The sequence below is a fragment of the Hyphomicrobium sp. 99 genome, assembly GCF_000384335.2.
Lineage (GTDB): Bacteria > Pseudomonadota > Alphaproteobacteria > Rhizobiales > Hyphomicrobiaceae > Hyphomicrobium_B.
On the sequence record NZ_KQ031382.1, the window covers coordinates 2,295,307 to 2,352,152 of the forward strand.

59 protein-coding genes (2 of these 59 only partly in view) are annotated in these 56,846 nt (G+C 60.4%); 37 read left to right on the forward strand and 22 right to left on the reverse strand.

What is annotated here, in order from left to right; genetic code table 11:
• On the forward strand, positions 1-487 hold the 3' portion of the coding sequence (locus G359_RS11030) for a rhomboid family intramembrane serine protease (protein WP_045837903.1). 239 nt of this gene lie to the left of the window's left edge; 487 of the gene's 726 nt are visible here — the last part of the coding sequence; the start codon falls outside the window, past its left edge; the stop codon is at positions 485-487.
• Between the two features lie 166 nt (positions 488-653).
• A complete protein-coding gene (locus tag G359_RS11035) occupies positions 654-1,085 on the forward strand; it encodes a CBS domain-containing protein (protein WP_045836174.1) in 432 nt (143 codons plus the stop codon).
• Here the strand turns inward: G359_RS11035 and rssA are convergent.
• Positions 1,067-2,077, reverse strand: coding sequence for a patatin-like phospholipase RssA (gene rssA / locus G359_RS11040; protein ID WP_045836175.1), 1,011 nt, complete (start codon positions 2,075-2,077; stop codon positions 1,067-1,069). The two genes, G359_RS11035 and rssA, sit on opposite strands and share 19 nt — an antisense overlap.
• A 156-nt stretch (positions 2,078-2,233) precedes the next feature.
• Positions 2,234-2,680 (reverse strand): phosphoribosyl-AMP cyclohydrolase, encoded by a 447-nt coding sequence (gene hisI / locus G359_RS11045; RefSeq protein ID WP_045837904.1) that lies wholly within the window; start codon positions 2,678-2,680, stop codon positions 2,234-2,236.
• A gap of 201 nt (positions 2,681-2,881) precedes the next feature.
• On the opposite strand from hisI, the gene G359_RS11050 reads away from it, so the two are divergent.
• From G359_RS11050 to G359_RS11070, 5 genes are all read left to right on the forward strand, one after another.
• On the forward strand, positions 2,882-3,343 hold the full coding sequence (locus G359_RS11050; protein ID WP_045836176.1) for an iron-sulfur cluster assembly scaffold protein: 462 nt from the start codon (positions 2,882-2,884) through the stop codon (positions 3,341-3,343).
• 287 nt (positions 3,344-3,630) lie between these two features.
• Complete coding sequence (locus G359_RS11055; protein WP_045836177.1) at positions 3,631-4,266, forward strand: hypothetical protein; 636 nt, start codon at positions 3,631-3,633, stop codon at positions 4,264-4,266.
• A gap of 58 nt (positions 4,267-4,324) precedes the next feature.
• On the forward strand, positions 4,325-4,603 hold the full coding sequence (gene yidD / locus G359_RS11060) for a membrane protein insertion efficiency factor YidD (RefSeq protein WP_045836178.1): 279 nt from the start codon (positions 4,325-4,327) through the stop codon (positions 4,601-4,603).
• Positions 4,604-4,725: 122 nt separating this feature from the next.
• A complete protein-coding gene (gene thrS / locus G359_RS11065; protein WP_045836179.1) occupies positions 4,726-6,669 on the forward strand; it encodes a threonine--tRNA ligase in 1,944 nt (647 codons plus the stop codon).
• 132 nt (positions 6,670-6,801) lie between these two features.
• A complete protein-coding gene (locus G359_RS11070; protein WP_045836180.1) occupies positions 6,802-7,053 on the forward strand; it encodes a DUF883 family protein in 252 nt (83 codons plus the stop codon).
• A gap of 166 nt (positions 7,054-7,219) precedes the next feature.
• Here the strand turns inward: G359_RS11070 and G359_RS11075 are convergent, their stop codons facing one another.
• From G359_RS11075 to G359_RS11085, 3 genes are all read right to left on the reverse strand, one after another.
• On the reverse strand, positions 7,220-8,044 hold the full coding sequence (locus G359_RS11075; RefSeq protein WP_045836181.1) for a hypothetical protein: 825 nt from the start codon (positions 8,042-8,044) through the stop codon (positions 7,220-7,222).
• An 86-nt stretch (positions 8,045-8,130) separates the two neighbouring features.
• Positions 8,131-9,009: a lysophospholipid acyltransferase family protein gene (locus G359_RS11080; RefSeq protein WP_045836182.1), complete on the reverse strand. Its 879-nt coding sequence runs from the start codon at positions 9,007-9,009 to the stop codon at positions 8,131-8,133.
• A 67-nt stretch (positions 9,010-9,076) separates the two neighbouring features.
• Positions 9,077-10,342, reverse strand: coding sequence for an FAD-dependent monooxygenase (locus G359_RS11085; RefSeq protein ID WP_045836183.1), 1,266 nt, complete (start codon positions 10,340-10,342; stop codon positions 9,077-9,079).
• Positions 10,343-10,577: 235 nt separating this feature from the next.
• Between G359_RS11085 and G359_RS11090 the strand changes: the two genes are divergently transcribed.
• The 7 genes from G359_RS11090 to G359_RS11125 all read left to right on the forward strand — a co-directional run bounded on the left by G359_RS11090 (position 10,578) and on the right by G359_RS11125 (position 15,515).
• Positions 10,578-11,930 carry a porin gene (locus G359_RS11090; RefSeq protein ID WP_045836184.1) on the forward strand — a complete coding sequence of 451 codons (1,353 nt, stop codon included), beginning with the start codon at positions 10,578-10,580 and terminating at the stop codon, positions 11,928-11,930.
• A gap of 267 nt (positions 11,931-12,197) precedes the next feature.
• Positions 12,198-12,545 carry a hypothetical protein gene (locus tag G359_RS11095; protein ID WP_245279990.1) on the forward strand — a complete coding sequence of 116 codons (348 nt, stop codon included), beginning with the start codon at positions 12,198-12,200 and terminating at the stop codon, positions 12,543-12,545.
• A 176-nt stretch (positions 12,546-12,721) separates the two neighbouring features.
• On the forward strand, positions 12,722-13,045 hold the full coding sequence (locus tag G359_RS11100; protein WP_045836186.1) for an FtsB family cell division protein: 324 nt from the start codon (positions 12,722-12,724) through the stop codon (positions 13,043-13,045).
• A gap of 139 nt (positions 13,046-13,184) precedes the next feature.
• Entirely contained in the window at positions 13,185-13,514 is a 330-nt protein-coding gene (locus G359_RS11105) for a DUF5076 domain-containing protein (RefSeq protein WP_045836187.1), read from the forward strand.
• A gap of 231 nt (positions 13,515-13,745) precedes the next feature.
• Positions 13,746-14,129, forward strand: a complete 384-nt coding sequence (locus tag G359_RS11110; RefSeq protein ID WP_045836188.1) for a hypothetical protein — start codon at positions 13,746-13,748, stop codon at positions 14,127-14,129.
• 566 nt (positions 14,130-14,695) lie between these two features.
• Positions 14,696-14,950 (forward strand): GlsB/YeaQ/YmgE family stress response membrane protein, encoded by a 255-nt coding sequence (locus tag G359_RS11120; protein WP_045836190.1) that lies wholly within the window; start codon positions 14,696-14,698, stop codon positions 14,948-14,950.
• Positions 14,951-15,044: 94 nt separating this feature from the next.
• Positions 15,045-15,515, forward strand: a complete 471-nt coding sequence (locus G359_RS11125; protein WP_045836191.1) for a type II toxin-antitoxin system RatA family toxin — start codon at positions 15,045-15,047, stop codon at positions 15,513-15,515.
• On the opposite strand, the gene G359_RS11130 is transcribed toward G359_RS11125, so the two are convergent.
• The 5 genes from G359_RS11130 to G359_RS11150 form a co-directional block, all read right to left on the reverse strand.
• The gene (locus G359_RS11130) at positions 15,512-16,303 is read right to left on the reverse strand and encodes a pentapeptide repeat-containing protein (protein WP_245279991.1); all 792 of its coding nucleotides are present in this window, start codon (positions 16,301-16,303) and stop codon (positions 15,512-15,514) included. The two genes, G359_RS11125 and G359_RS11130, sit on opposite strands and share 4 nt — an antisense overlap.
• Before the next feature lie 56 nt (positions 16,304-16,359).
• Positions 16,360-16,851: a CinA family protein gene (locus tag G359_RS11135; RefSeq protein ID WP_045836193.1), complete on the reverse strand. Its 492-nt coding sequence runs from the start codon at positions 16,849-16,851 to the stop codon at positions 16,360-16,362.
• Positions 16,852-16,952: 101 nt separating this feature from the next.
• Complete coding sequence (locus G359_RS11140) at positions 16,953-17,342, reverse strand: MarR family winged helix-turn-helix transcriptional regulator (RefSeq protein ID WP_245279992.1); 390 nt, start codon at positions 17,340-17,342, stop codon at positions 16,953-16,955.
• Between the two features lie 252 nt (positions 17,343-17,594).
• Positions 17,595-18,215, reverse strand: coding sequence for a cation efflux transmembrane domain-containing protein (locus G359_RS11145; RefSeq protein WP_045836195.1), 621 nt, complete (start codon positions 18,213-18,215; stop codon positions 17,595-17,597).
• The gene (locus G359_RS11150) at positions 18,212-19,399 is read right to left on the reverse strand and encodes a bifunctional 2-C-methyl-D-erythritol 4-phosphate cytidylyltransferase/2-C-methyl-D-erythritol 2,4-cyclodiphosphate synthase (RefSeq protein ID WP_045837905.1); all 1,188 of its coding nucleotides are present in this window, start codon (positions 19,397-19,399) and stop codon (positions 18,212-18,214) included. The genes G359_RS11145 and G359_RS11150 overlap by 4 nt, the downstream gene beginning before the upstream one ends.
• Positions 19,400-19,677: 278 nt before the next feature.
• Between G359_RS11150 and dusB the strand changes: the two genes are divergently transcribed.
• The 9 genes from dusB to G359_RS11195 all read left to right on the forward strand — a co-directional run bounded on the left by dusB (position 19,678) and on the right by G359_RS11195 (position 31,252).
• Entirely contained in the window at positions 19,678-20,664 is a 987-nt protein-coding gene (gene dusB, locus G359_RS11155; protein WP_045836196.1) for a tRNA dihydrouridine synthase DusB, read from the forward strand.
• A complete protein-coding gene (locus tag G359_RS11160) occupies positions 20,661-21,830 on the forward strand; it encodes a two-component system sensor histidine kinase NtrB (RefSeq protein WP_045836197.1) in 1,170 nt (389 codons plus the stop codon). Before dusB ends, G359_RS11160 begins: the two co-directional genes overlap by 4 nt.
• A complete protein-coding gene (gene ntrC / locus G359_RS11165) occupies positions 21,830-23,275 on the forward strand; it encodes a nitrogen regulation protein NR(I) (RefSeq protein WP_045836198.1) in 1,446 nt (481 codons plus the stop codon). Before G359_RS11160 ends, ntrC begins: the two co-directional genes overlap by 1 nt.
• A gap of 260 nt (positions 23,276-23,535) precedes the next feature.
• Positions 23,536-25,860: a sensor histidine kinase NtrY-like gene (locus G359_RS11170; RefSeq protein ID WP_082072898.1), complete on the forward strand. Its 2,325-nt coding sequence runs from the start codon at positions 23,536-23,538 to the stop codon at positions 25,858-25,860.
• 32 nt (positions 25,861-25,892) lie between these two features.
• Positions 25,893-27,293 (forward strand): nitrogen assimilation response regulator NtrX, encoded by a 1,401-nt coding sequence (locus G359_RS11175; RefSeq protein WP_045836199.1) that lies wholly within the window; start codon positions 25,893-25,895, stop codon positions 27,291-27,293.
• 12 nt (positions 27,294-27,305) lie between these two features.
• Complete coding sequence (locus tag G359_RS11180; RefSeq protein WP_045836200.1) at positions 27,306-28,166, forward strand: D-amino-acid transaminase; 861 nt, start codon at positions 27,306-27,308, stop codon at positions 28,164-28,166.
• Positions 28,167-28,351: 185 nt separating this feature from the next.
• The gene (hfq, locus tag G359_RS11185) at positions 28,352-28,600 is read left to right on the forward strand and encodes an RNA chaperone Hfq (RefSeq protein WP_045836201.1); all 249 of its coding nucleotides are present in this window, start codon (positions 28,352-28,354) and stop codon (positions 28,598-28,600) included.
• Positions 28,601-28,665: 65 nt separating this feature from the next.
• On the forward strand, positions 28,666-30,015 hold the full coding sequence (gene hflX, locus G359_RS11190; RefSeq protein ID WP_045837907.1) for a GTPase HflX: 1,350 nt from the start codon (positions 28,666-28,668) through the stop codon (positions 30,013-30,015).
• Between the two features lie 10 nt (positions 30,016-30,025).
• Positions 30,026-31,252, forward strand: coding sequence for an FAD-dependent oxidoreductase (locus G359_RS11195; RefSeq protein ID WP_045836202.1), 1,227 nt, complete (start codon positions 30,026-30,028; stop codon positions 31,250-31,252).
• Here G359_RS11195 and mazG read toward each other — a convergent pair.
• Entirely contained in the window at positions 31,249-32,133 is an 885-nt protein-coding gene (gene mazG / locus G359_RS11200) for a nucleoside triphosphate pyrophosphohydrolase (protein ID WP_045836203.1), read from the reverse strand. The genes G359_RS11195 and mazG overlap by 4 nt on opposite strands.
• 67 nt (positions 32,134-32,200) lie before the next feature.
• Positions 32,201-32,905, reverse strand: a complete 705-nt coding sequence (locus G359_RS11205; RefSeq protein WP_245279993.1) for a DUF2306 domain-containing protein — start codon at positions 32,903-32,905, stop codon at positions 32,201-32,203.
• On the opposite strand from G359_RS11205, the gene G359_RS11210 reads away from it, so the two are divergent.
• The 3 genes from G359_RS11210 to G359_RS11220 all read left to right on the forward strand — a co-directional run bounded on the left by G359_RS11210 (position 32,904) and on the right by G359_RS11220 (position 35,272).
• The gene (locus G359_RS11210; RefSeq protein ID WP_245279994.1) at positions 32,904-33,392 is read left to right on the forward strand and encodes a hypothetical protein; all 489 of its coding nucleotides are present in this window, start codon (positions 32,904-32,906) and stop codon (positions 33,390-33,392) included. The two genes, G359_RS11205 and G359_RS11210, sit on opposite strands and share 2 nt — an antisense overlap.
• A gap of 79 nt (positions 33,393-33,471) precedes the next feature.
• Positions 33,472-34,200, forward strand: a complete 729-nt coding sequence (locus G359_RS11215; RefSeq protein WP_045836205.1) for a hypothetical protein — start codon at positions 33,472-33,474, stop codon at positions 34,198-34,200.
• A gap of 223 nt (positions 34,201-34,423) precedes the next feature.
• On the forward strand, positions 34,424-35,272 hold the full coding sequence (locus tag G359_RS11220) for a glycosyltransferase family 17 protein (protein ID WP_052699322.1): 849 nt from the start codon (positions 34,424-34,426) through the stop codon (positions 35,270-35,272).
• Positions 35,273-35,392: 120 nt separating this feature from the next.
• Here G359_RS11220 and G359_RS11225 read toward each other — a convergent pair whose 3' ends face one another.
• A complete protein-coding gene (locus G359_RS11225; RefSeq protein WP_045836206.1) occupies positions 35,393-36,919 on the reverse strand; it encodes a leucyl aminopeptidase in 1,527 nt (508 codons plus the stop codon).
• 393 nt (positions 36,920-37,312) lie between these two features.
• Between G359_RS11225 and lptF the strand changes: the two genes are divergently transcribed.
• The 6 genes from lptF (at position 37,313) to rsmA (ending at position 45,503) form a co-directional block, all read left to right on the forward strand.
• A complete protein-coding gene (lptF, locus tag G359_RS11230; protein WP_045836207.1) occupies positions 37,313-38,503 on the forward strand; it encodes an LPS export ABC transporter permease LptF in 1,191 nt (396 codons plus the stop codon).
• The gene (gene lptG / locus G359_RS11235) at positions 38,500-39,594 is read left to right on the forward strand and encodes an LPS export ABC transporter permease LptG (RefSeq protein ID WP_045836208.1); all 1,095 of its coding nucleotides are present in this window, start codon (positions 38,500-38,502) and stop codon (positions 39,592-39,594) included. The genes lptF and lptG overlap by 4 nt, the downstream gene beginning before the upstream one ends.
• Positions 39,595-39,597: 3 nt before the next feature.
• A complete protein-coding gene (locus tag G359_RS11240; RefSeq protein WP_045837910.1) occupies positions 39,598-42,126 on the forward strand; it encodes an LPS-assembly protein LptD in 2,529 nt (842 codons plus the stop codon).
• 221 nt (positions 42,127-42,347) lie between these two features.
• Positions 42,348-43,595, forward strand: coding sequence for a peptidylprolyl isomerase family protein (locus G359_RS11245; protein ID WP_245279995.1), 1,248 nt, complete (start codon positions 42,348-42,350; stop codon positions 43,593-43,595).
• Positions 43,579-44,628, forward strand: a complete 1,050-nt coding sequence (pdxA, locus tag G359_RS11250; protein ID WP_045836210.1) for a 4-hydroxythreonine-4-phosphate dehydrogenase PdxA — start codon at positions 43,579-43,581, stop codon at positions 44,626-44,628. The genes G359_RS11245 and pdxA overlap by 17 nt, the downstream gene beginning before the upstream one ends.
• Positions 44,625-45,503, forward strand: coding sequence for a 16S rRNA (adenine(1518)-N(6)/adenine(1519)-N(6))-dimethyltransferase RsmA (rsmA, locus tag G359_RS11255; protein WP_045836211.1), 879 nt, complete (start codon positions 44,625-44,627; stop codon positions 45,501-45,503). Before pdxA ends, rsmA begins: the two co-directional genes overlap by 4 nt.
• Here the strand turns inward: rsmA and gmk are convergent.
• The 9 genes from gmk to G359_RS11300 all read right to left on the reverse strand — a co-directional run bounded on the left by gmk (position 45,500) and on the right by G359_RS11300 (position 53,546).
• Positions 45,500-46,201, reverse strand: a complete 702-nt coding sequence (gene gmk / locus G359_RS11260; RefSeq protein ID WP_371199050.1) for a guanylate kinase — start codon at positions 46,199-46,201, stop codon at positions 45,500-45,502. The two genes, rsmA and gmk, sit on opposite strands and share 4 nt — an antisense overlap.
• Positions 46,191-47,081, reverse strand: a complete 891-nt coding sequence (locus G359_RS11265; RefSeq protein WP_045837912.1) for a YicC/YloC family endoribonuclease — start codon at positions 47,079-47,081, stop codon at positions 46,191-46,193. The genes gmk and G359_RS11265 overlap by 11 nt, the downstream gene beginning before the upstream one ends.
• A gap of 91 nt (positions 47,082-47,172) precedes the next feature.
• Entirely contained in the window at positions 47,173-48,402 is a 1,230-nt protein-coding gene (gene mltG, locus G359_RS11270; RefSeq protein WP_245279996.1) for an endolytic transglycosylase MltG, read from the reverse strand.
• 270 nt (positions 48,403-48,672) lie between these two features.
• Entirely contained in the window at positions 48,673-49,935 is a 1,263-nt protein-coding gene (gene fabF / locus G359_RS11275) for a beta-ketoacyl-ACP synthase II (protein ID WP_045836212.1), read from the reverse strand.
• Between the two features lie 134 nt (positions 49,936-50,069).
• Positions 50,070-50,312: an acyl carrier protein gene (locus tag G359_RS11280; RefSeq protein ID WP_013215676.1), complete on the reverse strand. Its 243-nt coding sequence runs from the start codon at positions 50,310-50,312 to the stop codon at positions 50,070-50,072.
• 395 nt (positions 50,313-50,707) lie between these two features.
• Positions 50,708-51,454, reverse strand: coding sequence for a 3-oxoacyl-[acyl-carrier-protein] reductase (fabG, locus tag G359_RS11285; protein WP_045836213.1), 747 nt, complete (start codon positions 51,452-51,454; stop codon positions 50,708-50,710).
• A 10-nt stretch (positions 51,455-51,464) separates the two neighbouring features.
• Positions 51,465-52,412 carry an ACP S-malonyltransferase gene (fabD, locus tag G359_RS11290; protein ID WP_045836214.1) on the reverse strand — a complete coding sequence of 316 codons (948 nt, stop codon included), beginning with the start codon at positions 52,410-52,412 and terminating at the stop codon, positions 51,465-51,467.
• 237 nt (positions 52,413-52,649) lie between these two features.
• Positions 52,650-53,165, reverse strand: a complete 516-nt coding sequence (locus tag G359_RS11295; protein WP_245279997.1) for a VOC family protein — start codon at positions 53,163-53,165, stop codon at positions 52,650-52,652.
• Positions 53,166-53,303: 138 nt separating this feature from the next.
• Entirely contained in the window at positions 53,304-53,546 is a 243-nt protein-coding gene (locus tag G359_RS11300; RefSeq protein ID WP_045836215.1) for a hypothetical protein, read from the reverse strand.
• A 371-nt stretch (positions 53,547-53,917) separates the two neighbouring features.
• On the opposite strand from G359_RS11300, the gene rpsF reads away from it, so the two are divergent.
• The 5 genes from rpsF to G359_RS11325 all read left to right on the forward strand — a co-directional run.
• Positions 53,918-54,475: a 30S ribosomal protein S6 gene (gene rpsF, locus G359_RS11305; RefSeq protein WP_045836216.1), complete on the forward strand. Its 558-nt coding sequence runs from the start codon at positions 53,918-53,920 to the stop codon at positions 54,473-54,475.
• A 3-nt stretch (positions 54,476-54,478) separates the two neighbouring features.
• Positions 54,479-54,733 (forward strand): 30S ribosomal protein S18, encoded by a 255-nt coding sequence (rpsR, locus tag G359_RS11310; protein ID WP_045836217.1) that lies wholly within the window; start codon positions 54,479-54,481, stop codon positions 54,731-54,733.
• Positions 54,734-54,842: 109 nt separating this feature from the next.
• Positions 54,843-55,796 (forward strand): DUF2232 domain-containing protein, encoded by a 954-nt coding sequence (locus G359_RS11315; protein ID WP_045836218.1) that lies wholly within the window; start codon positions 54,843-54,845, stop codon positions 55,794-55,796.
• A 36-nt stretch (positions 55,797-55,832) separates the two neighbouring features.
• On the forward strand, positions 55,833-56,408 hold the full coding sequence (gene rplI / locus G359_RS11320; protein WP_045836219.1) for a 50S ribosomal protein L9: 576 nt from the start codon (positions 55,833-55,835) through the stop codon (positions 56,406-56,408).
• 149 nt (positions 56,409-56,557) lie between these two features.
• A protein-coding gene (locus G359_RS11325; RefSeq protein WP_045836220.1) for a replicative DNA helicase crosses the window boundary here: on the forward strand, positions 56,558-56,846 show its 5' portion. The gene runs 1,223 nt beyond the window's last position; only the first 289 of its 1,512 coding nucleotides appear in the window; it begins with the start codon at positions 56,558-56,560; its stop codon lies beyond the right edge, outside the window.

Here is a 56,846-nt window from a genome sequence, read left to right on the forward strand (position 1 = left end):
CATTTTCAACTCCGCATGGTTGCTGGCGTTCGGAACTGTCCTGTGCGCGCGCATCGGTGGCGTTCGCTTTTTGGCATTTTCGATGGCCGGCGGAATAAGCGGTGCACTGCTGTTTCTCGTCTTCAATCCCGGACTTCTCGCGCCGGTCATCGGCGCTTCCGGCGCCATCTCCGCGATGATGGGCGGCGTTATGCGATTTCTGTTTGCTGCGCTCGATAGAGGCGAAGGCTATTTGCTTCGGGAGCGCCCCTCTGCAATTCCGATGATGACGTTGAAAGAGACCCTGCAGGACAGGCGAATAGTGCTCGCGTCAGCGGCGTTTCTCGCGATCAATTTGTTGGCGCTCATCGGGTTCGGTAAATTCGGCGAAGCAGGTGATATCGCCTGGGAAGCGCACGTCGGCGGATACCTTTTTGGTTTATTCGCACTCGGCGCATTTGAGCGTGCACCGCAAAATGAACCGCCGTCGCCAACTGAATTGGATTGAAGTCTTGCATTCCCCTTGAAATTGCCTCAGCCTTTCGACAGCTCGCCGTTAGAGTGGGCATATTTGGGTGAGAAACGCAGCGTAATGCCGGCAGAAGACCAGGCAAGCTTGCGACGCCTGCAGGTCTTCAGTTCGGCACCACGTTCCCGGAACGGAGGCTGAACCAGTGATCATTGGACAAATACTGAAGTCGAAAGGCCGTGGTGTCATGACCGCGCGTCCCGAAGACACAATTCAGGAAATTGCATTGCGGCTCTCAAGCCGCAAGATCGGCGCCATCCTCATTCTCGGCGACAGCGAAAACGTTGTCGGCATCATTTCGGAGCGCGATATTATTCGATTGATCGCAGAGCATGGCGCGGCTGCGCTCACCATGCTCGCGCGAGATGGAATGACCCGCGACGTCGTCTCTTGCACGCGCGAGCACACGCTCGACGAGATCATGGAGACGATGACGAAGGGACGCTTCCGGCATATTCCCGTTGTCGAGAACGGCACGCTTATCGGCATCATCTCGATTGGAGACGTCGTCAAGCATCACACCGCCGAGGTGGAACTCGAAGTGAGTGCGATGCGAGGCTACTTGGCGACGGGCTGATCGGCGTCCACCGGAGGAGCTGCTCGAAGGCGCGCGCGATCGATCTGATTTGATGCGCGCCTCGGATCGCAAATTTCAATCTCCCGAACCATATCGTCGAGCTGACGCTCGACGGCTTGGCTTCCACGCTCGATGGCTTCTTCCGCACGATGGAAGTCGAAGAGGCCGACATCCTGAAGGCGTGGCGAGATCATCGCATCCGGCGGATCACCGGCAAGGCGCGAACGTGCGATGCGATCCTGCACGATGTTGAGTGCGTCGACCATCACCGTTGAGATTCCCGGAGCGCCGTCGCCTTTCCCCAGGATCTGACGTTGCAGGAGTGCGCGTACGCCGCGCTTGCCCTGAGGCTCTTCTTCCTGCGTGTGCAAAGCCTCTTCACCCTCCGCGAACAGCGCTTCCGGTGTCGAGATGACGCTTCCTCGCCCAAGGATATCGAAATTCAAATTGACCGCGATGACATATCGGGCCCCGAGAGCGCGGCAAACGGAGACGGGAATGGGGTTGACGAGCGCGCCGTCGAAGAGCCAACGGCCATGCACTTTCACGGGTTTGAAAACGCCCGGCAGCGCATAGGACGCGCGGACCGCATCGACCAATCGGCCGCGCGAGAGCCAATGCTCATGACCGGTGCCGATTTCCGTCGCGACGGCGGTGAAACGTGTTCCGAGGTCTTCGATGTTGCGATCACCCAGATGCTGCTCGAGCCGCTCGCAGAGGCGTTGGCCGCTGATCAGGCCCGTTCCGGCAAAGTTCAGATCGAGATAGCCGAAGATCCGTTTTGGTGTGAGTTCGCGCGCCCAGCGCTCGAGGTTGTCGAGATGGTCGGCGGCATAGCAACCTCCGACGACGGCCCCGATCGAAGTTCCGGCGATAATGTCGGGTTTGATCCCGGCGCGTTCCAAAGCTCTGAGGACGCCGATGTGCGCCCATCCGCGGGCGGCTCCGCCGCCCAGCGCCAATCCAATCCTCACGCCCGCCCGACCATTCATGATGGCACTCCTAGCCAGCGGAGCGCGGCTATCAGCCGAGCGGCGCCCGCACCCTTATGCTAGCACTGCGACATTAAGGTCGCGCTACCAATAGGTAATCAAGGTGTGAAGGAAGGCGAGAACAACTGGCGGAAGCGCCGGGAGGCCGGGCGGAGTTCAGACGGACCCATTAGCCTCGGGCAGCGAAGCAAACTCGAGAACGGGAGCGCCGCCATCGGTAGGCTGCACAACCCGGCGATAAAAACAGGACCGGGCGCCGGTGTGGCAGGCGACGCCGTCACCCTGCACCTCGGCAGTCACCCAAATGACGTCCTGGTCGCAGTCGGTGCGCAGTTCGATGACCTTGAGCAGGTTGCCGCTCTCGTCGCCCTTTTTCCAAAGCTTGGCTCGTGACCGGCTCCAGAAATGCGCTAGCCCGCTGGCGATCGTCTGACTCAGGGCCTCCTCGTTCATGTAGGCGAACATGAGCACATCGCCCGTGCCCCGATCGGTGACAATAGCGGGAATGAGGCCGTCGGGACCAAATACGGGCCGGAAGGAGCGCGTTGTTTCTTCGGTCTCGCCCTCGGCCAGCGGCGATGTCGTCTGGCTTGTGCTCGTCATGATGAAGCTCTGGCCCTGGAGGGCGAATTGCGGCGTTTGCAAAGTGTCATTCGAGGGCTATCGCTCCGGGTATGGAACACCGGCTGATCTCGCATTCGGTGCATGCCGGCCCTATATATGGTGGCTGATATATTTCGACGAGAGGCCAAATTCTAACGGGCCCCTCGTGGCGCAAAATGACGGTAAGACGCAAAGAGAGCTATGGCCAATCTCGATGAGATCTACAACACGCGCATTCTTGAACTCGCGGGAGCGATCTCCCGGACAGATAGATTGGCCAATCCTGACGGCACGGCGACTGGCCATTCGAAACTTTGCGGATCGACCATAACGGTCGATCTTAAACTTCAGGATGGCCGGGTCAGCGATTTCGGGCAGTCGGTCAAGGCCTGCCTTCTGGGTCAGGCCGCGGCATCAGTCATGGCGCGGGAAATTGTCGGCTCGACGCCCGACGAGTTGCGAAGTGTCGGCCGCACGATGCGCGCCATGCTGAAGGAAGAAGGAGCCGCCCCCACCGGGCGCTGGGCTGATCTCGCCGTCCTTGAGCCGGTCCGAAATTACAAAGCGCGTCAGGCGTCGACGCTTCTCGTCTTCGACGCGGTTGAGAAGGCGCTTGAAGATGCCGCTGTGCGGGCCGCCTCCGATCTGCAAGCCGTGCGATAACCTTGATCGCATTATTTTGCGGCTAAGTCTGTCGCCGATGCGTCCAGCCAATCGACGTGTACCGGGCTGACGTGCTGTATGTCCGAAGCTTAACCGAAAGGACGCGCCAACAAGCATCAGCCTCACGCTTGCCTTTTTTTCCCGACCGTTTTGTCCGGCAAACTTGAGAGTGGAAGTCGGTTCGTCTGCCGGATATGTCAGTCACGAGTCATAGAAAAATTTAGGTTCGGCAAGCGGCGTCGAGTGCACCCGCAAAACCGCGCCCTTGAGCAAAACGGAGTTTTCAAATGTCAGCGCAGGACAACGAGAGCGGCGCACGCGCGGATAGTGCGACCTCATCGACCAGCGCACTCAAATGGGCGGCGATCGGGATCCTGGCTTTACTCGCCATCTATGGCTGGCACGGCAAGACGTCCGCCGAGGGCGAACTCTCAGCCTTGCAGGGTGAAGTCGCATCCCTTCGCAAGGCCGTTGACGATGCCGCCCAGGTGAGGAAGTCCTCGCAGGATGAGATTGATCGGCTGAAGGCTGCAGAAACGGACGCCTTGCGGCAGGTCGAAGAAGGCAAGGCCGACGTTTCGACGGCAATGTCCAAAGTGTCTGAACTCGACAACAAGGCGAATGCCTTGGCCAAGGAAAACACCGATCTGAAGGCCCAGCTCGCCAGCGCAGCCGAAGAGGCCAAGGCCAAGTTGTCGGCTGCCAGCGAAGAGACGAGCAAGGTCAATGCTCTGCTTGAAACGGCCAACAAGGCCCGGGCGGATGCCGAAGCCGCCGCTGCGACGCTGCGTGGCGAAGCCGATGGTCTGAAGGCTCAATTGAGCGCGCTGCAGAAGGACCTGGACGCGGCGAAAGCGAGCGCGGCAAATGCTCCGGTGACGCCCCCAGCGCCCCCAGCCGCTCCAGCAAGCCCGGCGCCGTAATCGGAGACACCGCCTTCAGCTCTTGCGCGACGGGAACACCTGGGCTTCTGTGGGCCCTATGACTTCCGTGCTCGCCAAAAGGCTGCTGAAGGCGCCCGTCTACGTCTACCGCTACACCTTCAAAGGCATGGCCGGTGGGCAATGCCGGCATTGGCCCACGTGCTCTGAATATTCCCTCCAGGCGATCGAGCTGAACGGCGCGTGGAAAGGCTTCTGGCTGACCTTGTCCCGCTTCGTCCGCTGCGGTCCGGGGGGCACGCATGGCGTCGATCCGGTGCCGGATATCCGCGCCGTTAAGCACACCTTTCAGCCGTGGCGCTACGGCCGCTGGCGGTAAGCCGGTGCTTCGATTGCCCAGAATTGTCGAGACTTGACTTAGCGACCGGCACATCCCATTAGCGCTTTTCGAAATCGTCTTACGCCGCGTTCGTGTGCGGCGAGTGAGCAAAGGAGGCCGCGATGAGTGAAGTCACGATTACGTTCCCCGATGGCAAACAGCGCCAGGTCGCTTCGGGAACCACCGGCCTCGAAATCGCAAAGTCGATCTCGCCGTCCCTCGCCAAGCGCACCGTCGCCATGCAGCTCGACGGCGCTTTGGCCGATATCGCCGACCCCATCACCAGCGATGCCTCGATTAATTTCGTATCGCGGACCGACCCGGCAGCTCTCGAGCTGATCCGACACGATGCCGCGCACGTGCTTGCGGAAGCCGTGCAATCGCTTTGGCCGGGCACCCAGGTGACGATCGGCCCGGTGATCGACAACGGCTTCTACTACGACTTTGCCAAGCAGCAGCCGTTCGAGCCTGAAGACATCCCCAAAATCGAAAAGAGGATGGGCGAGATCATCGCCAAGAACGCGCCTTTCACGAAGGAAGTGTGGTCGCGCGACAAGGCGAAGAAATTCTTCAAGGACAAGGGCGAGTACTTCAAGGTCGAACTCGTCGACGCCATCCCCGAAGGTCAGGACCTGAAGATCTACAAGCAGGGCGATTGGCTCGATCTCTGCCGCGGTCCGCACATGACCTCGACCGGGCAGGTCGGCAAAGCTTTCAAGCTGATGAAGTTTGCGGGCGCCTATTGGCGCGGCGATTCAACGAAGCCGCAGCTTCAGCGCATCTACGGTACCGCATTCGCGACCGAAGACGAGCTCAAGGCCTATCTGCACCAGCTGGAAGAAGCAGAGAAGCGCGACCATCGAAAGCTCGGCCGCGAGATGGATCTTTTCCATTTCCAGGAAGAGGCGCCAGGCTCGGTCTTCTGGCACGCCAAGGGTTGGACCCTGTTCCAGACGCTGATCGCCTTCATGCGCCGTCAGCAGCTCCGCGCGGGCTATCAGGAAGTCAACTCTCCCGACATGATGGAGAAGCATTTCTGGGAGCTCTCCGGTCACTGGGAAAACTACGGTGAGAACATGTTCACGACCGTCCTTCCGGACGAGCGCGTGTTCTGCTGCAAACCGATGAACTGCCCGGGCCACGTGCAGATCTACAAGCACGGTCTGAAAAGCTATCGCGATTTGCCGTATCGCATCGCCGAGTTCGGCAAGGTGCATCGCTACGAGCCGTCGGGCGCATTGCACGGCATGCTCCGTGTGCGTCATTTCACGCAGGACGACGCGCACATTTTCGTCACCGAAAACCAGATCATGGAGGAATGCCTCAAGATCAATGATCTGCTGCTCGGCATCTACAAGGACTTCGGCTTCGACGACATCGTCATCAAGCTGTCGCTACGCCCTGAGAAGCGCGTCGGCTCGGACGAGCTATGGGACAAGGCCGAAAAGGCTCTGTCGGACGTGCTCGACGAGGTGAAGCGGCGCTCGAATGGACGGATCAAGACCGAGATCCAGCCGGGCGAGGGCGCGTTCTACGGACCCAAGCTCGAATACGTTCTGCGCGATGCTATCGGCCGCGATTGGCAGTGCGGCACGACGCAGGTCGACTTCAACCTCGCGGGCCGCCTAGGCGCGTTCTATATCGATGATCATTCCGAGAAGAAGACGCCGGTGATGATCCACCGCGCCATCTTCGGCTCGCTCGAACGCTTCACCGGAATTCTGATCGAGAACTTCGCCGGTCACTTCCCGCTGTGGCTCGCGCCGCTGCAGGTCGTCGTTGCGCCCATCGTGTCGGACGCGAACGATTACGCAGCGGAGGTTGCCGAAAAGGCCAAGGCGCTGGGTCTGCGGGTCGAGACCGATCTCCGCAACGAGAAGATCAATCTCAAGGTACGCGAACACTCGCTCGCGAAGGTGCCGGTCATCCTCGTCGTCGGAAAGCGCGAAGCCGAGGAGAAGAAAGTCTCGATGCGCCGCTTGGGTTCGCAGGACCAAACCGTGCTCGGCCTCGACGAGGCGTTAACCGCGCTTGCCGCCGAAGCCGTCCCGCCGGATCTGCGATGAGCCGCTAAAATCTAAGCTGAATATCGGCGGCGCGCGCGCTCCGCCGATATTTTCTTTACCTGAAAGGGCGTGCAACCAACGCCTGACGCTCCGCGTTTGCACCATGAACTTGCAACGAACGGAGTTTTGACAATGGCTTCATCAACTGCTTCCCAGTATGGGACATCGACTTCAGTCGACGACATTAAAGGCAAAGCCAAACAGACGTTTGACGAGGCTTCCGACCGCGCACAGGAGATCGCCGGTCAGGCCCGGCAGCAGGTCGGTGAAGTCGCGGGCAACGTAAAGAGCGCGATCGATAGATCGGTAAAAGATCAGCCGATCGCAACGTTGGCTATGGCTGCAGCTGTCGGCTTCGTCATCGGCGCTCTTTGGAAGTCGTAATCACTCGCCTGCGACGAACGCACGATCAGTCAACGTTCCGCTCGTGAGAACACATTGAGGCCGCCGAAGGCTCGCATGGGAGACATCCGCGTTTCCCATGCGAGCCGACGGCGGCCCCACTTGTTCTGAGGCGCCGGGCTATCCGTGGGCGCGCAGCCCAAAAGGTTCAAGATTTAGTGATCGTCGCCTGCGGGGTGGCGGATTTCTTTTCCTTCTTGTCGGACGCCGCCTTGCGAAGCTCCCCGCTATAGAGATCGATCGCGGCGGCCCCGACTTCACGAATGAAGGCGCGAACCAGCCGCCCGGAGATCGTGCCCTTGACCCATTGGATGAGCGAGTTCGACAACTTTTCGCGCAACTCGTATGTGGCCGCCGTGGCCGGGTTGAACATTCGCGCGACGCGCCACACCGACCAGGCCCGTCCCGCCACATCGTAGATGCCACGCCATCTGTAGATCTGGGCGAACTGCGCGACCGTCAGACGGTTGCCGAGCGGAATTGTGCCTTCGAATACCGGCCGAAGCCTGCCGCTGACCTGCTCGACCAGCGTCAATGCCTCCGGAACCGTAAAGCGTAGCATCGGGTCCTTGCGATCCGGGTGGTAGATTTTGGCGACCAACTCGACCGTCTCGAGCCCCGTATTCATCAAATCATTCCACGTCGAGATCGTTCGCGCGTTGGCAGCGTCGGCGAAAGTATCGACGGCCTTTTTGGAGTCGCTGCGCAAACGATCGCCGTCTGAGGCGTCGCGCAAAACGGTCGTCTCCGCCGGTGTCTCGTCTTTGCTTTCTGGCTTTTTGGGCAGCGGCCCGAGCGTGCGCCGCTCGAAAAGATAAGCAAAGAGGGTGCAGGCCAACGTGGCCAAAGCCCAGTAGACCAAATACCCATGCTGCCAAAGCCAGAGGCTTCCCAATGGAATGAGAGCCAATGTGGGCAGCAGGAGCCCGAGGAAAACGATAAACAATCGTAGTGGTGATAGGGCGTCGCTCATCCGGCGCTCCGTAGCGGTTCAACCCTATGAAACGCCACGCATTCGCCCGCGGTTCCGATTGAGACCCGCAACCAGGGACTTCGGCCTCAACTCCAGCGACGGTTCGACCACATCCATTGTTCTGGGTATTCTCTCACCCAGGCTTCGAATTGACGGGTCATCTCAGCCGTCGCCCATTTGACGTCTTCGCCCTGGTTGGCAGTGCGCGGTACACGAAGTTCTTTCAATTCGATCTCGAAGCGGCTGTCCCGGCCTATTCGGCGGCAACGCGCCATCCAAATCCGCGCCCCGACGCGGCGCGCAATCATCGCCGGAATGCTGACCGTCCGGGCGTCTTTGCCGAAAAACGGGACGGGGAGGCCGGTCTTGTCGAAGAGATCGCAGACGACGCCAAGACGGCCTCCGTTGCGAACATAATCCATAATGACCCGCGCCGTCTTCTGGCTCTCGCCATGATCGCCTTCGACTCTTCCGCGGCCGAAAAGGCCGCCGGGATAGAGGTCGCGCCGCTGATGGCGAATGTACTTGTCGATGTAGGGGTTGTTGACCGACCGGTAGACGCAGGCGGGATTGGCCCCTGCTATCGTGAGCGGCCAGATGGCCAGCTCCCAGTTCCCCATGTGCAGCGAAGCGCCGACAATCGGACCGAGCTTGCTGGCATAGCGATTGAAGACTTCAGGGTTCTTTATGGTGAGACGCGACGGCTCGGCGATGATCTGGTCGATGCGCATCGTCTCGGCCATGACGCGTCCGAGATTCTCCCAATGTTCGAGCGCAATCGCTTCGCGTTCCTTGTCGGATTTCTCCGGGAAAGCGATCTTCAGGTTATCGAGCGCTCGATTATGGCGTTTCGGATTGATCTTGGGCGCCAATCGTCGCCAGCACCAGGCCGAGAAATGCGTCGCAGCATCGAGTGGTACCGAGCGCACAACCCCGGCAATGCCGCGGAGGAGCCAATATTCCATCCTGAACTGCAAATCGCGCAGTCGTGAAATCTCTGCGGTGGACAGTGCCCGACCCTCATTTTGGCGATTAATTCCCGAGGTCATGCCCCTCGGATGAGGCCCCCGTCAAGCTGCGACCAACCGTTTCCCCCGTTCGGCTCGGAGCCATCATTTTGGGCGTGGAGGCCGATGGCATGAAGCCCTCGCGCATGATCTGAACTCTGAGGGCAGGGCTGGTTGCCAGCGCAAATAGGCCAAGCCCGCGCACAAGCCCGATGCCCGGCAGATTGGTGAAAAGGGATCGGTTCAACAGATCGACCGCAAAAACGCGCGTCGAAATGTCTGTTCGCCTCGCATTTTCATAACGGGCGAGCGTAGCGTCGCCGCCAATATCGGAGCCATCGTGTTTCGCGCCAGCTGCAACTTCGGCCACGGTCGCAGCATCACGGAAGCTGAGATTAAGGCCCTGCGCGCCGATCGGCGGAATGACGTGGGCGGCCTCGCCGACGAGCACAACCCTGTTCTTCCCAAGCGTGCGCGCCGTTTGCCCCGAAAGCCGGAAAGACTGCCGCGGCGAGAAGCCCGAAAGCGTTCCCAAATGCCCCTTCAATTCGGAGTTCAGCGCTTGGCCGAAAGCCTTATCGTCCAGCGCGAGCAATCTCGCCGCTTCGTCTGGAGTATCAACCCAGACAAGATGCGAAACGCCGTCCTTTCCGGGAACGACCGTCAACGGCCCAGCGCGCCGATGCAACTCAGTCGAAATCCCACGATGCGGGCGCTGGTGCTCAAAGGTCGTCACGATCGCAGACTGCGGATACGACCACGTTGAAACATCGATGCCGGCGAACTGCCGCGCCGAAGAATTGCGCCCGTCCGCGGCCACGACGAGCCGCGCCCGGATTTCGTGGCCAGCCCCGTCCGACAGCGCGATATGATCACCTCGCGGCTCGAACCGCCTCACACCTTCGCAGATGACCCGGCTCAACCGGCCGCGGCTCATGCCCTCGAGCACACGTGTCAGGGCGGCATTCGGGACATTGTAGCCAAACGCCGCGATCCCGACCTCGCTCGCCCTGAAAAGCACCTCCGGCGCGGCGAGCCACCTGCCGCTCCCATCTACAATGCGGATGCCGGAAATCGGCGCGGATTGCTCAACTAATTCCGGCCACACGCCGACGGCCTTCAAGAGATCGATCGACCCGCCGAAGAGCGCGGATGTGCGTGCATCCGTTGAACCGGAGGGAGGTCCGATGACGGCTGTCCGAAGCCCGGAGGCCGCGCACGACAAACCTGTAATCAGCCCGGCGGGTCCCGCGCCTACGACAGCGATGTCAAAAATGTCTTGTCCGGCCATGCGTTAGCCCCTGCGAGTGTGGTCATTGAAACACAGAAATGGACCAAAGGGCAGTCGTTGCAGAGAAGCAACGCGTTTGCCGTCGGAGTGTCACGCATCTGTTAAATTGGCGTGGTTAGCAGACGCGTAAGTTGCTCACGAGGAAAAATATCTCAGGGGCACAAGGCGAAAAATCGCCCGGCGCGAAGGGGATTGCGCGCCGTGAAGTTTGGGGTCTGTAAACAGAGGGGCACCGATGAAGTCGGTATTCAAATCGTCTAGTAGCCGTTTGGCGTTGATGGCAGCCTTCGGGTTGGCACTTGGATTCACACCCGCTGCGGCGGCTGATTTGGGCGGCAACTGCTGCGCAGATCTCGAAGAGCGCGTCGCTGAGCTGGAAGCCACGACCGCCCGCAAGGGCAACCGCAAGGTTTCGCTGACGGTCTCGGGCTGGGTCAACGAGGCGGTGTTCGCCTGGGACGACGGCAGCGAGCGTAACGCCTATGTCGGCACGAACTCGCTCGAGCAGTCACGCGTTAAGTTCACCGGCGAAGCTCAGATCGCCCCCGGCTACTCGGCAGGTTACACGCTCGAAATCGGCCTTCAGGGCCATCCGTCGAACCAGTGGAACCAGAACGGTCCCAGCAGCCCGAGCACAACAGCGACGTCGCAGGACAACGCCCTCATCGTTCGCAAGAGCAACTGGTGGCTGAAGAGCAAAGACTACGGCAAGGTCACCGTCGGCCTCGAAGGTACCGCGCTCTATCACTTGCTCGACGACGCTGATGGCGCCAACACGCGTAACTTCTCCGACGCACAGGCGGCCGCAGTTGCACAAAGCGGTTTCTTCCTTCGTAGCGGCGGCGACTCGGTCAACAGCCTGAAGTGGAGCGACGTCCTCCGCGGCGTAGACAACGGCACGGACGGCCAGGACGGCCGCCGCAATATCGTTCGCTACGACTCGCCGACGATCGCCGGCTTCACAGCGACGGCTTCTTGGGGTGAAGACGACCTCTGGGCCGTGGCGTTGACCTACAAGAACACCATCGGAGACTTCAACCTGCTCGGCAAAGTCGGTTACGGCAAGAACTCCGACGAAAGCACTTCTAAGTGCTCGACCTCCGGCAACGTATACAACGGCGTCACTCTCGGTGGCCAGGATTGCGAACTGTTCGGCGCAGCGGGCACGATCATGCACGTCCCGACGGGCTTGTATGTTTACGGTGGTTTCGCACAAAACCACGACAATGCCGAAGCCAAAATTGCCGGCGCTGATCCCACGGACACCATGTGGTTCATTCAGGGCGGTATCGAGCAGAAGTGGCTTCCGCTCGGCAAGACCACGGTGTTCGGTGAATACCGTCACGATGACGGCGGCTCGAACCTCGACAAGAAGTTTGTCCCAGGCAACATCGGCACGACGTCGTTCGTGCACGACAGCAGCCTTAACTTCGTGGGCGCTGGCGTTGTTCAGAACATCGAACCCGCCGCGATGGATCTCTACGTGATCTACCGCCATGCTGACGGCGATGTGACAAACGCAGCCAACGAAACCGCTAAGCTCGACGCCTTCGACATGGTCATCATGGGCGCCATGCTGAGATTCTGATTGCTTACCTCCCGTCTGCGTCAGAGTACTGGGGCTGCCTTCGGGCAGCCCCTTTTTGTTGAGTCCCGCGAGGTCGAAATGGGGCAATTGCGCGGCAGCCGGGAACGCGGCGAAATGTGTGGCGTTCCGGCAACATGGCTGCGGTACAACAGCGACGATAAGAAACGGTCATTCTCCAGTTAACGGAGGACTAACGCCATTGAAGTTCTGCTATCTACCGCGCAACATTGAAATATGTGCGTGCTTTCGAGGCATGGCGGGGTAGACGTGAGACGATTGATACTGGTGACTGGCATGCTGGCGGCGGTCGCTGCTGCGGCGAGCACCAATGTGTTCTCGATGGAAGAGCAGCGCGGGGCAATCCCCGGCGGCGTCTCCGTGCCCGACGCTCCGAAGGCGCAGGAACAGGATCCTTCGAGTCCTCCCAAGAGCGAGGGAACCGAAATCCGAATCCCCGGCCTCGGGAAAATAGGCACATTGCCGAAGATGGATTTCGGCCTCGATCTCCTCTATGGCGCTGCCGAGGACAACAACAAAGTGTCTGACCCTTCAGATCCGAATTCGGAGGATCAGAAGGACTTGATGATTCACGGATCGGTGAAGCATCGCTTCTAGGTTTTCAGCGCTTCCCACGCGTTTGAGCCGTTGCGGCTTCTAATCGGTCTGCGTTGGGCGCGAGTAAGCCGCCACCTGGCTTTGCTCTGATGTGATCCAGGGTTTACCCGCTTTTAATGCGCCGCTTCGTATATCCTCGTGTCGCCCTTTCTCACAGGCACCGAAGCGTGCGGTATTTGAGCCCCACAACAAACAGCCCGAACCGAGCGCGGCGGCTTCTTAAGCAGCTTGCGGTGACGTTGGCCTGTGTCGCGTTGACGGCATACTTCGCCTACCACATCCGTTACGGACGGCATGGCCTCGAGGCCCGCGCGCAACTCATCGAGCGGGCCGCGTTAGTCGACTTCGAGGTCAAAGGCCTCGAAAGCGTCCGCACGAAACTCCGCCACGACGTTGCGCTGCTTTCGCCCGAAATCCCGAACGCCGACATCGTGGAAGAGACAGCCCGCGACATGCTCGGCTACGTGCGCACCGACGATAAAATCATTATCGCCCAATAAGCACCGTAGTTTATTGTTATAAGCGCTTGGCGGCTCGCCGCGATGAGCGCGCGCCCGAGGGGCTAATCGCCGCTTGAGCAACAGGCTGAGACTGGCTAGTCCAATAGATGCGTTTGGTGCATCGAGGAGTCCGTTGAACATGTCAGACCTGCAAGATGCGGACGACCTCCTTGAGCTCGAAATTCCGGAAGAAGTGCCGGAAGCGGAACAGGCCGTCGAGCTTATCAGAGCCTGGGTGGCCGACGGCGCGCTCGTCGTAACGCTCAACGGCGAGGCCTTTGGCCCTCGATTGGAAGAATGGGGCAGACTGCTCGCGCAGATCGGCCAACACGTCGCGCGTTCGGCGTCGATGAATGGAGAAGCCGGCGAACAGCGATTGATTGCGGCGGTTCGTAAAGGCTTCGACGAAGCATTTCCGAAGAACGATTTGGCCGCCTACAGCAGAACCCGCAAGCGCGTGACCCACTAACGCTGCACCCGCCGCGACGCGTGCCGTTGATCAACGTGAGACCAACGCCAGTTGGTTCTGTTGCCCGAATACGCCAGACATCGGCTGTCCACACCTTCCGCTGCTCTTCCCGTCGTTTCCGCAACTTTGGCGGGGATGACTGAGGGTCGCCGCCTTGCGCCCTGCGCAGTCTGATCGCTAAGCAGAGATCCGTGCGCGTCGAGTTGTGGGTGGCAACTCCTGGGGGTTTCGATGAGAAAAGTACATATTGGCAAGATCGGTTTTGTCGTCGTGGCGACGGCTCTGACGTGCGGCTGCGCGAACTCTGGTTTTGATCTTTCGACCGCGTCGGTTGTCACGCCGGAAAAGCAAGTCGCAAAAGCTGATCCTGTCTGCGCTTCGCTCGCCAGCCAGATCAATACCCTGAAGGCCGACGGCACGATCGACAAGCTCGAGAAGGTAGCCGACGGCAAGGGCGGCAAGGTTGTTTCAGTGAAGCGCACGGCTTTGCAGAAGCAGGCCGAGCTCAATAAGGCCTATGGCGAGTTCCAGACGAAGTGCGGCGCAGGTATTCCGAGCCAGGTCGCAGCCCAACAGCCAGCAAAAGCTCCGGCAGCGACCCCAGCCGCGAACTAACTTATCCGGGCTTTGACGAGATGAATGTCCTCGCGCGCTGCTTTGGCGCGTCGAGGTGCGGCCATTTTGAAATCGCTATTGCCGCAGTGCCACAGGAAGGCCACGGGGGATTGCGAAGGCTCCCTGGCTGTGATCTCTGCGACGTCAGACGAAACCTTGTTTCGGAATCCTCTTCGTAAATTCAAGCTGAGTGGGACGAATAATGCGGGGTTGTTTAGCTGTTGCTCTTGTAATCGCCTTCTCCGGGGCGCTGCAGGGATGTGGCGGCGCTGCTGGAAACAACAATGGCGATCCGGGAGCGAAGCCTCTTCCTCCGGGTGAGTCGTGCGGTTCGATTCGTGGCGAACTCAATCGCCTGGATTCAAAGGGCGTTCCCGCCCAGGTCGAACGTGCAAGCGGCGGCGGCAAGCTCACGCCTGCCCAGCGCGCCGACGTTGATAAGTACAACGACCTGTTAAACCAGTATCTGGGTGCTCGCTGCCACGTTTGAGGCGGCGCATTTGAAGAAGCGGCAGTGGCCGGTTCCTCACGCTGCTGTCCAGTAGTGGAATGCCTTGGAGCGAAATATGGACGCCCAAACGCGCGAACTGATCGTCTTTGCGATCATCGGAATTATCGCCGGCTTTCTCGCTTCTCTCGTCGTGGGGGGTGATGGCCTGATCCGATACCTGATCACCGGCCTCACCGGCGCGTTTGTCGGCGGTTATCTGTTCAGGGCGCTGGGCATCAATCTCGGGATCAGAAACGCATTCCTCTCGGAAGTGATCACCGCCGCGATTGGCGCGATCATCGTTGTCCTGCTCGCGCGTCTCATCGCTTAGCCCCGAGCGGCCCCATCGGGTGCGCTCGCACGGTGCGGCCGCTTGAAGCATATGCTTTTCGCAGAGCTGCCAGCCGTGCCATAAGACCGGCGCCATGCCATCCTTCTCCACTCAGCAACACGTCCGCTTTTCGGCAGAGCAAATGTTCGCGCTCGTCGCCGACATCGAGAAATATCCCGAGTTCCTTCCGCTGTGCACCGGCCTGACGGTTCTGTCACGCCAGCAAACCACGGCCGGAGAGGAACTGACCGCGCGCATGAGCATCGGCTACAAATCGATCGCCGAAAGCTTCACGACACGCGTCGTCATCGATACGCCCGACCGGCGCATCGATGTCAGCTACCTCGACGGCCCCTTCAAGCGCCTCGAAAACCGCTGGAAGTTCTTGGACGATCCATCCGGATCGATGGTGGATTTTTACATCGACTACGAGTTTCGCTCGAAACTGCTCGGCGCTCTCATGGGCGCGATGTTCGATCAGGCGTTTAGACGTTTTACGCAAGCATTCGAAGAACGCGCGGCGCAAGTTTACGCAACGGCTCCCCCGAAGACCGCCGAGATTTAGCGGACGCTCTTCGCGGAGTTTTTAGCAAGCCCCAGACCCTTGAGCCTGTCCAGCCCCTTGGCATCGCGAAGCTTGGCGCCGGAGAGATCGGCGCCGTGAACGTCCGCGTCGGTGAGGTCGGCGCCCGTCAAATCCGCGTTCGTCAAGTCAGCACCCGACAAATCCGCGCCCGAGAGATCCGCCCCGCGCAGGATGACGTCACGCATGACCGCGCCTTTGAGCTGAGCAAAACTCAACTGGACGCGCCCCATGTCAGCGCGCGTGAGGATCGCGCCCACGAGCTTGGCGCTCGTAAAATCGGTTCGCCATATATGCTCGATGAACCCCGTCGTGTAGGTCGGCGCACAATGGGAATCGGTGAGATCGGCTCCGGTGAGATCCGAACCCGCGAAGGTTCCAAAAAATCGCGCGCCGCGGAGCGACGCGGCCTTGAGGCTTGGCGCTTCGACCGGCATCGGTGCCAGGGTGGAGAACGTCGACGGGCGCATCAGGCTCGCGTTGTCGAGGCGGGCGCCATCGAGTTTCGCACCCACGAGCGTGACGCGGTCGAGGTTCGCGCCTGTCAGGTTGGTTTTGGAAAGGTTGGCTCCGGAGAGGTCGGCTCCGAACAGGTTGGATTGACTGAGATCAGCCTCTTTGAAGTCGAGGCCGGAAAGATCGAGCCGCGTCAAATCCCGTTTGTTGAGGGATGGATGGCTGCCCGGCGCAGCGCGGAAGACGAGAACCGAGACATCCCGTGCCGACATATCAGCCGCGACGGAGGAGCCCGATCCCACCGCGATTGTCATTCCGAACATCGCCAGGAGGCCGGCGCCGCGAATTGAAACCGAAGATCTCGCCCGTCTCATCCGGCAGCCTCTTGAAGCATTCTCAGAGCAGCCCGGAGGCTCGCGAGCCGGACTTCATCCCGCCCGATCTCCCCAAAAGTATGACGTTCCACCCGCGGTGCATCGTAGACGGAAGCGATCCCGATATAAACGAGGCCCACAGGCTTCTGGGGACTGCCACCGCCCGGACCCGCAATGCCCGTGACCGAAACGGCGAGATCAACACCGGTCGTGCGAACGACGCCATCGGCCATGGCATGGGCAACAGCTTCGCTTACCGCGCCATGATGCTCGATCAGTTCGGCATCGACGCCGATCATGCCCGACTTGGCACCATTGGCGTAGGTCACGAACCCGCCGAAAAAGACGTCGGACGAGCCGGCAACGGCCGTTATCGCGCTGGAGACCAGTCCGCCTGTGCAGCTTTCAGCCGTCGCCAGCAAACGGCGCCGGGCTCTCAAAGTGTCAATTAACCGGCTTGCGTCTTCGAGAACATCAGCAGGAAACACGGGGGAGCCTCACGCCGAAAAGAAAGCGGGGAGCGCTTCAGATGAAGCACTCCCCGGCAAGGCTATCTAGAGAGAGAAGAATGTGCAAACGGCTTGGCTGATCAAGCCGCGGCCAGGACTTCGGCGTGTGACAGTAGGCTATCGAGCACCGTCCGGCTGTCGGAACCCATGGCCCCGACAGTTCGCTTCTGGGCGTCTTGCCAAATCGGGTAGGCATCCTTCAGAACGGCCTGGCCTTTGGGCGTAAGGTGCAAGCCGCGTCCACGCCGTCCGGCGGGAGGATCCATGATGATATGGCCGAGCGCTAACAGTCGCTTCAAGTTGCGAGAGAGAGTCGACTTTTCAATATCGAGTTCGTGTCCGATCTCGACGGCCGTGATTCCGTCGCGAGAAGCCAGCTGCGCGAGCAAGGTATACTGGCTCGCGGTGATGCCGAGTGGGCGCAAGGCATCATCATAGACTCTCGTGACGATACGCGAGAGCTGACGCACACGGGTCGCCAGGCACATTTCTGACTGTGCCTCAGCTATCGTGCTGATGGAGTCATCAACTGGCTGGCGTTCTAGATTTTGGGGCATGATGTTCATATCGGCTCCCGTATGAGCACTCTCGTGGGTCGTGGCAATACAACCACTTGCCTGTTTGATGCCGCGATTCTGCCTTGATGGTCAACGACCAAAGCCATTGCAAAGCAGCATCAATTCGTTCCGAAGTTCGAATTGACAGCGGATGCAACTCAAGTGTCACGGTTTCGCCGAAACGTGTTCATTTCGCGCGGCTTGGTAGACTTCGAGGGCCGCGCCGGCGTTGAGCGCCGCTATGGAAAGACCAACGATGAGATCGGGCCACTGAGATGAAGTGGCCGCCGTCGCGAGCCCGGCAAACACGATCGCGACATTCGCCGCCACGTCATTCCGCGCCGACAGGAATGCTGCTCGGGTCAGGCTTCCGCCTGTCGTTCGAAACGGTGCGAGCAATCGCGCGCACATGAGATTGACTGCGAACGCACCAAGCCCGGTGAGGCTGAGCGGCAGGGCTTCGGGAACGCGGCCGTCGGAAAAGTTTTGCCAAGCAGTCCAGAGTGTCGCCAAGCCCGGAACGAGAATAATCACTGCGAGGAGCATTCCGAGCTTGGCGCGACGGAGAGGGCTGAAGCCCAAACCGGCGAGAATCAGCAGATTGATCGCGGCGTCTTCCAGGAAGTCGACGCTGTCGGCAAAGAGTGAAACGGAGCCGATCGCGAGTGCCACCGCAAACTCGACACCGAAATATCCGAGGTTGAGCAAGGCGACGTTGCGAACCGTCGTTCGCAGCGCGAGGTTCGATGCGATGTCCTCAAACTTCGAATGGGACGCTTCGCTCATTTGCTGTCCGCGGGCACGAACACCGTCGCCGTCGCCATAGCGGCAATGCCTTCACGGCGTCCGACGAATCCCATCGTTTCCATCGTCGTGGCTTTGATACCGACGCGGTTGGCCGGAAGGCCTAAGACCTCGCCGATCAGCGCCTGCATCGCCGGCCGGTGAGGGCCGACACGCGGAGCTTCAGCGAGCACCGTAATATCGACATTGCCTATTTGCCCGCCGATTTCACGGATGCGGCGCGCGGCGTCCTCCAGAAACAGTCGCGACGCTGCGCCTTTCCATTTGGGATCGGAAGGAGGGAAGTGCTGGCCGATGTCTCCATCGCCGATAGCGCCAAGCAGAGCATCCGTCAGCGCGTGCAGAACGACGTCGGCATCCGAGTGACCTTCCAATTTATGTGTGTGCGGAATTTTTACGCCGCCGAGCCAGACATGATCGCCTTCGCAGAAGCGATGAACGTCAAATCCCGTGCCGGTGCGAGGTTCGCGCGCGCTTGTCATTTGCCGGTCGGCCAATTCGAGATCCTCTGCCGTTGTGATTTTGATGTTCCCGGTCGAATCCTCGACGACGGCAACCTTGAGCCCAGCCCATTCCGCGATTGCGGCGTCGTCGGTGAACGTATCCAAACCCTTATCAGCCGCGGCGCGGTGGGCATCGATGATCGGCGCGAATAGAAAACCCTGGGGCGTCTGTGCCCGCCATAGTCCGGCACGCGCAACGGTTTCCGTCACGAGGCCGTCACCGTCCGCTCGCTTCAAGGTGTCCGTGACCGGAAGAGCCGCCAATGCGGCGGGCCGCTCACGAAGAGCCGCGATCACGTTCGAGATGGTTTTCGACGAAACGAACGGCCGCGCTGCATCGTGGATCAACACGAGGTCTGGCGCGGAGGAAGCCAAAGCCTCGAGCCCCCGGTGGACTGACGCTTGCCGGCTCGCGCCTCCGATCGCCGCACTTGAAAGCTTGCCGAGCCCGTATCCTTCCGTGGCCTGCTTGTACAATTCAGTGTCGTCTTGATGGATGACGACCTTGATCTCGTCGATCTCGGGATGACCCGCGAAGGCCTCGATCGCCCGGGTGAGGACCGTTCTGCCTCCGATAACCGCATACTGCTTCGGACCTGCTCCCTGAGCTGCAGCAGCGCGCGTTCCCCGACCGGCCGCGACGATCAAAGCGGCAATGCGCAAGATACGATCTCCTTTGAAATGCACTATGATTGAGCCCCGGCTTTCCCTGCCCGCTGCCGAGATCTTTCGCAACACCCTGTCGCCTTTGAGAAGAGCCGGCTGAAACAGCTCCTGCCAATTTCATAACGGCCAGATGCTCAGCCGCGTCAAATCGGCAATTCCCAAACGTCTTGTTCACCCTTGCGAAATGAACGCCTCGCGCCTAGTCTGCCCAAACTCGCGGCACAAATGCGAACTGCACATGGAATAGGCAGTAGGTGGGGACTGGTCTCGTCCACATGTTAGAGAACATAGTAAATGGCGCGCCGCCCGCAGTCTTGGCGCCGATGTCGGGAGTGAGCGATCTGCCCTTCCGCCGGCTTGCCCATAGGCTCGGGGCCAGCCTCGTTGTTTCCGAAATGGTCGCCAGCGAGGAATTGGTCAAATCGCGGTTCGATGTGCTGCGCCGCGTTGAGGGCCGGGATATTACGCCGTTTGTCGTACAACTCGCCGGTCGCGAAGAGCGGTGGATGGCCGAAGGCGCCCGTATCGCCGAAGCCAAGGGCGCGAACATCATCGACATCAATATGGGCTGCCCCGCCAAAGAGGTGACGGGCAAGCTCTCTGGCTCCGCGCTCATGCGCAATCTCGACCACGCCCAGGCGCTCATCAAAGCCGTCATCGGCGCCGTCAAAGTCCCCGTGACGCTGAAGATGCGGCTCGGCTGGGACAACAATACCCAAAATGCTCCGGAGCTGGCGAAGCGGGCGGAAGCGGAAGGCATCAAGCTGATCACCGTGCATGGCCGGACGAGATGTCAGTTCTTCACCGGAACGGCCGATTGGTCCGCCGTGCGCCCCGTCGTTGAAGCAACGTCGCTTCCGGTCCTCGTGAACGGCGATATCCTTGTCCCCGAGCATGCAGCGCTTGCGCTCGAAGCGTCGGGCGCGAGAGGCGTCATGATCGGGCGCGGCGCTTACGGTGCACCTTGGATGCCCGGGCGCATAGCGAACTTCTTATCCTCGGGCCGTGACGCCGGCGACCCTGAACTCAACGCGCAGCGCGATATCGCCCTCGAACATGTCGAAGCAATGTTCGGCCATTACGGCAGGGAACTCGGCGTGCGCAACGCACGAAAGCACATCGGTTGGTACTTGGCGTCGAGCGGCGCCAGCGAAGCGGTCGTCAAGTCTTGGCGGGCCAAGCTATGCACGATGCTCGACCCCGAGCGCGTGCTCGACGGCCTGAAGACGTTTTATTCTTGTCCGGAGTCACGCGCAGCATGAGTAGCAAGTCGGCATCGGTACGCAAATCTGATCGCGCTTCGGCGCCACCGCCTCTCGCCAGAATAGTCGACGGCGAGGATTTATTGAGTGCGCTGCCGCACCCGATACTCGTGATCGCCAACGATCAGACCATTGTTTTCGCCAACGCCGCTGCTGAAGCTTTTTTCTCGATGGGCGCATCCGCGCTGACAAGAAGCCGGATCTCCGACATCGTCGCTTTCGGGTGCCCGTTGCTCGGATTGATCGAGCAGGTGCAGGCCACGAGCTCGACCGTCAATGAATACGGGATCGAGGTCGCGACGCCGCGGTTCTCGGGCGCAAAGCTCGTCGACGTCTATGGCGGTCCATTACCGGAAGAGCCGCGCAACATGTTCGTCATGCTGCAACAGCGCTCGATGGCCCAGATGATCGAGCGGCAGTTGACGCATCGTGCAGCCGCGCGTTCAGTCTCCGGCATGGCGGGCGTCTTGGCCCACGAGATCAAAAATCCTCTGTCCGGCATTCGCGGCGCCGCTCAGTTGCTCGAGCCCGGTCTTTCCGACGACGATCGCGCGCTGACCCAGCTCATCTGTTCCGAAACCGATCGCATCCGTAACCTCGTCGATCGCATGGAAGTGTTCGGCGACGAGCGGCCAATCTCGAAAGACGCAGTCAACATCCACGACGTTCTCAATCATGTTCGACGCATCGCGGAGCATGGGTTCGGCCGCAACGTCCGCTACATTGAAGATTACGATCCCTCGTTGCCGCACGTACTCGGCAACCGCGACAAGCTCGTTCAGGTCTTCCTCAATCTTCTGAAGAACGCTGCGGAAGCCATCGGCGATAAAACCGACACCGGCCGCATCATCATGCAGACGGCGTTCCGGCCCGGCGTCCGCTTATCGCTTCCCGGCTCCGATACGCGCGTGAGCCTCCCTCTGATGATCCAGATCGAGGACAACGGCTGCGGCATCCCCGAGCATCTGAAGCCGCACCTGTTCGACCCCTTCGTCACCACCAAAGCGTCTGGCAGCGGCCTCGGCCTTGCCCTGGTCGCCAAAATCATCGCCGATCACGGCGGCATCATCGAATGTGAAAGTGAACCCAAGCGCACGATCTTCCGCGTGCTGCTTCCCATGCAACGCACGCGGCCTGCTCCGGTGCCGACCACGAGAGAGACTTGATGGCCAGAGGCACAATTCTGATCGCCGACGACGATACGGCTATTCGTACTGTCTTGAACCAGGCACTGGCGCGAGCCGGCTTTGCGCCTCGCGCGACAAGCAACGCGGCGACGCTCTGGCGCTGGGTGAGTCAAGGTGAGGGCGACGTCGTCATCACCGACGTCGTCATGCCCGACGAGAACGCATTCGATCTCATTCCACGCATGAAGAAGCTGCGTCCGGATCTGCCGATCATCGTCATGAGCGCGCAGAACACGCTGATGACAGCGCTGACGGCAGCCGAGAAGGGCGCTTTCGAATATCTTCCGAAACCGTTCGATCTCAACGAAGTGGTGGCAGTGGTTTCGCGTGCTCTCTCGGAGCCCGGCCGCAAACGCCAGACGGTGACGACCGAACGCGAGACCGATGAGTTACCGCTCATCGGCCGCTCGCTGCCCATGCAGGACATTTATCGCGTCCTGGCACGGCTGACGCAGAGCGATCTGACGGTCATGATCAATGGCGAGAGCGGCACGGGCAAGGAACTCGTCGCGCGCGTCCTGCACGACTACGGCAAACGCCGTCACGGTCCGTTCGTCGCGATCAATATGGCGGCGATCCCGCGCGAACTGATCGAGAGCGAACTTTTCGGACATGAAAAGGGAGCCTTCACCGGCGCTCAAACCCGCACACCCGGCCGCTTCGAGCAGGCCGAGGGCGGCACGCTGTTCCTCGACGAGATCGGCGACATGCCGCTCGAAGCGCAGACGCGGCTCCTGCGCGTTCTGCAGCAGGGCGAATATACGACCGTTGGCGGCCGCACGCCGATCAAGACCAACGTCCGCATCATCGCGGCGACGCACCGCGATCTCAAAACGCAGATTCAGCAGGGCCTCTTCCGCGAAGATCTTTTCTATCGCTTGAACGTCGTGCCGATCCGCTTGCCACCGCTGCGCGAGCGCCTCGAAGATATCGGCGATCTCGTCCGCCACTTCCTGAGACAGGCGTCGCGGGAAGGCCTCGGGCAGAAATCGATCGAGACTGCAGCGATCGAACGGCTGAAGTCGCATCCTTGGCCCGGCAACGTCCGCGAACTTGAGAACGTCGTCCGCCGCCTTGTCGCGCTTTACACGCAGGACACGCTGACCGCTCAAATCGTCGAGCAGGAACTTGCGGGTTCAGCGATCGCGCCCCAAGCCGGAGGTGCAGCTGAAAGCGGCGATCTGGGCGAGGCCGTCGAACGATACCTCCAGCGGTATTTCTCGTCGTTCGGAAATGATCTCCCGCCGCCCGGCCTCTACGATCGGGTCATCCGCGATGTCGAGAAGCCGCTGCTCAGCGCGGCGCTCGCCGCGACGAGGGGCAATCAGATTCGTGCGGCGGAGCTTCTCGGGCTCAACCGGAATACGTTGCGGGCGCGAATTCGGGACCTCAACATCCGGGTTTTCCGCACAGTCGAGGGCTGACTTCCAACGCCGACAATCCGACTCTGAATCCCAAAAGTTTTCCACAGCACTTGACCAAAGATGCGTTTGGCGCTTGATGTGCGCCACACCCGTCGCGAAAATGTCACAGTTAGGCTGTTGGTAATCCGCAGCTGTAGCGTTGTCGTCGCTGCTGGCTCGCCCGGAACGGAATACCCCGGTCGGGAAATGCCGTCCTAAGTTTGGACGGGCGGGGCTATTGAGAACGAATTCAGAGCAGTAGTTGGATTGGTCGACAACTGATGAGCGCCAGCAACAGCAATGGCAAAGCCGACACGATCGCTCCGCGCGATAAGGTGCCTGCTGCTGCGCTAGTCGAGGAAGGAGCCACACCGCTCAATCCTTCCGACCGGGCTTTTTGGTTCGGCCTGGGCGTCGTTCTGCTCTCTTTGATCTCCGCCCTCGGGAGTTATCTCATCCTGACGGGCTTGACCGCGATCACGCCGCGCAACGAATACGTCTGGACGGCGCTGACGGTGAATGCCGTCCTCATCGTCGCGATGTTCGGCACGATTGTCTGGCAAGCCTTGGGCCTCCGCAGCGCGTGGAAGCAGAAGGTGCCTGGGGCTCGGCTGCACACACGCATCGTCGCTCTCTTTACGCTGACGGCCGCGCTACCGGCCGTACTGCTCGCCGTCGCCGCAACGACAACCTTCTCACGCTCCCTCGACGGCTGGTTTTCCGGCCGCACGCGCGCCATCGTCGAGAACTCCTACGACGTTGCGAAAGCCTACGTCGACGAGCACAGCCAGATCATCCGGACCGACATCGTCAACATGGTCCGCGATATCAACGGCGAAGTCGCGACCCTAAACGCCGATCCGGATGCGTTTCAAAAGTTTCTCATCGGCCAGGCGGGCTTGCGCGATTTGACGTCGGCCTATGTGATCGACTCCGAAGGCGTGCCGATCGTCCTAGCACTCGACGATCCGAAACTGCCATATGTCGTGCCGCCCCCGGCTGCGATTCAACAAGCGGAATCCGGTCAAGTCGCATTGTCGAGACCGTCGAGCGATTATCGCATTTCCGCAATCGCAAAAATCGACAGCATGCCGGGGCGCTATCTCTACGTCGCGCGCGGCGTCAGTCCGAAAGTCATCAGCCACCTTCAGAGCACCGAGCAGAACGTCTACGAATACACGCGGCTGAGACAGGCCAAGGGCGGCCTCAAGGTCGCGCACGGCCTCATCTACTTCATGATTTCGATGACGTCGCTGCTCGCCGCGATCTGGGTCGGCATGTGGTTCGCAGGCCGGTTCGTCGCGCCGATCCGCCGACTGATCGCAGGTGCGCAAGAGGTCTCGAAAGGCAATCTCGAATTCGCGCTGCCCGAGATCCGCGGCGAAGGCGATCTCCGCCGCCTTTCCCACACATTCAACGTCATGACGCGCGATCTGAAGCAGCAGCAGAGCGCGCTCGTCGCAACGAATGCGCAATTGACGGAGCGGCGGAATTTCATCGAAGCCGTTCTGTCGGGCGTCTCCGCCGGTGTCATCGGTCTCGACAGCGCCGACTGCATTACGCTCATCAGCCGCTCGGCCGAACGTTTGCTCGGCTTCTCGAGCGCAGAGGTCGTCGGCAAGCCATTGAAGGATGTCGTTCCCGAATTCGCGCCCGTGCTGGCCTCCGGCGACGAGCCCGGGCCGAAGAGCAAACAATACGAGATCCAGAAACAGATCGGCGACGAGGAACGCACCTTCGCTGTCAGGATCACCCACGAGAGAGCAGGCGAGGGGGACGTCGGTTCCGTCGTCACGTTCGACGACATTTCCGAACTCGTGCTGGCGCAGCGGACCAGTGCCTGGGCCGACGTGGCGCGGCGCATCGCGCACGAAATCAAAAACCCCCTCACGCCCATACAACTCTCAGCCGAACGGTTACGCAAGAAGTTCGGCAGCCAGATCGGCGAAAACCGCGAGCTGTTCGAAACGCTGACGCAGACAATCGAACGCCAGACCGGCCAGATCAAAAGCATGGTCGACGAGTTCGCTTCGTTCGCCCGCATGCCGCAGCCCGTGATGGCCGATCAGGATCTGAGACTTGCGGTCCAAGAACCCGCAATCCTCTTCCGCGAAGGCAACAAGGATCTCGACTTCAAACTCGCGCTGCCCGATCGCCCGGTGACGGCGCACTTCGATTTGCGGTTGATCTCGCAGGCTGTCACCAATCTCATCAAGAACGCCGCCGAAGCGATTGAATCCTTTGGCGAGGCGCAAGGCCGTCCGCCCGGCTACAAAGGCGAGATCGAAGTGCGGCTCGTCCCATCACCGGATCGCGTCGCGATCGAAGTCATCGACAACGGCATCGGGCTTCCCAAACAAAACCGTGCCAAGCTTCTCGAACCCTATGTTACGACGAGAGCGAAGGGCACGGGCCTTGGTCTCGCGATCGTGCAGAAAGTCGTCGAGCAGCACGGCGGCACCTTGGCCCTCGAGGACGCTCCGGCAAGCGATACGCGAACACGCGGCGCTCTGGTCCGGCTGACACTGCCGATCAAGGCAGGACCGTCCCGAGGCATGTCTTCAGATGAAATTCGCGCCGCAGTCTACGTTGCAGGCAGAGCATGAAATGAAACGCTTAACCCCCCAGGAGCGCAGCAATGTCAGCTGATATATTGATCGTCGATGACGAGGCAGATATCCGGGATTTGATCGCCGGCATTCTCCAGGACGAGGGCCATCGCACGCGCTTGGCTCGCGACAGCGATGAAGCGCTCCGCGCGATCGAAGACCGCAGGCCTCATCTCGTCATCCTCGACATCTGGCTGCAGGGAAGCCGCCTCGACGGGCTCGAAGTTCTGACCGTGATGAAGCGCACCTACCCGGATCTGCCGGTGGTGATCATCTCGGGCCACGGCAACATCGAAACGGCCGTAACCGCCATCAAGCGCGGCGCTTACGACTACATCGAGAAGCCGTTCAAGTCCGATCGCCTCATCCTCGTCGCCTTGCGCGCTCTCGAAGCGTCTCAGTTGAAACGCGAAGTCCGCGAGCTGAAGGAGCGCTCCGTCGTCTCGGCCGACATGATCGGCAAGTCGCCCGCGATCAACCAGCTGAAAAACAACATCGACAAGGCCGGCCCGACGAACAGCCGCATCATGCTCCGCGGCGCTTCGGGAACAGGCAAGGAACTCGCTGCCCGCGTTCTCCATCAGAAATCGCTGCGCGCCGACGGCCCGTTCGTCGTGCTTAATGCTGCAGCCATGGTTCCGGACCGCGTCGAGGACGAACTGTTCGGAACCGAAGACCGCACCGGTGGGCCGCGCAAAGTCGGCGCGCTCGAAGAGGCGCACACCGGAACGCTCTACATCGACGAAGTCGCCGACATGCCGATGGAGACGCAAGGCAAGATCCTGCGCGTGCTCGTCGAGCAGAAGTTTCTGCGCCTCGGTGGATCGCAGAAGGTCTCCGTCGACGTCAGGATCATTTCGTCGACCTCCCGCGACCTCGAACAGGACATCCGCGAAGGACGCTTCCGCGAAGATCTCTACCACCGCCTGAACGTCGTCACGCTGCGTGTGCCGAGTCTCGCCGAGCGCCGCGAAGATATTCCCGAACTCATCCAGTATTTCATCGGTCAGGTCGCCCAGACGTCAGGCCTCGCCCCCCGCCGCATCGGTGAGGACGCGATCGCCGTGCTGCAAGCACACGATTGGCCGGGCAACGTTCGCGAACTCCGCAATAACGTCGAACGACTCTTGATCCTTGCCGGTGGCGAACCGAATGCGGCGATCACCGCCGACATGCTTCCCGACGAAATCGGCTCCAACGTGCCGCTGCCGGTCAACGGCGGCGCCGAACACTTGATGTCGCTTCCGCTCCGCGAGGCGCGTGAAATCTTCGAACGCGAATACCTTCTCGCGCAGATCAACCGGTTCGGTGGCAACATTTCCAGAACCGCCGAGTTCGTCGGCATGGAGCGGTCGGCATTGCATCGTAAGCTTCGCGCCCTCGGCGTTTCATCCGAGCAGCGCAGCGGCGATCTGAGATCGGCGTCGTAGGAGCACGTTCGCTTGACCCGCATCGTTTACGTCAACGGCGCCTACCGGCCGTATTCGCAGGCCGCTATTCATGTCGAGGATCGCGGCTTCCAACTGGCCGACGCGATTTACGAAGTCATTGAAATACGCGACGGCGGGCTGGTCGATGCGTCTCGCCACTTGGCTCGGCTCTCCCGATCGCTCGCAGAACTCGCGATCCCCCCGCCGATGTCCGAGGGCGCACTGCTCCATGTCATAAAAGTCGTGATGGACCGCAATCGCGTGCGCGACGGTATCGTTTATATGCAAGTCTCGCGCGGCGCGGGGCCGCGAGACTTTGCGTTGCCGCCCTCGACGACCGCGCCGACGCTCGTGGTGCTTGCTCGCGCTCACCGGCGCGGATGGTCGGCCGAGCTTGCCGAAAAGGGCATCGCCGTGAAGACGATCCCGGACAACCGGTGGGGCCGTTGCGATATCAAAACGGTGATGCTGCTTCCTGCGGTTCTGGCGAAAGACGAAGCGCGCCGGGCAGGGGCCCGCGAAGCTTGGTTCGTGGACGCCGCGGGCAATGTCACAGAAGGCGCATCGAGCAATGCCTGGATCGTGACACCCGAGGGTATCCTTGTCACACGCCAGCTCGATCACAACATCCTCCCTGGCGTCACCCGGGCAACCGTCATGGACGTTGCCAAAAAGGAGGGAATAAAAATTGAACAGCGGACCTTTAGCCGGGACGAGGCGCTGAAGGCCGGCGAAGCGTTCGTGACGTCCGCGACGAATATCGTCATGCCTGTGGTGAATATAGACGGGGTTGCAATTGGGGATGGGCGGCCGGGAAAGCTTTCCCGCCAACTCCGATTGAGATTTCATCAGGTTGCTGAATTTTCAGCGTGAGGAAGGTGCGAATGTTGCCGCATTGTGCGCGGCAATGGTGGATGTAAAGTGCGGTCGCTTCGGTTACCCACCACATTTCATGGTGACCGCTGCATCGGTGCTCCGTCGTTATCGAACCCGACGGTGCCAGTCGTTTACGAGAAGACGCTTAAACAAGACGTCGAGATAAAAAACGGACAACAAAAATGGCGGCTGAAAAACCTCAGAATCTGCAGGACACTTTTTTAAATTATGTTCGTAAGAATAAAACGCCTCTAACGATCTTCCTCATCAATGGCGTGAAACTCCAAGGCATCGTCAGCTGGTTTGATAATTTCTGCGTTCTCCTGCGCCGCGATGGTCACTCCCAGCTCGTTTACAAGCACGCGATTTCGACGATCATGCCGGGCGGTCCCGTCAATCTCAACGACCAGGATGAAAGCGCCGCAGGTTGACCTCGCGCTCTAAAGACGGGGAAGGCGAAAAGCACGAGGGCGGACGAAACCGCGAGCGGCGGCGCATCTCGAAGGAGACGAGGGCGCCGAGAACGCGAACGCTCGTCGTTGTGCCAGCATTCAAGCGGCAGCAGAAAGCCAAGTCCGCGCCAACGGCGAAGTCTTCCGCACAAGTCCACACGCCTGAAAATCGCCTTGCCGAAGCGGTCGGTCTCGCGAACGCAATTGAACTCGACATCATAGACTCGACGATCGTCCCGATTTCCGAGCCGCGGCCATCGACGTTGCTCGGGTCGGGAAAAGTCGAAGAGATCAAGAACCTCGTCGAGGAGCTTGAGATCGGCCTCGTCGTCGTCGATTACAACATTACGCCGGTGCAGCAGCGAAATCTCGAGAAGGCGTGGAACGCCAAAGTTCTCGATCGCACTGGCCTCATCCTCGAGATATTCGGCGCGCGTGCACGAACACGCGAAGGCGTGCTGCAAGTCGAACTCGCGCATTTGACCTATCAAAAAGGCCGGCTCGTTCGTGCCTGGACCCATTTGGAACGTCAGCGCGGTGGCGGCGGCTTTCTCGGCGGCCCGGGTGAAGCCCAGATCGAACTCGATCGGCGCATGCTGCAAGATCGCATCGACGCGCTCAAACGCGACTTGGCCGATGTCGTGAAAACGCGTGATCTGCATCGCAAGGGACGCCGCAAGGTGCCTTACCCGATCGTCGCGATCGTCGGCTATACGAACGCCGGCAAGTCGACGCTCTTCAATAAGATCACCGGCGCCGGCGTCGTCGCGATGGACCAAGTCTTCGCGACGCTCGACCCCACCATGCGCGAAGTGAAACTTCCGAGCGCGCGCCGCATCATCCTCTCCGATACCGTCGGTTTCATTTCCGATTTGCCGACCATGCTCGTTGCCGCATTCCGCGCGACGCTCGAAGAAGTCGTTGAAGCCGACCTCATTCTTCACGTGCGCGACATCGCCCATGAAGAGACGGAAGCGCAGGCGCAAGACGTCGAGAAGGTGCTGGCGGATCTCGGCATCGATACGCTGCCCGTTGAAAGTCATATTCTCGAAGTCTGGAATAAGATCGATCTTCTGCCTGCGGAACGACGGACTGAGCTACAACACGAAGTGCATCGCAATGCGCGGCCTCCCGTGCTTGTCTCGGCCGCGACAGGCGAGGGCATGGCGCCACTGCTTCACACGATCGACGACCGCCTCGGCGCGTCCGACGAGATTCTGGATGTGATCGTTCCGGGCAGCAATGGTGCGCTTCTCAATTGGCTGCACGAAACGTGCGATGTTCTCGCGAGAGAAGCCCGCAAGGACGGCAGCATCGAATTGCGGCTTCGCGTGCCGAACGAAAAGAAGGCCCGCGTAATCGGACAGCTTCGCAAAGCCGGGATATCGGTCTAAGCTCGTCCGCGTGGATGAACGCGTCAGATGCTGCATAGTGGGCGGCGGACCCGCCGGGATGATGCTGGGAGTGCTTCTGGCACGCGCTGGTGTCCGCGTGACGGTTCTCGAAAAGCATAAGGATTTTCTTCGCGACTTTCGTGGCGATACAATTCATCCGTCAACATTGCGGTTGATGGAGGAACTCGGCTGGCTCGGTGATTTTCTGAAGCTGCCACATCAAGAGACGAAGAGCATCTACGCCCAGTTCGGCGATACGCGCTTCGAGATGGCGAATTTCTCGCATCTCCCGATCTCGACGAAGTTCATCGCTCTGATGCCGCAATGGGACTTCCTGAATTTTCTCGCTGACAAGGGCCGCGCCTATCCGACTTTTCACCTCGAGATGAACGCGGAAGCGACAGGGCTCGTCTTCGACGGTGCTCTCGTAACGGGGGTGAAGGTCAAGACGCCGGCCGGCGATGAAATCATCAATGCCGATCTCGTGGTCGCGGCCGACGGACGCTCGTCGGTCCTCCGAGGCGCCGCTGGCCTCGTCGGCGAAAACTTCGGCGCGCCGATGGACGTCATGTGGTTCCGGCTGCCCAGACTGCCGACTGACACGGAAGAGACGCAGGGCCGGTTCGATACCGGACATATCTTCGTCATGCTTCAGCGCGGAGACTATTGGCAGTGCGCATACGTTATTCCAAAAGGCGGCGATGCGAGAATTCGCGCAGCCGGTCTCGACGCTTTCCGGAAGTCGGTGGGAAAGCTCCTGCCGTTCGCGGCCGCACGCGCGAATGACATTGCCGACTGGGATCACGTCAAACTTCTGACTGTCGTGGTCGATCGACTGAAGACGTGGGCGCGGCCTGGCTTGCTCTGCATCGGTGATGCCGCGCACGCCATGAGCCCCGTGGGCGGTGTCGGTATCAATCTCGCGGTTCAGGACGCCGTTGCCGCCGCCAATCTGCTATGGCAACCACTCAAGAGCGGACTGTTGACGTTTAGGGATCTCGAAGCCGTGCAGGCGCGCAGGGAATTTCCAACGCGCGCGACGCAGCGGTTGCAGCTCGGCATTCAGAATATGGTGATCGCGAAGACGCTTACTGCGACCGGTCCCCTGAAGCCGCCGCTCCTGCTGCGGATCATGACGGGCTTGCCATTCTTCTCGCGTATCCCGGCGCGGCTCCTCGGTCTCGGGTTTCGACCCGAGCACATTTCCGAGGCAATACGAAACGCGAAGGGGGCTTAGCCCTTCTCGATCACTTTCGCCTCGTCCCAAAGCGCATCCATTTCGGCGAGCGAAGATTGCGACGGGGATTTGCCCCGTTCGCCCAGCGCCTTTTCGATGTGAGCAAAACGCCGAACGAACTTATCGTTGGCCGCACGCAGCGCAGCCTCCGGGTCGAGCTTCAGATGCCGCGCGATGTTCGCCATCACAAACAGCATATCCCCGAACTCTTCTTTTATCGCATCTTGGTTCCCGCTCGGCGGCCGGCTCCCCGGAGGGGAGTCGCCGGACGCAACCAAAGCCTCTTCCAGCTCGCCGATTTCTTCCTTCAGCTTCTCGAACACCGGCTGAAGGTTCGGCCAATCGAAACCGACTCTCGCGGCTTTGTCCTGCAACTTGATGGCGCGCGTCAAAGCCGGAAGACCAACCGGAACATCCGCCAACGTCGCGGACTTGTGCGAAGGCGATGAGGCGGTGCCCGGTAAGTGCGAACGCTCCGCAGCTTTCTCGGCCCGCTCCTCCGCCTTGATCTCTTCCCACGTCAATTTGACAGCGGCCGGATCGCGCGCCGCCCCGTCACCGAACACGTGCGGATGCCGCCGGATCATTTTCTTCGTCGAGGACAGGACGACATCGCCGAGCGCGAACGCGCCTTGTTCTTCGGCGATCCGCGAATGATAGACGACCTGCAAAAGAAGATCGCCCAGCTCGTCTTTGAGATCGACGAGATCCTTGCGCGCGATCGCATCGGCAACTTCGTAAGCTTCCTCGATCGTGTAGGGCGCGATCGTCTCGAACGTCTGCTCGAGATCCCAAGGGCAGCCTGTCTTGGGCGTCCGGAGCGCCGCCATGATTTCGACCAGCCGCGAAATATCACGCGAGGGTTTGAGTGTATCCGCCATGTCCGTCCTCTTTCGATGGGCGGACAGTAGACGAGGGATCTGAAATCGACGAGGGCCGGTCCTGCGGCTATCTCGCCCGGCTCAGGACGCCTGAAACCATACGCGGCCTGGATATGACAATGGATAGCGGAACCATCCAGCCGATCCACGCCGCAAGCGCATAGACCGGCTCGAACGGCAGGTCGAGAATGATCGCAGTGCCGGTGATGACGCGGAACCAGACCGCGCCGGTCGTCACAGCAACCATCGCCATCATCAGATCCGCGTGGCGCGAGATATTCCGTCGGCGGATCGCAAGATAGGCCGCCCCGAAAAGATAGAGCCACACAAGTCCCTGGACGAAGAACCCGGCGCGGGCCAAAACCGGTGAATGGCTCATGATGGCGACAGGTAACGACGTCAGCCCCCCAATCACCACAAATACGCCCAACAGCCGGCCAAGCGCTCTGTGAAGCTCAAGCTCAGCGCGATGTCTGACGGCTATGACGATCGGAGCAAGCAGTAACGCCATTGCCGACGACAGCATGTGCGCCGGAAATAAGATCGGCGCACGACCGGCGAGTTCGAACATTTCATAGGGCAACGCGATGAGGCCGGTACCTGATCCGATTGCGACCGCCCCAACAGGAATAACGAGGAAGCCGATGATCGAAAGAATTGCGATGCGCAGAACCAACCTCGACGGTACGCCGAGGCGCGAAGGCCCGGGCGGTGTCGCCCGAACTGCAGCAGGATGTATCGTCGCCATATCGGTCATCGTGATGAGCATCATGGCCATAGGATTTGGCGGCTCTGCGGCGGCGGACGATGCAGTTGCCACAAAGGCCGGCGAAATCGCAACGGTCTCGCTCGAGGGAAGATGGGTCGGCCGCTATTACGGCTACGGCCGAAGCAAGGACGCCGTAGACTGCGGTGACGACGGTTGCGGTCTCACCTACGATATCGTCGCCTGCAAAGAAGGCTGGTGCGGGATCAAGATCAAAGACGACAAGTCATGCGGCGCAGTCGCCGTCCATCTCACAGCCGACGCCAAACAGGGCGACGCCGCATTCAAGGGCAAGCTCGAGCTGGCGAAGGGCGCTGCCCCCTATACGGTCGAAGCTTGGTACGCGGCCGATCCGGAAACCAAAACCATCCAGCTCCATCTCCTCGGCGACACCGGCCCCGAACTCATGCTCTTCAGGCGGTCTTTTCCGTTGGAGGCGAACTTTGAGCGCGCTGGCGATGCAACTTGCAAAATCGATGAAACGACGAGCTGACGGTTAAAACGCTACCCGGTTGCGCCGCCATTGCCGAGCCCTGCGGCTCTGCTAGTCTCGAAGGCGGAGCGGGGTATCGATGCACATTCTATTCAACGGTCTCATGATGGCGCTGGAGCTGGCGGCAATTCTCGCCGTCGCCTGGACGGGTTTTACGGCGCCGCTGATATTTGCCGCCGGCACGGCGCTGTTGGCGCTCGCCGTTGGCGCAGCACTCGAGATCGCCCGCCTCAAATACGAATTCCCGTTTTATTTCGATCGTCCGCCAGGGCGGTCTATGATCGTCATCGTTGCGGTCGGGGCGCTGGAGGCGATAACGAAGGCCATCCTCGCGGGCGTCGTGGGGCTCCTGACATTTCTCGGCACCGACCAGGAGCGGCTGAAGCTCGTCGCCGTGATTTTCGCAGTTTCCCTCTTTCTCGGCGTGCAGGCCGTCAGGTTTCTCATGGACCGGCTGAAGGCCCGCCCGATGCGTTGGGGTTATTTCCGGCTCGCGGCACCCCTGGGATTGCTGTTCTCGGCGGGGCTGACATTGCTGCCCGCCCCCGGCATCACAGAGCTTGCGAAGCGCGCCGCGTTCGATCTTCCCACGAAGCCGACGATGGAGCAGGCGAGCGAGTTTCTCTTTCTGCTGAAACAGAGCTTCGACGAGATTGTCGTCCGCATGCTGTCTTGGGTTTTTGATCCGACCCTGGCCCAGGCGATCGGAGCTGTAGTCTCCGTCAACATGCTGTCGGGCTTTGTCCTGGCGCTCTATGCCGTGTTGATCGCGGAAGGCATCAGAACACTCGAACGCCGCGAGCCGTAACGGGCACCGCCGATCATCCGCTGGATGAACGCTTGCAACGTAGGCGACGTATTTTCGTCAGCATAGACCAAGAAAATTCTCTGGTGCCGTCATTTACACGGGAAAAGGCACCCCAGCAGTGGTAGCAGTTCGCAGCGGGCCTATTATCCGCTCCGACGTGACCGAAAAATCTCGAAATTACTCAATCACCGGAATATCGCATCCGAGCTGACGGAGCATTGCGATGCTCTTCGATTGCTTCAGTTTCTTCAACGAACTCGATTTGCTCGAAGTGCGGCTGCACGAGCTTGACGCGCTCGTCGACCATTTCGTGCTCGTTGAAGCGCACCAGACCTTTCAGGGCCACCCGAAGCCGCTCTATTACGCCGAGAATGCGGATCGCTTTTCGCGTTTCGCCGGCAAGATCATCCATGTCGTCGTGGACTTTCCTCCGACCATCGCTGGATATGCTCTCGATACCAAACCCCTCGATGCCAATTGGGCGCGCGAGCACTATCAGCGTAATCAAATCGGCAAGGGATTGGTCACAGCGCGAAAGACCGATTTGATCATCGTGTCGGACGTCGATGAGATCATCAGCGCTTCAGCGCTGAAACGCGGCCTTGCCGAACGCAGGCCCGGTGAACTGACGATCTTCGAAATGCCGATATATCGCGGCTGCGCAAACCGGCGGGTGAGGAGCCTGTCTTGGGATAAAGGGCCGCGTCTCATCGAGTACGGTCAGTTCCCGGGAGCCCAGCGTCTTCGGCTGACGAAGATATCGGCGTCAAGGAGCCTTCAAGGGACGCTGCTTGGGCGCCTTCACGCCAGAGCCTGGAATTGGATGAACACCGGTATCACCGGGCCTGTGCGGGTCATTCCAGAGGCGGGCTGGCACATCACGAGCCTGGGCGATTGGGAAACGTGGCGACGGAAGGTCTCCGCATACTCGCACACCGAGCATAAAATGTTGGCGAGCTTCGAAAGCTCGACCGAGTATGAGAAGAATCTCGCGGGCGATACCGAGATTGTCGGAATCGGCGAGATGCCGAACTTCATCCAGCAGAACCCGGACAGATTTGCGCTGGCTTAACCGCCCCGTCCTGCAATTCGCATAATAGATATTATGGAAACAAATGGGTGGACCGGCTTGTGTATCATAATGATACGCAGATCCACCCATTGTTAATTTTCAGATCTTTGGACCGATCTGTTACTTGTCGGCCTTCTCATGCTGCTCCGCGAATGCGTTGAGCAGTCTCACGCCCCAGCCGGCACCCCAGCTCTGGTTGATATCGTTGCGGCTACCGTCCATAGCCGTGCCGGCGAGATCGATGTGGCTCCAGGGCGTGTCCTTTTGAACGAAGCGCTGCAGGAAGGCTGCAGCGGTTGCAGCGCCTGCCCAACGGCCGCCGGCGTTCTTCATGTCGGCGTTCTTGGAATCCATCATCTTGTCGAAAGCCTTGTCGAGCGGCATGCGCCAGACTTTCTCTCCTGTGGCCTTCGACGCCGCGAGCAACTCATCGGCGAGCTTGTCGTCGTTGGAGAACAGGCCGGCGTACTCTTTTCCGAGAGCCACCATGATGGCGCCGGTCAGCGTCGCGAGATCGATGACGACCTTCGGCTTGAAGTTCTCCTGCGCGTACCAGAGCACGTCGGCGAGCACGAGACGGCCTTCTGCGTCCGTGTTGATGACTTCGATCGTCTGACCCGACATCGACTTCACGATGTCACCCGGACGAACGGCGTTGCCCGACGGCATGTTTTCGACACAGCCGATCAGACCCACGGCGTTGATGTTTGCCTTACGCTCCGCGAGCGCGTGCATCGTTCCGATCACGGCAGCCGCACCGCCCATGTCGCCCTTCATGTCTTCCATGCCGGCCGCGGGCTTGATCGAGATGCCGCCGGTGTCGAAGACGACGCCTTTGCCGACGAAGCAAATCGGCTTTTGCTTCTTGTTACCCTTGGCGCCGTTCCAAACCATGACCGCAAGGCGCGACGGCCTGACGCTTCCCTGACCCACGCAAAGAAGCGAGCCCATCCCGAGCTTTTCCATGTCCTTGACATCGAGGATTTCGACGCTGACGCCGAGCTTTTCGAGCGCTTTCGACTTCTCCGCGAGTTCAACGGGACCGAGAATATTTGCCGGCTCGTTGACGAGATCGCGCGCCACGTTGACGCCATTGGCAACAGCCTTCAGCGGATGGAATGCTGCCTTGGCTTTGTCAGGATGCGCCACCTGGATGACGAGCTTTTTCAGGCCGTCTTTCTCGGCTCCGTCTTCTCCGGATTTCTTCGTCAGGTATTTTTTGAAGTTGTAGTGGCGGAGCACCGCGCCCTGGGCAATCAATGCGGCCGCCTCATCCGCCGAGATATCGCCCGCGCCCTCCACATCGACGATCACGCTCGCCGTCGTCGTCTTGCGATTTTGAATGGCCGCCAAGATCGCGCCGCCGAGATCGACGAGCTGGAGATCGGTCAGCGTCGACGTCTTACCGAGACCGCTGACGATCAAGCGATCGATTCCGATCTTGGCGGGGGCAAGGATCTCGATCGATGACTTGTATTTGCCTTTGAAATCGGCGGCAGCTGCAGCTTTGCTGAGCGCGCTGGCCGACTTCGTTTCGAGTTCCCGAGCCTTGCTTCCGAGAACCAAGCCGTCGCCCGCGAATACGACAGTGACGGATTCAAGCTCGGCGTTGAGCGGCGCGAAAGCGATTTCGAGGCGATCGGACATTTTCAAAACGACTCCAAGTTAAAGAGGATCGAGGCGCGAAAGGGCCAAGGGTGGGTTAGGATGCTGGGACGCGGACGCCGATCCGCTGGCTTTCCGGCACCCTGTGCACGATGGCGGCGGAATGGACAAGAACCGGTGGATAGACGGCACAACTTAGTCGTTCGCGAAGGCGTGGCAAGGGAGCCATTGCAATCACTCTTCCATCTAAAGCTCTTTCGCGATCTAACCGTTTGTGCCCAAAGAGCGTTTTTGGGCATCCGCCAGACGGCTGGAGAACGGCGGAAAGCCGAAATTCCGCCACTGTGCTATGGGAGCCGGACATGTCCTCACAGGAGCCGGTGATGAGGAAAGTGCTTCGGCCAACGTGGCCGGAGGGGGGAGAGCGGCTAACGCATGCGAATTTTCTCGAGATATGTCTTCCGGCAGGCCGTGGGCTCGTTCCTGCTCATCCTGGCGTCGTTGACGGGCATCGTCTGGATTGCTCTGGCCTTGCGCCAGTTCAACGTCGTGACCAGCCAGGGTCAGGACACCTGGATGCTCGTCAAAATGACATCCCTCGCCGTCCCGAATCTTATGGCGATCATCGCCCCGTTTTCGTTTTTGATCGCAGCCCTCCACACCCTTAATCGCCTGAATACCGACAGCGAACTCATCGTCCTTTCGGCGGCGGGCTCCAAGGTTTGGACGGTTGCGAGGCCGCTCATCCTCCTGGCTTTGCTTGTCAGCTGCTTTCTGGCGTTCGTCGGTCACATCGCCCAGCCGTGGAGCATGCGGTTGCTGAGCGATTATCTCGTGCAGGTCCGAAGCGATCTCTTGACCCAGGTCATCCAGCCCGGCCGCTTTTCAAGTCCCGAACCCGACCTGATGTTTCATATTCGCGACCGCTCGGCCGACGGCGAGCTTCTCGGCCTCGTCATGCACGACACCCGGGACAAGGCGCAGACCCAGAGCTATCTCGCCGAGCACGGCACGATCGTAAAGCAGGACGGCACCGCCTATCTCGTGATGTCGACGGGCCATATCATCCGCCGTACGGAGGCCGACGCGCCGCCGCAGATCGTTGCCTTCGACAAATACGTCGTAGACCTCGACCGGTTCGAACCTCAGGATGACGCATCGGGCGAGCGAAAGCCCCGCGAGCGCTATTGGAGCGAACTCACGCATCCAAGCCCCGACAGCAGGCTCTTCAAAAGCTCGCCCGGCCAATTCCGCGCCGAAATACACGAAAGGTTGGTCGGTCCCCTCTATCCGATAGCCTTTGTATTCCTTATCGTCGCCTTCGTGGGCCAAGCGAGATCAACCCGCTCGAGCCGCATGCAAAGCCTCGTGCTGACGTTCCTTTTCGCCGCCACCTGCCGTATGGCCGGGTTGGCGTTGAACAGCGCGGTGACGCGGGATGCCTCGATGCTCATCGCACTTTATGCTGTTCCCACCACGGCCATCGTTCTGTCGTTGATCATAATCAAACGGTCCGACCGCCAGAGGTCGGGGATCTCGATCTTCGGACGCCTCATCGATGCGATGTCGGGAATGGCTGACGTCATCATTCGCCTCGTCATGCCGCGCCGGAAGATAGCCACATGATCCGCTCCTTCACTCTGACGCGCTACATAGCGAAGCTGTTCTTCGTCGCGATTGCCTCCACGCTGGCCGTTTGCGCGCTGCTGATCTTCATGATCGATTTCGTCGAGTTGCTGCGACAGTCGAGCAAGTTCGGCAGTGTCCCAGTGACAACGCTGGTCGGCATCGCCCTTCTTCGCCTCGGTGCCTACGTCGAATTCCTGATCGGGTTCGCAGTCCTCGTTGGCACGATCAGCGCCCTTCTCTATCTGAACCGGAAGAGCGAACTTGCCGTCATGCGAGCCGGCGGCATGTCGGTCTGGCAATTCCTGGCCCCAGGCATCTTGGTCGGGCTTCTCGTCGGCATCAGCGCGGTGACCGTATACAACCCGCTTGCTGCTCGCGGCCGGGCCAAATCGGAGCAGGTGTTCGCCAAGGCTTTCGGCAACGACACCAACCTGCTTCGCGCCCAGGGCGGCGGCTCCTGGATCACGCAGAACGGCGTCGATGGAGAATCGGTCTTAGGCGCCGCGGCCGCGACGAACCGGGGCCTGACGCTGAACGGCGTCATGATTTTCGCTTATGACCGTGACGGGCATTTCGCCGAACGCGTGGACGCCAGCCAGGCAGAGCTCAAAGACGGCTATTGGCGGCTGACCGACGCCTGGGTTTCGCGCCTCGGCCAGCAGCCCGAAAAATTCAGTTCCTACCTTGTATCCACATACCTGACGCCGGACCGGGTCCAGGAGGCGCTGGGGACGGTCTTTTCCGTATCTTTCTGGGACCTCCCGGAACTCATAGAAGCCGCGGAAAAAGCGAAACTTTCGACCGAACGCCTTAGGGTCCAGTACGAATCCCTTCTGGTTCGTCCCCTGCTCTGCGTCGCAATGGTCCTTTTGGCGGCAACTGTGTCATTGCGGTCATTCCGCTCAGGTGGCATCCAGACTATGGTTACGACAGGGATGATCGGCGGGGTTGGGTTCTTCTTGTTCTCGGAAATCGCGAGACAAATTGGCATCGCAGGTCTGGCACCAGCGTGGGCGGCAGCATGGTTGCCTGTCGCACTTGTTTTGGTCATTGCAACCACGGTGCTGTTGCACCAGGAGGACGGCTGAGTGATGCGTGAAGCGCGGACACCGCAAGAGGGTTGCGGGCCGTTTCGCGAGGGTTCTCGTCGCCTTAAGGGGCGCGGGGCCGCTCGTGCGCTTCTGCGCCTTGTGCTCATCGGCTGCGTCGCGACCATCTCGAGCCTCGCCCACGCGCAGGTTTCCGACCTGAACAATTCGAAAAAGACCCAGTCGTCGTTCGGAGCCGCGAATTCGCCGAGCGCCATCTTCGGCAAGGTCAGCACGAATATCGATCGCGCCCAGCCCATGCGTCTGCAGGGCGACCAGCTGATCTACGACAAATCGGGTGATCGCGTCATTTCACGCGGCAACGTCGAAATTTTCTACAACAACTACATCCTGACCGCCGACGAAGTCGTCTACGATCAGAGCGGTGGAACGCTGACGGCCGTCGGCAACGTCACGCTGAAAGAGCCGCAAGGCAACATCGTCCACGCCGATCGCTATACGCTGACCGACGACTTCCGCGACGGCTTCGTGTCGGCGCTGTCCATCGTCTCGGCCGATAAGTCCCATATCTCCGCCGACCGCGCGACTCGGCGCGAGGGCAACATAACCGAGTTCGAAAACGGCAAGTTCACGCCGTGCCAAAGCGATGGCAACACGCCGCCCCTCTGGTGCATCAGCGCGGCCCGCATCATCCACGATCAGGAAGCTGCGACCCTGACCTATCAGGACGCCTACTTCCAGATCTACGGTCAGCCGATCTTGTACCTTCCGTACTTCCAGAGCCCGGACCCGTCCGTGAAGCGGAAGACCGGCTTCTTGACGCCTGACTACGGCCACTCGTCGACGCTCGGCTACATCACCGGCATCCCGTATTTCTTCAATCTGGCGCCGAACTACGACGTGACGCTCGAACCGCTCTACATGAGCGAGCAGGGCCTGTTCATGAAGGGTGAGTGGCGGCACCGCCTTGCGAATGGCGAATACACCGTGAAACTCGCGGGCATCGACCAGGATGCGGCTAACCTTCCGGGCGGCGCGAACGCCAACAATAACGCGAAACTCGACGGCTTCCGTGGCAGCGTCGAGACCCACGGTTTGTTCTCATTGTCGAGCTGGTGGAAATTCGGCTGGGATGCGATCGTCGAAAGCGACGATCAGTTCCGGCGCTTCTATAAACTCGACAGCGTTCTCGTGACCGATCGCGTCAATCAGGTTTACCTGACCGGACAGTCCGATCGGAACTACTTCAACGCCACGCTCTATCAGTTCGGCGGCCTGTTGACCAACGACACGCCGGAAACCGAAAGCTACACGCACCCGATCATCAACTACAATTATGTGTTCGCCGACCCCGTACTCGGTGGCGAGCTCAAGTGGAACACGAATGTCCTAAGCTTCACGCGTACGGACGGCACCGTTGTCGATCCTTTGACCGGTCGCCAACAGGACCAGAACATCAACCGCATCATCACCGAGCTGAATTGGCGTCGCCGTTTCACTGACGCCATCGGCATCAGCTACACGCCATTCGCAGATATTCGCGGCGATGTTTACCAATATGATAACGTCGTCGATCCCACGAGCGTAACACTAATACAGCCGGAGCCCGCGACCGGGCCTGCGGTGGACCCCACTACGACCCGAATAATCGGGAACGAAACCGTGACGCGCGGCATCGTCGATGGCGGCGTACTCGTCTCCTATCCCTGGGTTGCGAATTCGTCCGTCGGAACGCACATCGTCGAACCGATTGGCCAGATCGTTACGCACCAGGAAAGCCTGCCGCAACGCCGGTTGCCCAACGAAGACGCCCAGAGCCTCGTCTTCGACGACACCAACCTGTTCGCGACGACGAAGTTTTCGGGCTACGACCGCATCGAAACAGGCACGCGCGTCAACGCCGGCTTGCAGTACACTTTCCAGGCCAACGACGGTGGTTACGCACGCTTCCTGGCTGGCCAGAGTTATCAGCTGTCGGGAGACAACGCCTACCTATTGCCGGGCCGGACCGGCGAGGGCAACTTCGTCTTTAATCCCCTTAACGGCCTTGAGACCCAAAAATCCGACTACGTCCTCGGCGCCTATTTCGCCCCAATCGCCGATTTCCGGATCATTTCGCAGAGCCGGTTCAACGAATCCACGCTCGCTTTGAAACGCGAGGATCTTGCCGCGGTGGCCAAGTATGGCCCGCTGTCGGTGCAGGCAGGCTATTCGTATGACGCCGATGCCCTGTTTACAGACCCGGACAATCCCGACAAGATTGCCACCCTGACGCGCCTGGAGGAAGTCCTGGGCTCAGCGACGCTCCAGCTGACCAACCGTTGGAGCGTCGGCGGGTCGACACGCTATGACCTCGAGAGCGGCAATTTCCGCTATGATAGCGTTAATCTCAAATACGCCGATGAATGCTTCGTGCTGACGGCCTCGTATATTCAGTCCAACTACTCCGATCTCTCAATCGAACCGGACCAGACCGTTATGTTGCGGTTCGAATTCAAGCACCTCGGAGATTTTGCGGCGACGACGGGCAATCTGGACTTCAATATGGGTGGCGACCAGCGTACGAACTAATTCCGCTGGCGGCGCCCACACCCTTGAGCCAAGGGGAACCGGATTTTGGCCACTCTTGATGTGGATAAGCCCCAATCACCGGCCGCGGCCGCGGTATCCTGACGGCCACGCCGATTCGGACTTATGGATGTCGTTTAAGCATGCCCTTGCCACGCACCAGCACCGCTAACTTTTCATCCCTTGCGGTGCGATGCGCACTCGCGAGCCTCGCGAGCGTGGCGATGTCGTTCGCCGTTGCCGCTCAGGGAGGGACCGTCGCCGTGACGGGCGATGGCACATCGTCTCTGCCGAAGCCCGCCGTCGGTGAAACCCCCGGCTCATCCACCGATGCCCAGGGCAAAAACCAAAAGAAGAAGAAATCTCAGACACCCGCTGCCGCTGAACCGGCAGACCGGGACACTTTGGCCCCGACCAAAGACCAGCGCGCGATAGCAGTACTGGTCAATGACGAGCCGATCACCGGCTTCGAGATCGACCAGCGCGCGATGATGCTCAGCGGCACCAACATTCAACAGCAGGCGAAAGCCAACTTCGAATCCATCATCAAAAATCCGAAGACCTCGGAACGGCTCAAGGCGCTCCTGCAGGAAACCGTAAAAGCCAACGAAGGAAAATCGCGCGACGAGATCATCGCAATTTTCGAGCGCCGCAAAAAAGAGTTCGGCATGAGCCTGCAGAAGCAGGCATTTGAAAGCGCCAGAAACTCCGCGCTTCCCGCCATGAAAAAGCAGGCAGTCGAGGAACTGATCGACGACCGGCTCAAGATGCAGGAAGCCAAAAAGCAAAGCGTCACGATTGAAGATGCCCAGATCGACGGTATCGTCAGCGGCATCGCCGAACGCAACAAAATGACGGTCGAGCAATTCACGAAGCAGATCGGCGGCAGTCTCGAGCCGATCAAAGCGCGCATCAAAGCCACGCTCTCCTGGAACGAGGTCGTGCGTCGCCGGTTCGGCCCCCTGATCAACGTTACGAACAAGGACGTCGATAAGCTCGTCGCGGCGTCCACCGTGGCCGGCAACGACGATGTCGAATTGCAGGTGCAGCGCGTTCGGATATCGATGCCGGTGAAGATCGAGGAAAATGGCGTGGCCGCGCGCATCCAGGAAGCCGATAAGATCAAGTCAAAGTTCGCAGGCTGCCAAACAACGGCCGCAGCAGCCACCGGCGTTCCGGGCGCTAGCTTCGAAGATCTCGGCAAACGGCGCCCCTCGACAATCTCAGAGCCGACCCGGACCCTTCTCGTCAACGCGAGCGACGGCGAGATGCTTCCGCCGACTGTGAATGACGGGGCGATCGAACTCTGGGTCGTTTGTGGACGCAATGTCGTGAAGGCCGTCGACGAGAAGCGCAACCAAGCCGAGGGCGAACTCAAGCAGAAGGAGTTCGAACTGATGGCCAAGCGCTACATCAAAGACCTCCGCGAGGACGCCCACATCGAGTACCGGATAAATGTCGGCTCCCGATAAGGAGCGGCGCCGGCCCCTGGCACTCACGATGGGTGACGCTGCGGGGATCGGCCCCGAGCTCTCGCTTCAGGCTTGGAAAGACCGTTTCACCGATCGACTGCCGGCGTTCGTTCTCTACGCCGACATCGAGTTGATGCGTGCGGCCGCTCGTGCGGCTGGCATCGATGACAAAGTCATCGTTCCCGTGACGGATATATCAGCCGCGGCAGACGTCTTCCGCGATTCGCTCCCGGTCTTGTCCATTCCGCTCGCAGAACCTGCCAAGCCTGGCAGTCCGTCCGTCCGCAATGGGCCCGCAACAATAAGCGCTATCCGGAGCGCCGTGGCCGACGTAGCAGCAGGCCACGCATCCGCCGTCGTCACCAATCCGATCGCGAAATCTGTGCTCTACGGCGCGGGCTTCGAATTTCCCGGCCATACCGAGTATCTGGGCGCACTGGCGGCCGAGTTCTGGCCAGGCGAACCATCTGAGCCGGTGATGATGCTCGCCTCATCGAAGCTGCGCGTTGTGCCGCTGACGATCCACGTCCCGCTAAAGGACGTGCCCGCACTGCTGACCGCCGATAAGATCATCAAAACCGCGCGCATCATGGCAGCATCCCTGCGGCGTGACTTCGGCATCGAAAACCCGCGTATTGCGGTTGCGGGACTCAACCCGCACGCGGGCGAAGACGGTGCTCTCGGTTCGGAAGACGCCGAAATCATACGCCCGGCGATCGAGGCCCTGAGGGCCGAGGGCCTTGACGTAACAGGCCCCCACGCCGCGGATACGATGTTTCACGATGCAGCCCGCAAGACCTATGATGCGGCACTCGCCATGTATCACGATCAAGGATTGATCCCGATCAAGACACTCGCATTCGACGAAGGGGTCAACGCAACAATCGGCTTGCCGTTCGTTCGCACATCTCCCGATCACGGCACGGCTTTCGCCATCGCTGGTAAAGGAGTTGCATCAGCCACTAGTCTCAAGGCCGCGTTGAAACTTGCAGGCGAGATGGTCGCGCGCAGACTTAGCGCGGCAGCATCATGAAAGCCTCCACCAGCCCCGACGGCCTGCCGCCTCTACGCGATGTCATCGAACGCTATGGCCTCAGCGCCAAGAAATCGCTCGGACAGAATTTTCTGCTCGACCTCAATCTCACGCGGAAGATCGCGCGTCTCGCTGGCGATCTGAGTGATCGCACCGTCGTGGAAGTTGGGCCCGGGCCCGGCGGCCTGACGCGCGCACTTTTGATCGAAGGCGCGAAGCGCGTCGTCGCCATCGAACGGGACGATCGTTGCCTCCCAGCGCTCGCCGAAATTTCGGAGCGATTCCCCGGCCGCCTCGATGTCCACGCGGACGACGCCCTTAATGCCGATTGGCGGAAGCTGCTCGAAGGCGCGGGTCCCGTGACGGTCGCGGCGAACCTTCCCTATGGTATCGCCTCGCTGCTGCTCGTCGACTGGCTCGAAACCGAACCTTGGCCGCCGTGGTACGATCGCATGGTTCTGATGTTCCAGCGCGAGGTCGCCGAACGCATCGTTGCGGCGCCAAAATCGAAAGCCTACGGCCGGCTTTCCGTACTCGCGCAATGGCGGACGGAAGCCAAGATCGTCATGAATCTGCCGCCGGAGGCCTTCACGCCGCCGCCGAAAGTTGCTTCAGCCATCGTCGAGTTTCGCCCGCGCGCCAATCCCGAGCCGCACTGCGAGGTAAAGACGCTCGCGCGCGTAACGGCGGCAGCCTTTGGTCAGCGCCGCAAGATGCTTCGTTCGAGCCTGAAGCAACTGACGCCGTTTCCGGAGCTGCTTCTGCAGCGGGCTGGCTTATCGCCCGAACGGCGTGCGGAGGAACTCGCCGTTTCGGATTTCGCCCGCCTCGCCGCCATTCTCGACGCGGGTGCCGAAACGCCCCTCAAGGACTAAAGCGCAGACTGCAATTTGCGAACAAAGTCGGAAAGGCCGAGCAGCCGCCCGCGCTTCAGGCGCTCCGCCAGCAGAATGGCAAGCGCCGCGGCCGCGCTCTGCTCGATGTGCGAGTTGACGAGCACGTAATCATATTCCGGCCAATGGCTGATCTCGGACGCTGCCGCAGCCATACGCTTCGCAACGACGTCGGCCGGATCCTGCGCCCGCGATTTCAGCCGGTTCTCGAGCACGTCACCCGATGGCGGGAGAACAAACACTCTGACGACATCGCCCGGCATTTTTTCCGACAGCTGTTGCGCACCCTGCCAGTCGATATCGAACAGAACGTCCTTGCCCTCGCGAATGGCGTCTTCGACCGGAGCGCGCGGCGTGCCGTAGTAGTTGTCAAAGACGCGCGCCCACTCGAGGAGTTCGCCGCGTTCCTTCATACCTTCAAAGGCGCGGTGATCGACGAAGTGATAGTCGACCCCATCCTGTTCGCCCGGACGAGGCGGCCGCGTCGTGACGGAAACCGACATCTTGATGTTGTTGTCGGCGGCGAGCACGCGCCGAGCCAACGTCGTCTTCCCCGCGCCCGACGGCGACGAGACGATATAGAGCAATCCCCGGCGCGCAATGTGCGGCTCGACGATGCCCTCGTTGGTTGCGCCCTTGCTGGAATTGTTCGCGGTATCTTTGGTCATACTATTCGACATTTTGCACTTGTTCGCGAAGCTGGTCGATGACCGTCTTCAACTGCAGCCCGAGCCGCGTGATATCGACCGCATTGGCCTTGGAGCAAAGCGTATTGGCTTCGCGATTGAATTCCTGCGCCAGAAAATCGAGCTTTCGCCCGACCGCACCCGGCTCGCCGATGATGTCGCGGGCTCCCGCGACGTGCGCGGCTAGTCTTTGCAATTCTTCCTCGACGTCGGCGCGCGTCGCCATCAGCATGGCTTCTTGATGAAGGCGGTCTTGATCGAGCGCCGCCGTCGTTTCGAAGAGCCGTGCAATCGCATCCTTGAGACGGTTGGCGATGGCTTCGGGCGTCCGTGAAGGCGACGCCCGCACCTCGCCTGCGAGGCGTTCAATTTGCGCGAGCTGATCCCGAACGATCTCGGCGAGACGCGTGCCCTCTGCCCGCCGCGCTTCGGCGAGGCTATCGAGCGTCGCTTCGAGGCTCCGCAGCAGAGCGCCTTCACGCGCCGCGCGCACTTCGCTGTCCTCGACCGTTTGATCCGCGGTCTCGAGCACGCCCTTGATCATGAGAAACTGCGCCGCATCGGGCTTTGACGCTCCGGACAATGCCGAAACCCGTTCTGCAGCCTTCACGACGTCCGCGAGCACGAGTTCGTTCAAGCGCACCGAGCCGTTGCCTTGCTGCCGTTCGAGAGCGAGCGACAGGGCGATGTTGCCGCGTGCAAACCGCTTTGAGACGGCGTCTCGCGCGGCGACTTCGAGCGCCTCGTAGCCCGGCGGCAGACGGAGCCGAACATCAAGACCGCGGCCGTTGACGCTTCGCGCTTCCCATGTCCAAGCCAAGCCATCGCTCGAGCCATCGACACGGGCAAAACCCGTCATGCTGGAAATTGTCATCAGGGAAGGTCTCATCGACGGGGTGAGCTAGCGGCGCGCAACTTAACGGGAAGCGCCGCGGCCGCCAACAGAAGTTATCATCGCACGCGTTCTATGGCTTTTTCGGCTTCCGAACGGGCAACGGAACGTCACTGGCGTTCGCCGAAGTATCCGCCGAACCGGAGCCCGCGTTGCCGCTGTCGGCCGTTGCCGCGGCGGCCTTCGGGGATTTCTGTCCCTTTGTGGTGACGGGACTGGGCTTCGGACCGCTATCGCTACTCTGCGGAATGGGCGTCGTCCCGGTGTCCTGATCGGAGGTGTCCGCCGCCCCCTGCTTGGCCTTCGTCTGCTTCTCGACGGCACGCCATTTCTGAACAGCCGAATTGTGATCTTTCAGCGTTTCCGAGAACGTGTGGCCACCGGTGCCGTCTGCGACGAAGTAGAGATCGGACGTCTTGGCCGGATGCAGAGCAGCCTGAAGCGCGGGCTTGCCTGGGTTGCAGATCGGCCCCGGCGGCAAACCATTGATCTGATACGTGTTGTACGGCGACTTCGTGTCGATATCGGCCTTCGTGATGCCGCGGCCGAGAACGCCCTGTCCGCCGACGATGCCATAGATGATCGTCGGATCGGATTGCAGCCTCATCCCCTTCTTCAGCCGGTTGTAGAAGACCGCCGCGACCCGGTCGCGCTCATCCGGGCGGCCCGTTTCCTTCTCGACGATCGACGCGAACGTCACGAGTTCCTCGACGGATCGAATAGGAAGATCGGGATCCCGCTCTTCCCAAAGCTCCGTCATGGCTTTCTCCATACCGTCCCGCATCCGGTCCAGGATCTCGTGCCGCGATGCGCCTTTCGAGAAATAATACGTATCGGGGAGGAGCGTCCCTTCGGGAGGGATGTTCGATATCTCGCCGCTAAGGTTCGGTTCGGCCTTGAGACGTTCGACGATCTGCTCGCTCGTCAAACCCTCCGGCAGCGTCGCTTTGTAAAGAATCGACTTCCCCTCAGCGAGGGTGTCGATCACCTCGCGCATCGAGGCGTGTTCCTTGATCTCGTATTCGCCCGCTCGAAGCTCGGTCGTCTTTCTGGATCCGAGAAGTCCTTGCAGCAGATAACCGCCGACGAATGTCCAGCGATTGGTGATGATGCCTTCTTTTTCCAACCGTTCCGCGATTGCAATCCGGCCTTCGCCTTTCGGGATGACGACGGTGCGCGGCGCATCGAGCGGACCAGCGCTTTCGAAATTGTTGAAGATGGCGAATGTCGTTCCGCCGACGAGCAGCATGACAACGAGGGACACCGTGAGGATGCCGCTGATGACGCGAACGAAGCTCCCCAATGCCCGCGACGGCTCGCGCGCTTGCAGGCCACGGGGACGCCCAGGCGCCCGACCCGGCTCCAACCGTTCGGCGGGGCTTCGAGCCCCAGCGGTCCGAGACGTTCTGGTGCCGTCCGGACGCTTCCTGTTTTGACTCATGATACCGCGAGCACCGTCATTGAAAGAGCGCCGCATACGAGGTTATTTGCCCCGAATTGCGCTGCTCGATCCCCCCACCCGCGCGGGACGCTCAACGTAAAATGTGGCAAAAACCCGTACTTGCCGCAGCTTTCACGCTACGCGGCGAAGAACGAGCGAAGCATTCGTCCCGCCGAAGCCGAACGAGTTCGAAAGAGCGGTATTGATATCACGCTTTTGTGCCTTGTGAGGCACAAGATCGATCGCCGTCTCGACCGACGGATTGTCGAGATTGAGCGTCGGCGGGGCGACGTTATCGCGGATGGCGAGAACGGAAAAGATCGCCTCGACCGCACCGGCCGCACCGAGCAAATGGCCGATAGCCGATTTCGTCGAAGACATCGCAAGTCTTCCGGCGCTGTTGCCGAACAGCCGTTCAACAGCCTTGAGCTCGATTTCATCACCCATCGGTGTCGAGGTGCCGTGAGCGTTGACGTAGTCGATCTCGCTCGGGTCAATACCTGCGCGCTTCAGAGCCATCTTCATGCAGCGATAACCGCCGTCGCCATCTTCGGCAGGCGCGGTGATGTGATAGGCATCGGCCGACATGCCGTAGCCCACCACCTCAGCGTAGATTTTCGCGCCGCGAGCCTTGGCGTGCTCGTAGCTTTCGAGAATGACGACACCAGCGCCCTCGCCCATTACGAAGCCGTCGCGGTCCTTGTCGTAAGGACGCGAAGCCCGTGTCGGGTCATCGTTGAAGCCAGTCGAGAGCGCACGGCAAGCGGCGAAGCCCGCCATGGCGATCCGGCAGATTGGGCTTTCAGTTCCGCCCGCCACCATCACGTCGGCATCGTCGAGCGCGATGATGCGCGCCGCATCGCCGATCGCATGCGTGCCGGTCGCGCATGCGGTTACGACCGCGTTGTTGGGACCGCGCAACTGATGCTTGATCGAAACGTAGCCGCCAGCAAGATTGATGAGGCGCCCAGGAATGAAGAACGGCGAAACGCGGCGCGGACCCTTCTCCTTGAGAAGGATCGACGTATCCGCAATTCCCGAAAGACCGCCGATGCCCGAGCCGATGAGAACACCGGCGCGCTCCTGCGCCTCCAGAGTGTCAAGCTTCAAGCCGGAATCCGCAATCGCCTGATCTGCAGCAGCGACCGCATAGATGATGAAATCATCGACCTTGCGCTGCTCTTTCGGCTCCATCCAATCGTCTGGATTGAACTTGCCCTCGGAGGTCGCGCCGCGCGGAATGAAGTTCGCGATCTGGCACGTTATGTCGGAAACTTCGAATTCCTCGATACGCCGCGCACCGCTCTGTCCAGCCAGAAGGTTGGACCACGAGGTCTCGACACCGCATCCGACGGGAGTGACGAGACCCAATCCTGTAATGACGACACGGCGCATCGATTTTTTCTTATTTCCCGTTGGTGTGGCTACGATCCACGCTAGGCGCGTGAAGGGGGCCAGTCACCCAGCCCCCTTTAAAGTCTGTCCATAAGGCGCAATTGCGCTGAGGACGAAACGGAAGAGTGGGGCCCTTAAGCCGCGCTCGCGTTCTTCTCGAGAAACTTAACGGCATCGCCGACCGTCAGGATGTGCTCGGCAGCATCGTCCGGAATTTCGCAACCGAATTCCTCTTCGAAGGCCATCACGAGCTCAACAGTATCCAAGCTGTCTGCACCAAGGTCGTCGATGAAGCTTGCATTGTCGGTGACCTTGTCGGCCTCGACCCCAAGATGTTCTACGACAATTTTCTTCACGCGCTCTGCGACATCGCTCATCGTCAATCCTCGTGTCTTTCTAATTTTTGGCGGCCTTTTATTGCTCGCCTGTTCGCCCTGCAGAACCCGCTAAAAGCCGCATGACAGGATATCAACTTACGAGAAGTCTAGCCTGTTCGGATAGGGGTTCGCCCCGTTCAGAAGTCTTTTTCCTTAGTCGCCGTAGCGTGAGTCTCATCGCTAGGCATCGTCCCCAACTTGCACGGCGCTGAGTTGTCCCCAGCTTCGCACCGTCCCGATGACGTGATTTTGACGCCTCAAAACCGTGGTGTCGTTAACACACTTCAGGAGCAATGCAAAGCACGTGGTGACGCACCTTTCAGCATCCGAAAGCCTGATGACCGAGCGGCCAATAAATCAGGCATTCTGGACGTTTACCAACACCAAAGAGGGCGTCAAACCATCGCCATCCCGCCATTGATGTGCAGTGTTTGACCGGTGATGTAGCCCCCTTCGTTCGAGGCAAGATACAAACATCCGGCGGCCACATCGAGCGGCTCGCCAAAGCGTTGAGCCGGAATGATTTGAGCGATTTCGCCCTTCTGCTTTTCAGTCAGAACGTCCGTCATCGCCGTTTTGATAAAGCCGGGCGCGATGCAGTTGGCCGTAATGCCGCGGGAGGCAACTTCGCGAGCCAGCGATTTGGTCATGCCGATCATACCGGCCTTGGAAGCCGCATAATTGCCCTGACCCGGATTGCCGAATACGCCTGAAACAGAAGCGATATTGATGATGCGGCCATAGCCCGTCTTCGATCGCATCATGTGGCGCGACGCGGCGCGGCAGAGCATGAACGTCGAAGTCAGATTGACGGCAATGACGTCGTCCCACTGGTCATCCTTCATCACCATGAAGAGATTGTCCTTGGTGAGACCCGCATTGTTGACGAGGATATCCAGCCGCCCACCCAGCGCTTTGACCGCTTCATCGACCAATTTCGAGACGCTTGCGCGATCGGCGAGGTCACAGGGAACGACATGAACGCGGTCGCCCAGTTCCTTGGCCAAGGCATCGAGCGCCTCGACCTTGCGTCCGGATATCGCAACGGAAGCGCCTGCCTTGTGCAGCGTACGCGCAATCTCGGCGCCGAGCCCGCCGGTGGCGCCCGTCACGAGCGCAGTCTTGCCGGTCAAATCAAACATTCAAATCTCCTTACTTGGTGAGTGCGGCGATCGCCGCATCGATATCGGCAGGCGTGCCAACGCTTGTCGCGTTGACGCTTGGCGCTGTGCGCTTGACGAGCCCGGCGAGAACCTTACCCGCGCCAATCTCGTAAAAATCCGTCACGCCGGCTGCGACCATGGTCGCAACGCATTCGCGCCAGCGGACCGTGCCCGTAACCTGCTCCACGAGACGCTTTTTGATTTCTTCCGGGTCCGAAATGGGCTGCGCCAGGACGTTTGCAACCACCGGCACCACGGGTGCGCGGACCGTAACCGACGCCAGCGCTTCCGCCATCGCGTCGGCGGCAGGTTGCATCAGCTTGCAATGGAACGGTGCAGAAACCGGCAGCGGCACCGCGCGGCGGACGCCGAACGCCTTTCCGATCTCCCCTACCCGGTCGATCGCAGTTTTATGGCCCGAAAGCACGACCTGTGTTGGTTCGTTATCGTTTGCGATCTGGCAGACGTCACCCTGCGCTGCTTCGGCAGCAACCTTTTCGGCGACATCGATCCCCACGCCGAGAAGGGCCGCCATCGCGCCGACACCAACCGGCACGGCTTTCTGCATCGCCTGGCCGCGGAGCCTGAGAAGGCGCGCCGCGTCGCCAACGGAGAACGCACCGGCAGCGGTAAGAGCCGACCACTCGCCGAGCGAGTGACCGGCGACGAATTTCACATTATCGGCGAGAGAAAAGCCCTTTTCCTGCTCGAGCACGCGCATCACTGCGACCGACACGGCCATCAATGCCGGCTGAGCATTTTCAGTCAAAGTCAGGGTCTCTTTTGGACCCTCCCAGATAATGGCCGAGAGCTTTTCGCCCAGCGCATCGTCGACCTCATCGAAAACAGCTTTGGCGGAAGGAAATGCGTCGGCAAGCGCCTTACCCATCCCAACGTCCTGGCTGCCTTGTCCCGGAAAAACGAATGCGCGTGCCATCGTTTGGAGAAATACCCTGTGCTGGATTGCCGGGAAGCCTTCCCCCACGGCGAGATTCGGCGGCCTTAGTCCACCCCAGCCTTCCCGGTGTCAAGAGACGCACGTCCGGCGCCCGATGGCCGGCCCCCTCTTGGGAAGTCGTCGGGCGCAAACCAAAACGATGCCCGCCCGGCGGCCGGCTCCCCTCTTGAGGAGTCGTCGGGCGCGACAAACGAGTCAACGGGCGCAACAAAAAAGCTAGACCGGCTCCCGCAGGAGATCCGCCAGATCCAGGGCGCGGGTGTACATCGCCAGATTGCCTGCGGCGTCGAGCGGCCATTCGGCTTGCGGACGGTCCCAATAGAGTTCGACGCCATTCCCATCCGGATCTTCGAGATAAAGCGCTTCGCTTACACCGTGATCGCTCGCACCCGTCAGCCTCACGCCCGCCGCGGTCAGCCTTCGGAGAGCGTCGGCCAACCCCGCTCTCGTCGGATAGAGAACGGCAAGATGATAGAGACCGGTCGTACCTGGAGGCGGCGGAGTACCTCCGCGGCTCTCCCATGTATTGAGCCCGATGTGATGATGATATCCCCCGGCCGAAACAAAGGCCGCTTGGTTCCCGAAACGCTGCATGAGCTCGAAACCAAGAACGCCGCTGTAGAAGTCCAGCGCACGTTGAAGATCTGCGACTTTGAGATGGACGTGGCCAATTCTAACCCCGCTATCGATGGGCGAAGGCTTAATCGTCGCCGTTTGAGGCTCGTCAGTCACCTGGAAACTCCCGAATTTGCTCATCCCTCAGATGGGCAGATGCGGGCCCCGGGACAAGGTTTGATGAAAGCGCGCAAAAGAAAAGCGCCGCGAGAACGCGGCGCCCCATGTGAAGGCGAATTTTGAAGGACGTCTCGATCAGCCTTCGACGGTCTCGACCTCGCAAAGTTCTCCGTCGATCAGGTCAAAGAGCACGTCGTCGCCAGAGGCCTCGGCCTTGGCGAGCGCTTCGACGAGGTCGTCATCGATAGGCGCCACCTTGAGAGCTGCGACATCCGATGCCCCGTTTTCCTGCATCGACGCCTCGCCTTCGCTTTTGGCGGTCTCTTCGTCGTCCTCAACCGCCCAGATCGTTTCTTCGGTATAGGCTGCAAACTTCATATCTTCCCGTCTCCCTTCACGCGCCGGGACCGTACCCCGGCAACGCATCTAGGCCATGATTCCTGTGGTGGACGGGTGGCACTTACGCGGCTATTGAGCAGAAATTGACGAATTGACCGGCGGCAGACCGGCTTGCCCTCTCCCCAAATTACTGTATAAGCCCGCTTTCCCGTGTCGGCAGGAGGCTGAACGGGGGCTTAGGTTGCATCGGCTGTTTGGCCGTTTAAGCCCGAGGGGCGCTTCGCGCGCTGTCCCCCAGTGTCTTCTCCTATTTGGTACCAGATTGGCCTTTCTCGGCCTTTTGGGGCTTTGCGCCGGCGGGAAGAACGGACGTCGAAAGACGTTGAAACTCGAACCGAAAGGCCAACCGTATGCCGCTCTATGAGCATACATTCCTGGCACGCCAGGACGTTACCCAGGCCCAAGTCGAAGCGCTCATGAAAGAATTTCAGGGCGTCATCGAAGAAGGCCAGGGCAAAATCACCAAGCAGGAATACTGGGGTCTCAAGAACCTCGCATTCAAGATCAAGAAGAACCGCAAGGCTCATTACGCGTTCTTCAACGTCGATGCTCCTCCGGCTGCCGTGACCGAAATGGAACGTCGCATGGGCATCAACCCCGACGTCATCCGCTTCATGACCGTCCGCGTCGAAGAGCTCGAGACCGAGCCGAGCGTCCAGATGCGCAAGCAGGATCGCGACGACCGCGGTGATCGCGATCGTGGCTTCGGTGGCGGTGGCCGTGGCGGCCCCCCGCGTGGTGATCGTGGTGGATTCGGTGGTGGCGGCGGTCGCGAAGGCGGCTCCACATTCCGTTCGCGCCCGCCCCGTGAAGGCGGCGCACCTGGCGATCGCGGTCCGCGTCCGCCGCGCGAAGGCGAAGCGCCGCGCGCACCTCGTCGTGATTCCACACCTGGCTCGGAGGGCTAACCAATGGCTGAAATCGCCTCGTCAGGCGGCGGAGCCCGCCGTCCGTTCCAACGTCGCCGCAAGACCTGCCCGTTCTCGGGCGCCGGCGCACCGAAGATCGACTACAAGGATGTCCGCACCCTCGGCCGTTATATCTCCGAGCGCGGCAAGATCGTGCCGAGCCGCATCACGGCAGTTTCTGCCAAGAAGCAGCGCGAGCTGGCCCGTGCCATCAAGCGCGCCCGCTTCCTCGGTCTTCTGCCTTACGTGATCAAGTAATCTGGACGGCGGAGCGAGCCTGGCTCGCTCCGCCTTCTTTTTCATACGTTGGGTCGGAACGGGCAACCGGATCCGGCTCTAACCGCCCAAGTCGCGGGACAGCAAACGAATGCAGTCTAAAGTTTTCATACTCGCCATCGCTGCCGGATTGATTTCGGCAATCGTTTTCGCTTCGGCGACGACGGGAGCGTTTCTGCTCCGCATCATTCTCTTCCTGCTGACGCCGTTGCCGCTCTATCTGACGGGCCTTGGACTCGGCCCCGTCGCAGCCGCGATCGCAGCGATCACCGCGACCACTGCCGTTTTGCTGATCGCCAATCCGCTGGCCGCCGAAGTCTACGCAATCAGCACGGCCCTTCCCGCAGTCGTTTGCACGCGCCTTGCACTTCTCAGCCGCGAGTTCGACGGCGAACGCGAATGGTATCCGGTGGGACGCATCGCCGTCGCCGCCGCGATCTTCTCCGCCGTCTTCGCGATGCTCGCCTTGATGTTGATGGGCGGCGACATCGAAACACTGACGAAACTGCTGCGAACGGTCGTCGAGTCATTCGTCAAAACGGAACTCTCGCACGTACCGGGCGCTCCCGCGATCGGTCCGACCGAAATCGATTCCATCACGCGCTCGACAATCTCATCGCTGCCGTGGGCGCTGGGTCTTCTCTCGATGGGAACGATCCTGCTCAATCTTTGGCTCGCCGGGCGCATCACCCTGGCTTCCGGACGCCTTCTGCGTCCATGGCCGGATCTGAGCGAATTCTGGATGCCGACCACCGCAATGTTCGCACTGCTGATCGCGATCGCGCTGTCGTTCGTCGGTGACATGCCGGGATTGCTGGCGTCAGCGGTCGCAGCACCTTTTACGTTGGCATTCGCCCTTGTCGGCCTCGCCGTCGTTCATTCACTGACACGCGGCTCGCCGTGGCGGACGTTCATTCTATCCGCTCTCTATACCGGCGTTCTTTTCGTTCCCTACATCGGCGTTCTGCTCGCCATCACCGGTTTGGCGGAAACCGTCTTTCACTATCGAGCGGCCGGCAGGCCGCCTGAAACACCTACCCAATAATTCAACGTCATCTCATCCCAACAGGAGCTTCAAACCATGCAAGTCATTCTCCTCCAGCGTATCGGCCGCCTTGGCCAGATGGGCGACATCGTCAACGTCAAGGACGGCTACGCCCGCAACTTCCTGCTCCCGCAGAAGAAGGCGCTCCGCGCAACCGAAGACAACAAGAAGGTCTTCGAAGGCCGTCGCGCTCAGCTCGAAGCCGATAACCTCGCTCACAAGTCTGAAGCGGAAGCCGTTTCTGCCAAGCTCACGGGCAAGTCGTTCGTGCTCATCCGCGCTGCCGGCGACACGGGTCAGCTCTACGGTTCGGTTTCCACACGCGACATCGCGGCCGTGATCACCGAAGGCGGCTTCACCGTCGACCGCAACCAGATCGTCCTCGAAAAGCCGATCAAGGCGCTCGGCGTCACGCCGGCCAAAGTTCAGCTTCACCCGGAAGTTTTCGCGACCGTCGACTTGAACATCGCTCGTTCGCAGGACGAAGCCGATAAGCAGGCGCGCGGCGAAAACGTTGCCGTCGTCAAGGAAGAAGCCCTCGAGCTCGAGACGTTCAATCCCGACGCGGTCTTCGAAGAAGGCGGCAGAGATTCGGACGAAGAATCGGCCTGAGTCGAGGCACTTCGAAACTGAGTTGCTTGGTCGTGGCATGATTCCCACGGCCAAGCACTTCTCGAGCCCCGTGTTGATAACGGGGATGCTTTACGGGTTGTATGACCCAGAGCCGAATATGCGTCCCGGAATCTGCTAGCGTCCGGGCCATGGCAAATCCCGCATACCTCGCTACCGAGAGGCTGAAACAAGCCGTATCGGCAGATGAGGCGGTGACCTTCCGTCAACCGCCTCACAATCTCGAAGCCGAACAAGCGCTTCTCGGTGCAATCCTCGTTAACAACGAGGCGCTCGATCGCGTTTCCGGCTTTCTCTCACCCGCGCATTTCTTCGATCCGCTTCATGGGCGAATCTTTGAAACGCTGGCGACGCTCATTCATGCCGGTAAGACGGCGACGCCGATCACGGTCAAAACATTCTTCGAGAATGCCGAGCCGA

Coding starts and splice junctions, on each gene's coding strand:
- G359_RS11050 (WP_045836176.1), top strand. CDS start 2,882: ATGGCCAATCTCGATGAGATCTACAACACGCGCATTCTTGAACTCGCG.
- rssA (WP_045836175.1), bottom strand. CDS start 2,077: ATGAATGGTCGGGCGGGCGTGAGGATTGGATTGGCGCTGGGCGGCGGA.
- fabF (WP_045836212.1), bottom strand. CDS start 49,935: ATGCGCCGTGTCGTCATTACAGGATTGGGTCTCGTCACTCCCGTCGGA.
- hfq (WP_045836201.1), top strand. CDS start 28,352: ATGGCGGCTGAAAAACCTCAGAATCTGCAGGACACTTTTTTAAATTAT.
- G359_RS11130 (WP_245279991.1), bottom strand. CDS start 16,303: ATGACAATCGCGGTGGGATCGGGCTCCTCCGTCGCGGCTGATATGTCG.
- G359_RS11085 (WP_045836183.1), bottom strand. CDS start 10,342: ATGGCCGGACAAGACATTTTTGACATCGCTGTCGTAGGCGCGGGACCC.
- hisI (WP_045837904.1), bottom strand. CDS start 2,680: ATGACGAGCACAAGCCAGACGACATCGCCGCTGGCCGAGGGCGAGACC.
- thrS (WP_045836179.1), top strand. CDS start 4,726: ATGAGTGAAGTCACGATTACGTTCCCCGATGGCAAACAGCGCCAGGTC.
- G359_RS11160 (WP_045836197.1), top strand. CDS start 20,661: ATGAGTAGCAAGTCGGCATCGGTACGCAAATCTGATCGCGCTTCGGCG.
- fabD (WP_045836214.1), bottom strand. CDS start 52,412: ATGGCACGCGCATTCGTTTTTCCGGGACAAGGCAGCCAGGACGTTGGG.
- rplI (WP_045836219.1), top strand. CDS start 55,833: ATGCAAGTCATTCTCCTCCAGCGTATCGGCCGCCTTGGCCAGATGGGC.
- yidD (WP_045836178.1), top strand. CDS start 4,325: ATGACTTCCGTGCTCGCCAAAAGGCTGCTGAAGGCGCCCGTCTACGTC.
- G359_RS11120 (WP_045836190.1), top strand. CDS start 14,696: ATGGACGCCCAAACGCGCGAACTGATCGTCTTTGCGATCATCGGAATT.
- G359_RS11170 (WP_082072898.1), top strand. CDS start 23,536: ATGAGCGCCAGCAACAGCAATGGCAAAGCCGACACGATCGCTCCGCGC.
- gmk (WP_371199050.1), bottom strand. CDS start 46,201: ATGTCGAATAGTATGACCAAAGATACCGCGAACAATTCCAGCAAGGGC.
- G359_RS11055 (WP_045836177.1), top strand. CDS start 3,631: ATGTCAGCGCAGGACAACGAGAGCGGCGCACGCGCGGATAGTGCGACC.
- G359_RS11220 (WP_052699322.1), top strand. CDS start 34,424: ATGCTCTTCGATTGCTTCAGTTTCTTCAACGAACTCGATTTGCTCGAA.
- G359_RS11175 (WP_045836199.1), top strand. CDS start 25,893: ATGTCAGCTGATATATTGATCGTCGATGACGAGGCAGATATCCGGGAT.
- G359_RS11245 (WP_245279995.1), top strand. CDS start 42,348: ATGTCGTTCGCCGTTGCCGCTCAGGGAGGGACCGTCGCCGTGACGGGC.
- lptG (WP_045836208.1), top strand. CDS start 38,500: ATGATCCGCTCCTTCACTCTGACGCGCTACATAGCGAAGCTGTTCTTC.
- lptF (WP_045836207.1), top strand. CDS start 37,313: ATGCGAATTTTCTCGAGATATGTCTTCCGGCAGGCCGTGGGCTCGTTC.
- mazG (WP_045836203.1), bottom strand. CDS start 32,133: ATGGCGGATACACTCAAACCCTCGCGTGATATTTCGCGGCTGGTCGAA.
- rsmA (WP_045836211.1), top strand. CDS start 44,625: ATGAAAGCCTCCACCAGCCCCGACGGCCTGCCGCCTCTACGCGATGTC.
- G359_RS11105 (WP_045836187.1), top strand. CDS start 13,185: ATGTCAGACCTGCAAGATGCGGACGACCTCCTTGAGCTCGAAATTCCG.
- G359_RS11215 (WP_045836205.1), top strand. CDS start 33,472: ATGCACATTCTATTCAACGGTCTCATGATGGCGCTGGAGCTGGCGGCA.
- G359_RS11280 (WP_013215676.1), bottom strand. CDS start 50,312: ATGAGCGATGTCGCAGAGCGCGTGAAGAAAATTGTCGTAGAACATCTT.
- G359_RS11265 (WP_045837912.1), bottom strand. CDS start 47,081: ATGACAATTTCCAGCATGACGGGTTTTGCCCGTGTCGATGGCTCGAGC.
- G359_RS11090 (WP_045836184.1), top strand. CDS start 10,578: ATGAAGTCGGTATTCAAATCGTCTAGTAGCCGTTTGGCGTTGATGGCA.
- G359_RS11125 (WP_045836191.1), top strand. CDS start 15,045: ATGCCATCCTTCTCCACTCAGCAACACGTCCGCTTTTCGGCAGAGCAA.
- G359_RS11315 (WP_045836218.1), top strand. CDS start 54,843: ATGCAGTCTAAAGTTTTCATACTCGCCATCGCTGCCGGATTGATTTCG.
- G359_RS11225 (WP_045836206.1), bottom strand. CDS start 36,919: ATGTCCGATCGCCTCGAAATCGCTTTCGCGCCGCTCAACGCCGAGCTT.
- dusB (WP_045836196.1), top strand. CDS start 19,678: ATGTTAGAGAACATAGTAAATGGCGCGCCGCCCGCAGTCTTGGCGCCG.
- rpsF (WP_045836216.1), top strand. CDS start 53,918: ATGCCGCTCTATGAGCATACATTCCTGGCACGCCAGGACGTTACCCAG.
- G359_RS11080 (WP_045836182.1), bottom strand. CDS start 9,009: ATGGAATATTGGCTCCTCCGCGGCATTGCCGGGGTTGTGCGCTCGGTA.
- G359_RS11070 (WP_045836180.1), top strand. CDS start 6,802: ATGGCTTCATCAACTGCTTCCCAGTATGGGACATCGACTTCAGTCGAC.
- ntrC (WP_045836198.1), top strand. CDS start 21,830: ATGGCCAGAGGCACAATTCTGATCGCCGACGACGATACGGCTATTCGT.
- G359_RS11210 (WP_245279994.1), top strand. CDS start 32,904: ATGGCCATAGGATTTGGCGGCTCTGCGGCGGCGGACGATGCAGTTGCC.
- G359_RS11240 (WP_045837910.1), top strand. CDS start 39,598: ATGCGTGAAGCGCGGACACCGCAAGAGGGTTGCGGGCCGTTTCGCGAG.
- G359_RS11300 (WP_045836215.1), bottom strand. CDS start 53,546: ATGAAGTTTGCAGCCTATACCGAAGAAACGATCTGGGCGGTTGAGGAC.
- G359_RS11145 (WP_045836195.1), bottom strand. CDS start 18,215: ATGAGCGAAGCGTCCCATTCGAAGTTTGAGGACATCGCATCGAACCTC.
- G359_RS11205 (WP_245279993.1), bottom strand. CDS start 32,905: ATGATGCTCATCACGATGACCGATATGGCGACGATACATCCTGCTGCA.
- fabG (WP_045836213.1), bottom strand. CDS start 51,454: ATGTTTGATTTGACCGGCAAGACTGCGCTCGTGACGGGCGCCACCGGC.
- pdxA (WP_045836210.1), top strand. CDS start 43,579: ATGTCGGCTCCCGATAAGGAGCGGCGCCGGCCCCTGGCACTCACGATG.
- G359_RS11075 (WP_045836181.1), bottom strand. CDS start 8,044: ATGAGCGACGCCCTATCACCACTACGATTGTTTATCGTTTTCCTCGGG.
- G359_RS11110 (WP_045836188.1), top strand. CDS start 13,746: ATGAGAAAAGTACATATTGGCAAGATCGGTTTTGTCGTCGTGGCGACG.
- rpsR (WP_045836217.1), top strand. CDS start 54,479: ATGGCTGAAATCGCCTCGTCAGGCGGCGGAGCCCGCCGTCCGTTCCAA.